At 72.5% G+C, this 57671-nt stretch carries 50 protein-coding genes and 1 pseudogene (1 of these 51 running past the window's edge); 31 read left to right on the plus strand and 20 right to left on the minus strand.

Translation table 11 applies throughout. The features are described from left to right. Positions 1-256: 256 nt before the first annotated feature. Together AB0K03_RS24915 and purE are read left to right on the plus strand one after the other, a co-directional pair. Positions 257-1453, plus strand: a complete 1197-nt coding sequence (locus tag AB0K03_RS24915) for a 5-(carboxyamino)imidazole ribonucleotide synthase (RefSeq protein ID WP_364688838.1) — start codon at positions 257-259, stop codon at positions 1451-1453. Continuing rightward, positions 1453-1950 (plus strand): 5-(carboxyamino)imidazole ribonucleotide mutase, encoded by a 498-nt coding sequence (purE, locus tag AB0K03_RS24920; RefSeq protein ID WP_199515632.1) that lies wholly within the window; start codon positions 1453-1455, stop codon positions 1948-1950. The genes AB0K03_RS24915 and purE overlap by 1 nt, the downstream gene beginning before the upstream one ends. A gap of 163 nt (positions 1951-2113) precedes the next feature. On the opposite strand, the gene AB0K03_RS24925 is transcribed toward purE, so the two are convergent. Together AB0K03_RS24925 and AB0K03_RS24930 are read right to left on the minus strand one after the other, a co-directional pair. Then, on the minus strand, positions 2114-7408 hold the full coding sequence (locus tag AB0K03_RS24925) for an SCO7613 C-terminal domain-containing membrane protein (protein ID WP_364688841.1): 5295 nt from the start codon (positions 7406-7408) through the stop codon (positions 2114-2116). 135 nt (positions 7409-7543) lie between these two features. Continuing rightward, positions 7544-8983 carry a UDP-glucose/GDP-mannose dehydrogenase family protein gene (locus AB0K03_RS24930; RefSeq protein WP_364688844.1) on the minus strand — a complete coding sequence of 480 codons (1440 nt, stop codon included), beginning with the start codon at positions 8981-8983 and terminating at the stop codon, positions 7544-7546. 150 nt (positions 8984-9133) lie between these two features. Between AB0K03_RS24930 and AB0K03_RS24935 the strand changes: the two genes are divergently transcribed. Beyond that, positions 9134-10288 (plus strand): acyl-CoA dehydrogenase family protein, encoded by a 1155-nt coding sequence (locus tag AB0K03_RS24935; RefSeq protein WP_364688846.1) that lies wholly within the window; start codon positions 9134-9136, stop codon positions 10286-10288. A 205-nt stretch (positions 10289-10493) separates the two neighbouring features. On the opposite strand, the gene AB0K03_RS24940 is transcribed toward AB0K03_RS24935, so the two are convergent. The 6 genes from AB0K03_RS24940 to AB0K03_RS24965 all read right to left on the minus strand — a co-directional run bounded on the left by AB0K03_RS24940 (position 10494) and on the right by AB0K03_RS24965 (position 13530). Next, positions 10494-10976, minus strand: a complete 483-nt coding sequence (locus tag AB0K03_RS24940) for a hypothetical protein (protein ID WP_364688849.1) — start codon at positions 10974-10976, stop codon at positions 10494-10496. Between the two features lie 30 nt (positions 10977-11006). Further along, positions 11007-11456, minus strand: a complete 450-nt coding sequence (locus tag AB0K03_RS24945) for a SitI3 family protein (protein WP_364688852.1) — start codon at positions 11454-11456, stop codon at positions 11007-11009. Then, complete coding sequence (locus AB0K03_RS24950; protein WP_364689218.1) at positions 11446-11859, minus strand: hypothetical protein; 414 nt, start codon at positions 11857-11859, stop codon at positions 11446-11448. Before AB0K03_RS24950 ends, AB0K03_RS24945 begins: the two co-directional genes overlap by 11 nt. A gap of 256 nt (positions 11860-12115) precedes the next feature. Beyond that, complete coding sequence (locus AB0K03_RS24955) at positions 12116-12817, minus strand: hypothetical protein (RefSeq protein WP_364688855.1); 702 nt, start codon at positions 12815-12817, stop codon at positions 12116-12118. Further along, positions 12814-13128 carry a hypothetical protein gene (locus AB0K03_RS24960; protein ID WP_364688858.1) on the minus strand — a complete coding sequence of 105 codons (315 nt, stop codon included), beginning with the start codon at positions 13126-13128 and terminating at the stop codon, positions 12814-12816. The genes AB0K03_RS24955 and AB0K03_RS24960 overlap by 4 nt, the downstream gene beginning before the upstream one ends. Positions 13129-13131: 3 nt before the next feature. Beyond that, positions 13132-13530 carry a YbaB/EbfC family nucleoid-associated protein gene (locus AB0K03_RS24965; protein WP_364688861.1) on the minus strand — a complete coding sequence of 133 codons (399 nt, stop codon included), beginning with the start codon at positions 13528-13530 and terminating at the stop codon, positions 13132-13134. A 154-nt stretch (positions 13531-13684) separates the two neighbouring features. Between AB0K03_RS24965 and AB0K03_RS24970 the strand changes: the two genes are divergently transcribed. After that, positions 13685-14245, plus strand: a complete 561-nt coding sequence (locus tag AB0K03_RS24970) for a Uma2 family endonuclease (protein ID WP_364688864.1) — start codon at positions 13685-13687, stop codon at positions 14243-14245. Between the two features lie 7 nt (positions 14246-14252). Here the strand turns inward: AB0K03_RS24970 and AB0K03_RS24975 are convergent, their stop codons facing one another. Continuing rightward, positions 14253-15014, minus strand: a complete 762-nt coding sequence (locus AB0K03_RS24975) for a sulfite exporter TauE/SafE family protein (RefSeq protein WP_364688867.1) — start codon at positions 15012-15014, stop codon at positions 14253-14255. Between the two features lie 10 nt (positions 15015-15024). Next, positions 15025-16080: a hypothetical protein gene (locus AB0K03_RS24980; RefSeq protein WP_364688870.1), complete on the minus strand. Its 1056-nt coding sequence runs from the start codon at positions 16078-16080 to the stop codon at positions 15025-15027. A 155-nt stretch (positions 16081-16235) separates the two neighbouring features. Here AB0K03_RS24980 and AB0K03_RS24985 point away from each other — a divergent pair, with 155 nt between their 5' ends. Together AB0K03_RS24985 and AB0K03_RS24990 are read left to right on the plus strand one after the other, a co-directional pair. After that, positions 16236-16691, plus strand: a complete 456-nt coding sequence (locus AB0K03_RS24985) for an acyl-CoA thioesterase (protein WP_364689221.1) — start codon at positions 16236-16238, stop codon at positions 16689-16691. Between the two features lie 61 nt (positions 16692-16752). Next, on the plus strand, positions 16753-18672 hold the full coding sequence (locus AB0K03_RS24990; RefSeq protein ID WP_364688873.1) for an acetoacetate--CoA ligase: 1920 nt from the start codon (positions 16753-16755) through the stop codon (positions 18670-18672). Here the strand turns inward: AB0K03_RS24990 and AB0K03_RS24995 are convergent. After that, the gene (locus tag AB0K03_RS24995) at positions 18669-19388 is read right to left on the minus strand and encodes a TIGR03089 family protein (protein WP_364688876.1); all 720 of its coding nucleotides are present in this window, start codon (positions 19386-19388) and stop codon (positions 18669-18671) included. The genes AB0K03_RS24990 and AB0K03_RS24995 overlap by 4 nt on opposite strands. Positions 19389-19559: 171 nt before the next feature. Here AB0K03_RS24995 and AB0K03_RS25000 point away from each other — a divergent pair, with 171 nt between their 5' ends. Together AB0K03_RS25000 and AB0K03_RS25005 are read left to right on the plus strand one after the other, a co-directional pair. Next, positions 19560-20708: a glycosyltransferase family 1 protein gene (locus tag AB0K03_RS25000; RefSeq protein ID WP_364688879.1), complete on the plus strand. Its 1149-nt coding sequence runs from the start codon at positions 19560-19562 to the stop codon at positions 20706-20708. 22 nt (positions 20709-20730) lie between these two features. Next, positions 20731-21846: a sugar phosphate nucleotidyltransferase gene (locus AB0K03_RS25005; protein WP_364688882.1), complete on the plus strand. Its 1116-nt coding sequence runs from the start codon at positions 20731-20733 to the stop codon at positions 21844-21846. A 124-nt stretch (positions 21847-21970) separates the two neighbouring features. On the opposite strand, the gene AB0K03_RS25010 is transcribed toward AB0K03_RS25005, so the two are convergent. From AB0K03_RS25010 to cofD, 3 genes are read right to left on the minus strand one after another with little or no spacing between them, the layout of a single operon-like run. After that, complete coding sequence (locus AB0K03_RS25010) at positions 21971-22501, minus strand: NUDIX hydrolase (protein WP_364689224.1); 531 nt, start codon at positions 22499-22501, stop codon at positions 21971-21973. A 17-nt stretch (positions 22502-22518) separates the two neighbouring features. Continuing rightward, positions 22519-23532, minus strand: a complete 1014-nt coding sequence (locus tag AB0K03_RS25015; RefSeq protein ID WP_364688885.1) for a coenzyme F420-0:L-glutamate ligase — start codon at positions 23530-23532, stop codon at positions 22519-22521. Further along, positions 23529-24494 (minus strand): 2-phospho-L-lactate transferase, encoded by a 966-nt coding sequence (gene cofD, locus AB0K03_RS25020; protein ID WP_364688888.1) that lies wholly within the window; start codon positions 24492-24494, stop codon positions 23529-23531. The genes AB0K03_RS25015 and cofD overlap by 4 nt, the downstream gene beginning before the upstream one ends. A gap of 125 nt (positions 24495-24619) precedes the next feature. Here cofD and AB0K03_RS25025 point away from each other — a divergent pair, with 125 nt between their 5' ends. The 3 genes from AB0K03_RS25025 to AB0K03_RS25035 all read left to right on the plus strand — a co-directional run bounded on the left by AB0K03_RS25025 (position 24620) and on the right by AB0K03_RS25035 (position 29418). Then, entirely contained in the window at positions 24620-25717 is a 1098-nt protein-coding gene (locus AB0K03_RS25025; protein ID WP_364688891.1) for a hypothetical protein, read from the plus strand. A gap of 104 nt (positions 25718-25821) precedes the next feature. Continuing rightward, positions 25822-28350 (plus strand): bifunctional FO biosynthesis protein CofGH, encoded by a 2529-nt coding sequence (locus tag AB0K03_RS25030; protein WP_364689227.1) that lies wholly within the window; start codon positions 25822-25824, stop codon positions 28348-28350. Between the two features lie 810 nt (positions 28351-29160). Then, on the plus strand, positions 29161-29418 hold the full coding sequence (locus tag AB0K03_RS25035) for a WhiB family transcriptional regulator (RefSeq protein WP_014688021.1): 258 nt from the start codon (positions 29161-29163) through the stop codon (positions 29416-29418). A gap of 98 nt (positions 29419-29516) precedes the next feature. Here AB0K03_RS25035 and AB0K03_RS25040 read toward each other — a convergent pair whose 3' ends face one another. Next, positions 29517-29897 (minus strand): metallopeptidase family protein, encoded by a 381-nt coding sequence (locus AB0K03_RS25040; protein WP_199515748.1) that lies wholly within the window; start codon positions 29895-29897, stop codon positions 29517-29519. Between the two features lie 292 nt (positions 29898-30189). Here AB0K03_RS25040 and AB0K03_RS25045 point away from each other — a divergent pair, with 292 nt between their 5' ends. Next, positions 30190-30555 (plus strand): DUF3499 domain-containing protein, encoded by a 366-nt coding sequence (locus AB0K03_RS25045; protein WP_023358955.1) that lies wholly within the window; start codon positions 30190-30192, stop codon positions 30553-30555. Positions 30556-30709: 154 nt separating this feature from the next. Here AB0K03_RS25045 and AB0K03_RS25050 read toward each other — a convergent pair whose 3' ends face one another. Next, positions 30710-31576: a polysaccharide deacetylase family protein gene (locus AB0K03_RS25050; RefSeq protein WP_364688894.1), complete on the minus strand. Its 867-nt coding sequence runs from the start codon at positions 31574-31576 to the stop codon at positions 30710-30712. A gap of 155 nt (positions 31577-31731) precedes the next feature. Next, entirely contained in the window at positions 31732-32274 is a 543-nt protein-coding gene (locus tag AB0K03_RS25055; protein WP_364688896.1) for a DUF3455 domain-containing protein, read from the minus strand. An 84-nt stretch (positions 32275-32358) separates the two neighbouring features. Between AB0K03_RS25055 and AB0K03_RS25060 the strand changes: the two genes are divergently transcribed. Continuing rightward, positions 32359-32913: a GNAT family protein gene (locus tag AB0K03_RS25060; RefSeq protein WP_364688899.1), complete on the plus strand. Its 555-nt coding sequence runs from the start codon at positions 32359-32361 to the stop codon at positions 32911-32913. A gap of 4 nt (positions 32914-32917) precedes the next feature. Next, positions 32918-33607, plus strand: coding sequence for a class I SAM-dependent methyltransferase (locus AB0K03_RS25065; RefSeq protein ID WP_364688902.1), 690 nt, complete (start codon positions 32918-32920; stop codon positions 33605-33607). Positions 33608-33632: 25 nt separating this feature from the next. Here the strand turns inward: AB0K03_RS25065 and AB0K03_RS25070 are convergent, their stop codons facing one another. From AB0K03_RS25070 to AB0K03_RS25080, 3 genes are read right to left on the minus strand one after another with little or no spacing between them, the layout of a single operon-like run. After that, a complete protein-coding gene (locus tag AB0K03_RS25070) occupies positions 33633-34007 on the minus strand; it encodes a DUF779 domain-containing protein (RefSeq protein WP_364688905.1) in 375 nt (124 codons plus the stop codon). After that, positions 34007-35530: an aldehyde dehydrogenase gene (adh, locus tag AB0K03_RS25075; RefSeq protein WP_364688908.1), complete on the minus strand. Its 1524-nt coding sequence runs from the start codon at positions 35528-35530 to the stop codon at positions 34007-34009. Before adh ends, AB0K03_RS25070 begins: the two co-directional genes overlap by 1 nt. 36 nt (positions 35531-35566) lie before the next feature. Next, entirely contained in the window at positions 35567-36850 is a 1284-nt protein-coding gene (locus AB0K03_RS25080; protein WP_364688911.1) for a GAF domain-containing protein, read from the minus strand. 107 nt (positions 36851-36957) lie between these two features. Between AB0K03_RS25080 and nfi the strand changes: the two genes are divergently transcribed. The 17 genes and pseudogenes from nfi to raiA form a co-directional block, all read left to right on the plus strand. Continuing rightward, positions 36958-37632: a deoxyribonuclease V gene (nfi, locus tag AB0K03_RS25085; protein WP_364688914.1), complete on the plus strand. Its 675-nt coding sequence runs from the start codon at positions 36958-36960 to the stop codon at positions 37630-37632. A gap of 78 nt (positions 37633-37710) precedes the next feature. Then, positions 37711-39090: a phosphomannomutase/phosphoglucomutase gene (locus AB0K03_RS25090; RefSeq protein ID WP_364688917.1), complete on the plus strand. Its 1380-nt coding sequence runs from the start codon at positions 37711-37713 to the stop codon at positions 39088-39090. Positions 39091-39132: 42 nt separating this feature from the next. Next, positions 39133-39327: a Trm112 family protein gene (locus AB0K03_RS25095; RefSeq protein WP_364688920.1), complete on the plus strand. Its 195-nt coding sequence runs from the start codon at positions 39133-39135 to the stop codon at positions 39325-39327. A gap of 284 nt (positions 39328-39611) precedes the next feature. Beyond that, entirely contained in the window at positions 39612-40835 is a 1224-nt protein-coding gene (locus AB0K03_RS25100; RefSeq protein ID WP_364688923.1) for an SIS domain-containing protein, read from the plus strand. Beyond that, the gene (locus AB0K03_RS25105) at positions 40832-41791 is read left to right on the plus strand and encodes a cation diffusion facilitator family transporter (protein WP_364688926.1); all 960 of its coding nucleotides are present in this window, start codon (positions 40832-40834) and stop codon (positions 41789-41791) included. The genes AB0K03_RS25100 and AB0K03_RS25105 overlap by 4 nt, the downstream gene beginning before the upstream one ends. Before the next feature lie 25 nt (positions 41792-41816). Continuing rightward, the gene (gene manA / locus AB0K03_RS25110) at positions 41817-42980 is read left to right on the plus strand and encodes a mannose-6-phosphate isomerase, class I (RefSeq protein WP_364688929.1); all 1164 of its coding nucleotides are present in this window, start codon (positions 41817-41819) and stop codon (positions 42978-42980) included. 1113 nt (positions 42981-44093) lie between these two features. Next, entirely contained in the window at positions 44094-45557 is a 1464-nt protein-coding gene (gene ahcY, locus AB0K03_RS25115; RefSeq protein ID WP_364688931.1) for an adenosylhomocysteinase, read from the plus strand. Positions 45558-45778: 221 nt separating this feature from the next. Beyond that, a complete protein-coding gene (locus tag AB0K03_RS25120) occupies positions 45779-46621 on the plus strand; it encodes a helix-turn-helix transcriptional regulator (RefSeq protein ID WP_364688933.1) in 843 nt (280 codons plus the stop codon). A gap of 40 nt (positions 46622-46661) precedes the next feature. Then, positions 46662-46862, plus strand: a complete 201-nt coding sequence (locus tag AB0K03_RS25125) for a DUF397 domain-containing protein (protein WP_364688936.1) — start codon at positions 46662-46664, stop codon at positions 46860-46862. Between the two features lie 143 nt (positions 46863-47005). Then, a complete protein-coding gene (gene efeU, locus AB0K03_RS25130; RefSeq protein ID WP_364688939.1) occupies positions 47006-47956 on the plus strand; it encodes an iron uptake transporter permease EfeU in 951 nt (316 codons plus the stop codon). A 12-nt stretch (positions 47957-47968) separates the two neighbouring features. Continuing rightward, complete coding sequence (efeO, locus tag AB0K03_RS25135; protein ID WP_364688942.1) at positions 47969-49111, plus strand: iron uptake system protein EfeO; 1143 nt, start codon at positions 47969-47971, stop codon at positions 49109-49111. A gap of 8 nt (positions 49112-49119) precedes the next feature. Then, complete coding sequence (gene efeB / locus AB0K03_RS25140; RefSeq protein WP_364688945.1) at positions 49120-50367, plus strand: iron uptake transporter deferrochelatase/peroxidase subunit; 1248 nt, start codon at positions 49120-49122, stop codon at positions 50365-50367. 212 nt (positions 50368-50579) lie between these two features. Continuing rightward, positions 50580-51269 carry an MtrAB system response regulator MtrA gene (mtrA, locus tag AB0K03_RS25145; protein ID WP_014688036.1) on the plus strand — a complete coding sequence of 230 codons (690 nt, stop codon included), beginning with the start codon at positions 50580-50582 and terminating at the stop codon, positions 51267-51269. A 368-nt stretch (positions 51270-51637) separates the two neighbouring features. Further along, positions 51638-53239: pseudogene (gene mtrB, locus AB0K03_RS25150) on the plus strand (MtrAB system histidine kinase MtrB); the annotation flags it as partial. A gap of 677 nt (positions 53240-53916) precedes the next feature. Further along, a complete protein-coding gene (locus tag AB0K03_RS25155) occupies positions 53917-55740 on the plus strand; it encodes an LpqB family beta-propeller domain-containing protein (RefSeq protein ID WP_364688948.1) in 1824 nt (607 codons plus the stop codon). A gap of 527 nt (positions 55741-56267) precedes the next feature. Next, positions 56268-57083 (plus strand): phosphoribosyltransferase family protein, encoded by an 816-nt coding sequence (locus tag AB0K03_RS25160; RefSeq protein ID WP_364689230.1) that lies wholly within the window; start codon positions 56268-56270, stop codon positions 57081-57083. A 192-nt stretch (positions 57084-57275) separates the two neighbouring features. Then, positions 57276-57671, plus strand: the 5' portion of a protein-coding gene (raiA, locus tag AB0K03_RS25165; RefSeq protein ID WP_364688951.1) for a ribosome hibernation-promoting factor, HPF/YfiA family. It continues 225 nt past the right edge of the window; the window shows 396 of its 621 coding nt (coding positions 1-396); its start codon is at positions 57276-57278; its stop codon lies off the right edge, out of view.

Consider the following 57671-nt stretch of genomic DNA (forward strand, 5'->3'; position numbering starts at 1 on the left):
CGGGCCTGGCCGTGCGGCGCGGGCCTGGCCGTGCGGCGCGGGCCTGGCCGTGCGGCGCGGGCCTGGCCGTGCCAGCCTGGCTGTGCCCGTGCGGTTCGACGGCTGCGTTGCGGCGGTTGTCGGCGGCCCCGGGCGGTGCCGTGCGGTCCTTCGTGCGGGCAGCGGCCGCCGGCGACAGGGGTGGTGCTGTCCGGCTGGTGGGCTGGGTCCGGCCCCCGCACCAGCGGCGGGACGGGGTCGTTAGGCTTGGGCCGCGATGGATACTCGAACCGGCCTTCCCGTTGTCGGCATGGTGGGCGGCGGGCAGCTGGCCCGGATGACCCACCAGGCCTCGATTGCCCTCGGGCAGTCCCTGCGCGTGCTCTCCGTGTCGCCCGACGACAGCGCGGCGCTGGTCGCCGCCGACGTTCGTATCGGCACGCACACCGATCTTGCCGCGCTTCGCGAGTTCGCGAAGGGCTGCGATGCCGTCACCTTCGATCATGAGCATGTGCCGAACGGGCACATCGCCGCGCTGGCCGCCGAGGGCGTCAAGATTTACCCGGGCGCAGAGGCGATCGTGTTCGCGCAGGACAAGCAGCGGATGCGGGAGCGGCTGAGTGAGCTGGGCGCGCCGGTGCCGCGCTGGCGGGCGGTGAGCAGCGCCGCGGACGTCGTCGACTTCGCCGCCTCGCTGGCGGCGGCCGGGACGGCGGTGGACGCGTCCGCAGCGGGGGGATCCGGTGCCGGCTGGCCCGTCGTGGCGAAGGCCGTGCGTGGGGGGTACGACGGCCGGGGCGTCTGGATGCTCGGCGACGCCGCCGCTGCCGAGGAGCTCGTCGCCACCGGCACGCCGCTGATCGTCGAGGAGCAGGTGCCGCTGCGGCGGGAGCTGGCCGCCCTGGTCGCGCGGTCGCCGTTCGGGCAGGTCGCCGCCTATCCCGTCGTGGAGACGGTGCAGCGGGACGGCATCTGCGTGGAGGTGCTCGCGCCCGCACCCGGCCTCTCCGAGGAACGGGCCGTCGAGGCGCAGCAGCTGGCCATCGACCTGGCCCACGCGCTCGGCGTCGTCGGGTTGCTCGCGGTCGAGTTGTTCGAGACGGACGCCGGCATCGTCGTCAACGAGCTGGCGATGCGGCCGCACAACTCCGGGCACTGGACCATCGAGGGCGCGCGGACCTCCCAGTTCGAGCAGCATCTGCGGGCCGTCCTCGACTATCCGATGGGTGACACCTCGCCGGCCGCCCCGGCCGTCGTCATGGCGAACGTGCTCGGCGGGCCCGCCGGCGGCATGTCGATCGACGAGCGGCTGCACCACCTCTTCGCCGACGATCCGGGCGTCCGCGTCCACCTGTACGGCAAGCAGGTGCGCCCCGGCCGCAAGATCGGGCACGTGACGGTGCTCGGCGACGACATGACGTCCGTACGCGCCCGAGCGGCACGCGCCGCCCGCCGGCTCCAGGAAGGCGAATGATGGCACCCTCCGTCGGCCTCATCATGGGCAGCGACTCCGACTGGTCCACTATGGAGGCAGCGGCGCTGGCCCTCGCCGAGTTCGAGGTCCCGTTCGAGGTGGGCGTGGTCTCGGCACACCGTACGGTGCAGAAGATGGTCGACTACGCGTCCTCGGCCGCCGACCGCGGCCTGAAGGTCATCATCACCGGCGCCGGCGGTGCGGCCCACCTGCCCGGCATGGTCGCGGCCCTGACCCCGCTGCCGGTCATCGGTGTACCCGTGCCGCTCAAGTATCTCGACGGCATGGATTCCCTGCTCTCGATCGTTCAGATGCCGGCCGGCGTGCCGGTCGCGACCGTGTCGATCGGTGGAGCTCGCAACGCGGGGCTGCTGGCCGTGCGGATCCTCGGCGCCTCGGATCCCGTGCTGCTGAAGAAGATGCAGGCTTTCCAGTCCAACCTGGAGCAGGTCGTCGCCGAGAAGGACGCCGCGCTGCGCGCACGCCTGATGAGCTGACCGTCCCGGAAAATCGGCCCGGCCGGCGTCCCAAAGGCGGCCGGCACGGCCGTCCCCGGAAAGCCGGCCCGCGCCGGAAAGCCGGCCCGCGCCGGAAAGCCGGCCCGCGCCTGGAAAGCTGGGCCCGCGCCGGCGCGCCCGGAGGGCCGCCCTGACGGAAAGGTCAGCGCAGCCGGACCAGGGCCCCCCGCAACCGTTCCTGCGTACGCCGCCGGTTCTCGTTGGTCGCGCCCAGGAAGAGCAGGACCACCCCCACCGGTACGAGCACCAGCCAGGGCCCGACCAGCGTCGTCGCGAAGTGGATCGTCGCCACCGCCGTGGCCGCCGCGCCGATCACCACCGGGGCCTGCTGCTGCAGCCGCGAGCCGATGATCAGTGTCGTCACCGCCCCGAGCAGGAGCAGCAGCTCGCGCAGGTCGCCCGCGTTCGTGGCGATGACCAGGCCGGTGGTCGGTACGAAGGCCGCCAGCAGGGACGGGCCGTACGCGGCCCAGCTGCTCAGATCGGGCCGCTGGCGGGCTTCGATGACGCCGACGAGCAGGGCCAGCGCCGCGAACGGGAGGGTGTACGCCTCCGGCAGCGCCACGTCGGCGAGGGCCACGAAGAGCCAGATGCCGACGATCTCGAAGCCGACGGCGAGCCAGAACAGGTTGCGGCGCTGGGCCGGCGTACGGCCGGGGCGGGTCGCCGCGAGGCCGAGGATCGCACCCCAGGCGGCGAGCAGGGCCGCGAGGTGGGACGGCGAGTCGTAGGCGAGCGCGCCCGCCAGCAGCGCCGACGCGTACCCGCTCCATTCGACCGTGGTGGCCTCGAGGCGGTATTCGGGCAGGCCGAGCCGGGGGAGGGCCGCCTCGAGCACGAGCAGCGCCGCGCCGACGGCCAGGACCCCGAAGGAGGCCCATTCGGCCGTGAGGCCGGCGATCAGCGCGACGGCGAGCACGAACGACTGGCCCATCGTCGCGGCGAACAGCCAGCCCAGGACGCGGGCGTGCCGGCTGCGGCCGGCCACCGCGGCGACCAGGCCGACGCCGACCGCCGAGCCGAGCGTGAACAGCGTCAGCTCGTGCGTTGCCAGGCTGCCGGACAAGCCGGCGCCGCCGGCGAGCAGGCCGATGACGAAGACGATGGTGCGGGTGGTGCGCAGCAACCCGGCGCGGTTGGAGACCGGCGGCGGGGTCAGCGCGAGGCCCAGCATGACGATCGTGAACACGACGAGAGCCGCCGACGTCGACGTCGGCCAGCGCGCGTCCAGCGCGATCGGCGTGATCAACAGGGTGATCGCCAGGCCGGGCAGGATCACCGGTACGGCCTCCGCGGGCTTGCCGCCGAAGCCGAGCGCGGCGAGGGCGGCCGCCACGGTCAGCAGCACCGCCGCCAGCACGCTGGTGCCGTCCACGCTGCCGGACGCCGGGTTGGTGAGGGCCTCGACGGGTCCGTCCCAGATCGCGCGCAGCTGCTGCATCGGGTCGAACAGGGCCGCCCGCAGCGCCGGGGCGATCGACACCAGCGCGAGCAGCGTGGGCAGCGCCGCCACCACGACCGCGCCGGTCGCCGGGTCGACGAGCCAGCGTCCGCGCAGCAGGCCGGGACGCACCGGACCCCACCGGACGTCGGCGTAGCTCGGCGCGGTGTACTTCGGCCTCCGGACCGGGCCCCGCCAGGACGGCGTCGCGGCGACGGCCAGGCCGGGGGCCGGTACGGCGCCGCGCAGCAGTTCCGCGACGACGCCGAGCAGGGCGGCGGCGGCCGCGTACAGGGCGGTCGGGTAGTCGCTGGGTATGGAGGCCACGGCCGTGATCGTGGCCCCGCCGACGAGCCCGATCGTGGCCCACGGCAGGTACTGCGGTATCGCGCGGCCGGCGGCGGCGAGCAGGGCCAGCACGAGGCTGGACCCGGCCAGCGCGGCGGTCAGCACCACCTGGGCCGTACGGTGCTGCTCGGCGGCGATCGCGGCGAGGATGCCGGGGGCGGCGAGCAGGGCGCCCAGGGTGGCCGCGCCGCCGATCTGCGCGCGATGCCGCGGCATGCCTGTGTCGTCGCTGACGGCGACCCCGTCCTCGGCCACGGCGCGCTGGGCCCATTCCCGGCGCTCCTGCGGGCTCAGGCCGGTGCGCGAGAGCCAGGCGACCAGCACGCAGGTCAGCACGATGAGCCCCAGCGCGACCGCCGTGGCCCACGGCCGGATCAGCCCGGTGCCGGCGGCGTGCAGGGCCACCACGGCGGCGACGCCGGCCCGGTCGAGGGCGTCGCGGGGGTCGGTGGCGGCCGCGGACGCGACGCCGTACCCGAGGGCGACCGCGCCGCCGATCAGCAGTGGCGACCACCAGGGCAGCCCGAGGGCGGCCGGCGTGCCGATGGTGGCGAGCGCGACGCAGATCGAGCTGACGTCGTACTTCCAGGGTCGGGGCAGGGCGGAGGCCGCCGCGATCGCGATGAGGAGCAGGGCGAACGGCGCCTGCCAGGCGCCCGGGGGAGCCGTGGCGGGCAGGGCGCCGATGTCCGAGGCCCAGACCGGGCCGGGCGCGGCGATGATCCGCAGGCCGTTGCCGAGCGCCTGCCAGCCGGCGATCACGCCGACCACCAGGCCCGCCACGGCGAGGCCGCGGACCGGTCCGCGGCGCCAGTCGGCCGGCAACGCGCGGACGCCGAAGGCGACGATCAGCACCATGACGGCCGCGACGGCCAGCGGCGCGTCCGGGAAGGCCAGCGCGGCGACCCGGGCGAGGGCGCCGCAGACCGCCACGGTGGCCGCCGCGGCGGCGATGTCGGGGCCGTCGAGCATCCGGTCCGCGCGCCGGCCGTTGTCCAGCGACTTGGCGAAGAACAGCAGGCCGGCGGCGGCCAGGAGGAGCGCGCCGACCCAGATGTCGGGCGCGGTGGAACCCGGTGCGAGCAGGGCGGCCAGCGCGAGGGCGACGGCGCCCAGGCCGGTGCCGGCGGTCATCGGAACGCTGACCTCGCGGCGGGCCACCTGGAACACCGCCGCGTACGTGAGCGTGCCGGCCACCGCGAGGAAGCCCAGCGCCAGCGCGGGGACCGTGACGGCCTCGGTGGGCGGCGGCCCGTCGCCGCGGTCGTGGACGGCGAGCACGGCGGTGACCACGGCTCCCGGGATGGCGAGGGCAGCCGCCCCGGACGCCCAGTCACCGATCAGCCAGGCGTACAGGCGTACCGGGATCTGGCGGGCCCCGACCGCGACCATCACGCCCGCGCCGGCCAGCGCGGTGAGGACCGCGGCCGTCAGCCACGACGCGCTCAGTGCGGCGCCGGCGCCGAAGAGGCCGACGACGCCGGCCGCGGCGACATGGGCGATCGCGACCCGGCGGGTCGGCGCGAGCAGGCCGGCCGCGCCGATGCCGATGGCCGCCACCACGAGCGGCCAGGGCGCCTCCGACCAGGGCAGACCCAGCGACGACGGCACGGACAGGGCGGTCAGCGCGACGCCGGTGACCGCGCCTTCCCACCTGTACTCGGTGGGGAGCGCGAGCGCGGCGGCGACGGTCAGCAGCAGCGCGCTGAGCGCGAGCAGCCAGCCCGACTCGCCGGCCGCCGCGGCGAGCCGGCCCGCGTACGCGGCGGTGTCGGCGTTCCAGACCGGCCGGGCCGCCTGGACCGGTGCGAGCGCCGCGCGCAGGGCGTCGACGGCGACGAAGAGCCCGATGAGCGTGAGGGCCGCGGCGGACGCGTACTGCGGGCCGCGCCGTACCTCGTCGGCGAGCATGCGCACGGCCGCCCCGGTGACGGCGACGGCCGCGGACGCGGCGGCGAGGGTCCAGGCCGGCGAGCCGACCGCGGCGATGCGCGCGCAGGCGCCGATGACCGCCAGGGTCAGCACGGCCCCGGCGATGTTGCGGGCCAGGACGTGGTCGACCATCCGCGCGGCCGCGGACGCGATCACGGCGGCCAAGATCAAGATCAATCCGGAGCGTACGGCGTCAGCCACGGCGTCCGCGCTCAGCAGCGCGGCCGTCGCGTACAGCAGCGCGCCCGCCGCGGCGATGCACAGCAGGCTGAAGGTGAGCTGCCGCAGCCAGCCGGCCGAGGGCGGCGTGGCGGGCGGCGCGAGTGGCACGGACCCGGCGGCGGGCGCGCCGGCCGGGCGCGGGCCGGGGAAGATCCGCGTGGGCAGCCAGCGCCGGCGGCGGCGCCCGGTCAGCCCGTCGATGATCAGGTCGGGTTCCTCGGGTTGGGACTCGGGGCGGTCCGGCGTGTCGTAGCCCGCGTCGGCCGCGGCCGGATCGGCCTCGGCGGCCTGCGCGGAGCCGCTGTAGGAGCCCGGGTCCGCCGGGTCGTCGCGCGTTGCGAAGTCGCGGGCGCCGATGTCGCGGGCGTCGGCCTCGGCCAGCGACTCCCGGTCGGCGGCCACCGGGCGTCCCACCGGCCAGCGCGGCACGAGCCGGCCCCGGCGGATCACCGTGGTGAGCAGGAGCAGGTCGACGACGGCCACGGCGGTCAGCGCCAGCGCCCAGCCGGCCGGGCTCTCGATCATCGGGTACGCCAGCAGCGGCGGCACCGGCTGCACGGCGACGACCGTGGCGTACCGCGGGGCGGCGAGCCGCGTGACACCGGCGTAGACGAACGACGCCGCCGCGGTGATGAGCAGCGTGACGCCGAGGAACACCGGGGCGGGCACGCTCGAGCCGCCGAACGCGGGGCTGCCGTGCAACGCGTACAGGCTCATCGGCAGCAGGATGAGGCCCACCGCCGCGAGGGTCTCGCCGGTCGAGGTCAGGCCCCGGCGGGAGATCACGGGCGCGGCGGCCAGCGCGACGGCCGTGAAGATCGCGAGGATGAACGCCCGGCCGACGGCGTTGGTGGCCGCGCCGGCGAAGACGACGGCGGCGACGCCGAGCACCAGCGCGCTCAGGCCGAGCAGGATGTTCTGCACCGACTGCGACGAGGTCTCCGGCGCGTGCGGCGCGGGCTCGGGCGGCAGCGGCGCGACCCGCGGGCGCCGCGGCGGCGCGCCCGGCGGCGGCTCCTCGGTGGGCGGCGGATCGTCGACCAGCACGGTCACGCCGTCGGTGGCGTGCCCGGGCGGCCCGGTGTACGGCGTTCCCGGCGGCGACCAGGACGGCCGGCCCTCGGCGGGTGCGGCTGCGGCGGGAGCTCCGGCCGCGGCGGCCGTTCTCGCCCCCACCGGCTGCCCGGGCGTCGGCGCGGGCCGGCGGGCTGATCCGGCGAGCCCGGCGGCGGTGTCCGCGGCCCCGGCGGCGGCCGCGCCCTCCGCCGTTCGCCGACGCAGGCGCCGGCCCGCGGCAGCCTTCGCCGCGGCGCGTTTCCGCTGCTGGTTCGCGTGCGCGAGGATGTCCCGCTGGAACTGCGCGGCCTGAATCTTGCTCGCGATGGTGGTGCGTTCCTTGGCCGCCTCCATGTCGCGGATCTTCAGTTCCGCGATGGACGCCTCGATACGGGCCAACTCCTCGTCGTAGCTGTCCGGCTCCTGCGCCTGCGCCACGGCACCTCCTCGACCCGCCCCACCGGAAGCATGCCCTTCCGACACCTCATTAGAACAGTCCCAAGCGGGTCGAGATCAATGGAAACGGCCGCGAACCCGGCAGGTTCGCGGCCGCAGCCATCATTCGGTCAGCCGTCAGAGTGCAGGGGCGGGCCTTCCCATGCCGCGGTACTGCCAGCCGGCCCGGGCCCACAGGACCGGGTCCAGGCAGTTCTTGCCGTCGATGACGAGCTTGCCCACGACCAGCTCGCCGAGCGCCTGCGGGTCGGCGTTGCGGAACTCGGCCCATTCGGTGAGCACGCACACCAGCTCGGCGCCGGCCACCGCCTCGGCCATGGAGGTCTCGTACGTGAGCTGCGGCTGGACCGTCCGCGCGTTGTCCATGCCCTGCGGGTCGTACACGTGCACGTCGGCGCCTGCCTTGGCCAGGCCCGCGGCGACGGCGAGCGCGGGCGCGTCGCGTACGTCATCGGAATTGGGCTTGAACGCCGCGCCGAGCACGGCGATGCGGGTGCCGGACAGGTCCGGGCCCGCCGGGCCCGAGCGGCGGCCCAGCAGCTCGGCCGCGAGCTGCAGCACCTTCGTGCGCCGCCGCTGGTTGATCAGGTCGACCTCGTGCAGGAAGCGCAGCGCCTCACCGGCACCCAGCTCCTGGGCCCGGGCCTGGAACGCGCGGATGTCCTTGGGCAGGCAGCCGCCGCCGAAACCCACGCCGGCCTGCAGGAACCGGTTACCGATACGCGGGTCGTACCCGATCGCCTTGGCCAGCTGGGTCACGTCACCCCCGGCGACCTCGCACACCTCGGCCATCGCGTTGATGAAACTGATCTTCGTGGCGAGGAACGCGTTCGCGGCGACCTTCACCAGCTCCGCCGTGGCGAAGTCGGTCACCACCAGCGGCACCTCACGGTCCTCGGTGGCGGCCAGGTCGAACACGCCCTTGTGCGCGGCGTAGAGCATGCCGTTGGCCCACTCGGTCTTGACGCCGACCACGATCCGGTTCGGGCGCAGCACGTCCTCGACCGCGAAGCCCTCCTGCAGGAACTCCGGCGACCACGCCACCTCGATGCCCAGTTCCGGGTCGGTGTGCTTGGCGACCAGCTGCTCCACCCACTCGGCCGTACCCACCGGCACCGTGGACTTGCCCACGATCAACGCCCGCCGCTTCAGGTGCCGGGCGAGGTTGGTCACCGAAGCCTCCACGTACGCCAGGTCGGCGCCCATGCCGTCCGCGCGCTGCGGCGTGCCCACACAGATGAAGTGCACGTCGGCGAACTCCGCGACCTCCTCGTACGAGGTGGTGAACCGCAGCCGCCCCGAGTTCAGGTTGGCCCGCAGCAGCTCGTCCAGCCCCGGCTCGTGGAACGGCACCTGCCCGGCGGCCAGCTTCGCGATCTTCGGCTGGTCCACGTCGAAGCCCAGCACGTCGTAACCCAGCTCGGCGAAGCAGATGGCGTACGTGGCACCCAGGTAGCCCGTGCCGAGGAACGCCAGCCGCGGCCGGGGAGCGCCGGACGGCACCTCGACCTCCGGAAACGCGGGTACGGTCTGCGTGGTCGGGTACGGGATGGTCACGCTGTGAACTCCAGTCACCAGGGGTACGTGGCAAACACCTTCTCATGGGGTCGCACAAATCGTCCGACCGCCGTCCGGGGCGAGGATAGTGCGCGTACCCTACGCGTCGGTAACATAGGGCCGCGGAGTCGCAGAGAAGGGGCCACAGCCATGTCTGAGTTCGACGTCTATCAGCTGCCGGAGGACCACGAGACCATCCGGGCGGCCGTCCGCGAGGTCTGCGACGCCCGCGTGGCGCCGAACGCGGCCGAGGCCGACGAGAGCGGCGAGTTCCCCAAGGCGTCGTACGAGGCCCTGCGCTCCTCGGACTTCCACGCCCCGCACATCCCGGTCGAATACGGCGGCGCCGGCGCGGACGCCCTCGCCACGGCGATCGTCATCGAAGAGGTCGCGCGTGCGTGCGCCAGCTCCTCGCTGATCCCGGCGGTGAACAAGCTCGGCACGATGCCCCTGATCCTGGCGGGCTCCACTTCTCTGAAGGAGCGCTACCTCCCGCCGGTGGCCCGCGGCGAGGCGATGTTCTCGTACTGTCTCTCGGAGCCCGAAGCGGGCAGCGACGCCGCCTCCATGACCACCCGCGCCGTCCGCGACGGCGACTACTGGATCCTCAACGGCGTCAAGCGCTGGATCACCAACGCGGGAGTGTCGGAGTACTACACGGTCTTCGCGGTCACCGACCCGGCCGCCCGCTCCCGCGGCATCTCGGCCTTCGTCGTGGAGAAGTCCGACGAGGGCGTCAGCTTCGGCGCGCCGGAGAAGAAACTCGGCATCAAGGGCAGCCCCACCCGCGAGGTCTACTTCGACAACGTCCGCATCCCGGCGGACCGCATCATCGGCGACGAAGGCACCGGCTTCGCGACCGCGATGAAGACCCTCGACCACACCCGCGTCACCATCGCGGCCCAAGCGGTCGGCATCGCCCAGGGCGCGCTCGACTTCGCCCTCGGGTACGCCAAGGAACGCAAGCAGTTCGGCAAGCCCATCGCCGACTTCCAAGGCCTGCAGTTCATGCTCGCGGACATGGGCATGAAGCTCGAGGCGGCCCGCCAGATGACGTACGTCGCAGCCGGCAAGAGCGAACGCGGCGACGCGGACCTCACGTACTTCGGGGCGGCGGCCAAGTGCTTCGCCTCGGACGCGGCCATGGAGATCACGACGGACGCGGTCCAGATCCTGGGCGGGTACGGCTACACACGCGACTACCCGGTCGAGCGAATGATGCGCGACGCGAAGATCACCCAGATCTACGAGGGCACGAACCAGGTGCAGCGCATCGTGATGGCCCGGCAGCTCCTGAAGGACTGATCGACCCGCCGACGGGCAGTCAGGACGAAACTGTGTCCCCGACCCACCGGTAGCGTCGCTTGGGGCTTTGAGCTGCCCCGACGGCGATGACGGTCCCCGCCTCGGTCAGGGTGCGAAGGTTGGTTGTCACCCTACTTAACACCTCGCAAGTTCTTGTGTTAAGTAGGGTGAAGTAGCGTCGGCGACGCCGATCACGCGGTGGTCGTCACCTGGGGTGAAACCTCACGGCGACCGTCACGTCGCCGAGATCCTCCCACTCCACCGTTCCGTGGTAGTAGTCGTCGTTCTTCTCCCACACGAACCCGGCCGGGATGGTGTGGGCGGCGTCGTCGTTCTCGCCACGCCACCAGACCGCGCGGACACCGGCGCCGGCCGGTGCCCTCAGTTGCAGCACGCCACCGTCTCGGTGGCGGGCCGTCGTGGTGAAGGAGACGGCCAACGCGACGTGTTCGTGGGGCACCACGGCGGTCCAGAAGCCAGGGAAGTCCTCGCCGGCGCCAGGGCTTCCGGCGGTTGTCACCACGCGCACACCCTGCGGGCTCCACGACCCGTACGCCTGTCGCAGCAAGTCCCCGTCGACCAGGACGTATCGGCCGGACAGCACGCCGTCGCGTGCGGCAGCGCGGTGCTGCGCCGCGAGAAACTCGGGGCTGTCGGGGACCCACCGTTCTGCGCGATCAGAACTCATGTCGGCATGCTCGCGAAGCCGCTCCACCGTTCACCCGGGAACGATGTCGTTCGCGCCGGCGTAGTGATCCCACCACTCGTTCCTTCGGTGCTTGCTAAGGACGCCGTCGAAACGGGTGAGCAGCAGTACGTCACTGTTCAACACTAGGACGGCGTCTTCCGGGCCGCTGCCTAGTACGCGTCGTACGACGGTCAGCATGTTGGTCACCTTCCATGACGAGTCGGCGAACTTGTCCATGCGAAAGGTGACCGACACGTAGAAGTCCGGCTCCCATTCCCACGCGCCGCTGTCCGTCTCGACATCCACGTAGCCGTTCCGGCCGGCCGACACCCAGACCGCAAATCCGTAGCGTTCGAAGAGGTCGACGAAGAGCGGCGATTCCGTCCCGGCCGGGCGTTCGGCCGGATCGGGCAGTGCACGCTCTGCCAACTCCTCGAGAGAGGTTGCTCCAGCGAGGGTCAGCTCGTATTCAAGCGCCATGCGGAGGCTCCTCGCGGTTGATGGGAATCTGGACGATATCGCCTTCGGGCGTAATGACCTTGACCTCCTTCAGGCCTTCCATCGGCCAGTCCCGGAATTGTCTGCGCAGGGCCGACATGTCGCCTTGCCAGTTCTCGAGATCCACGACCATGCGCTGGGTCTGTTTGAGCTTGACGACCTTGTCGGACACACCCGACCACACACCTCGCGGACTCTTGGCGACGTTCGTGGGCGAATAACAGTCGAACACTCTGCCCTCGAGAAGGTAGTCCGGGTGCGACCTCGGGTTTCCGGTGTCGCCGGTGTCCTGACGCGCTCGGGAGACTTCGTCCGGCGTGGGATTCTGCTTGATCCGGTATCCCCGCTCTGCCAGGCGCGTCGCAGCGATGTTCTCGCGCTCGATGGAGAGGCGGGTGGGTTCGTCATCGTCCGGGTTGTTGTAGGTCGGGCGGCCCGCCGGGACGCCGCCCGGCTCGCCGGTCGCATGGGTGACGAAGTTGTCTGCCTGGCGGCCCGTGCGCTCGGCGCCTGCCCGCCCTGCCAGGGCGGCGTCAGCCACCGCCTCTTGACCGCCTCGGACACTGTGCGCTGCACCGGGGCCGCGGCCGCGGTGGGCGCCGCTCTCTTCGTCTCCTCCGTGCGGCCGTTTCGGCACCGGGTCAGCCTTCGAGGAGCGTCGTCAGGTTCTGCAGGCTGGTGATCAGCGCGCTCGTGTAGCTCAGAATGCGGCCCGCCCATTTCACCACCGCCGAGGCGATCTGGGCCGCCACCACCGGGATCGTCACGACCAGGAGGGACTCCGCCGCCCAGACGATGACCCGGGCGACCAGGTCGGCGATTAGGTCGCGGACGATGTCGCGGGTGAAGGAGACCAGGTTGCCCGCCGCCTGGGTGGCCGAGGCCATCGTCGCGGCCAGCACGCCGAGGCCGTCCAGGGCGTTGACGTTGTTGACCATCAGGTTCTGGTACGTCTCGGCGGCCGGTCCCTGCCAGTCGGGCAGGTCCGAGGCGAGCGCCGATTCGAGGTCGGTGGCCATCGACTGGAGTTCGCCCGCCACGTTGGTCCAGGTCGCGGCGTGGGAGGCGACGCGGTCGGGGATGCCGGCCAGCTGGTCGAGCATCTCGCGCAGCGGGTCGAAGTATTCCATCGCCCAGCCGAGGCCGTTGGAGAGCAGGGCGCTGAACGGGTCGAGGACGGTCGCCGCGACCTCGGTGGCGAACGCGCCGCCGGCCAGCGCCTGGTCGACCCAGCTGCCGCTCTCGACCGACTGGTGCAGGCCCTGGAAGCTGTCGGCCAGGGACAGGCCGGTCCAGGCCGTACGCGTGGAGGTGACCGGCGCGACCAGCGACTCGCCGGTCATGACAAACGTCCCGCGCGGTGGACGCGGTCCGCCGCCGTCCCGTCGACCTGGTCGTAGTCGTCACCCGTGCGGATCAGCGCGTCCGCGGCCAGGCCGAGGTTCTCCTCCACGTACGCGATGAGCTGGTCCTGCCGCACGTGCCGGCGCTCGAGGATCGCGGACATCCAGGCGCACAGCATCCCGTACGCCGCGTCGTCCTGGGCGATGGCCGCGCTCGCGGCCTTGACCGCGGCGAACCGCCGCTGCACCGCGTCGATCTTCGCCGCGTGCGCCCGCAGCTGCGCGACGTCCACGGTGAACCCGTCGGCCATCCGTCACTCCCCGTCGCGCAGCTGGTGGTCGAGGCGGTCGGCGATCGTGCGGGCGGCGACCGAGTCGCCGCCCATCGTCTCCGTGATGATCTGCCGCGACTGCTCGGCGGCCTTGCGCCGGGCCTCCCGCAGCGCCCCGAGCACGGCCCGCGAGACGACGTCCGGCGCGAGCCGGTGGATGCGGTCGGTGAGCCGCAGGTCGACCAGGACGCCGCCCGAGTCGATCGTCACCTCGGCGATGCCGTTGCCGTCCTCCGCGGTGACCCGCAGGTGGCCGAGGCGGTCGCTCATGGCCTGGGTATCGGCGGCCTTGCGGTCGATCCGGCTCTTCCAATCCGCCAGGTAAGCCCGCGCGCCGTCCGGGTCGAGCAGTCCCTCGCCCTCGGGAAAGCCGCCGGTCATCGCACGTGCCCGTAGCTGCCGTTCATCGTCCGCAGCCTATCAACGCCCGCCACGCTTCTGAGGCCGTTGTTCGTCCGCCGGGTTCGGTATCAGCGTTTTCCACAGGCCCTCGCCGACCGGCTTTCGCCGGGTTCGCGGGAATTAGGATGGCGGCATGAGCGCAGAGGCCGTAGGGCGGCACATGCCGGCCGTCATCACGCTCGATGACCTGGCTGCCATGATCTCCGCCGACACCCATGGCCGTCGATATGAGACCAGTCCCGAAGGAGTGCTTTCCGTCGTGCCGCCCCCTGACAGCGAGCACGCCGTCATCGCCACTCGACTCATGGCCTGGCTCATCACGGCCGGTGTGCCGCTCGATCAGCTCATGCAGGTCGCCGGGATCCGGATCCCGGGCCCTGAGGGGGACGGCGGGCGGATACCGGACCTGTCTGTCTGGGCCAAGCCGCAGGACCGTGCGGTATGGCTCTCCGTCACGGATCTGCTGTTGGTCGTCGAGATCATTTCACGGGGAGCGGAAGCGATCGATCAGGTTGCCAAGGTGGAGGAGTATGCGAAGGCCGGCATCCCGCAGTACTGGACGATCGCGCGTGACGCCGCGCTGACCGTGACCCTGTATCGGCTGGGATCGGACGCCGCCTACGAGAAGGAAGCGCAGATGCCGCTGGCCTGGCTGTTGCAGACGTCGCCGGCGGATCACCTGCCCGGGCTCTGAGCCTTCCCTAATCGAAGAAGAGCAGGCGGGCGATCGCGATCAGCCCGATCACCACGATCAGCGTCCGCATCAGCACCGGCGAGAGCCTTCGCCCGAACCGCGCCCCCGCCAGGCCGCCCAGCGTGGCCCCCGCCGCGATCAGCGCGACCACCGTCCAGTCCACCGAGTTCCAGGCGACCACCATGAACGTGATCGCGGCCAGGGCGTTGACCACCGTGGTCAGCAGGTTCTTGAGGCCCGTGATGGACTGCAGCGACTCCGCGGTCAGGACGCTCATCAGGCCGATGATGAGGACCCCCTGGGCGGCGCCGAAGTAGCCGCCGTAGATGCCGAGCAGGAACGTTCCGATGACCAGCGCGGTTTCGCGGGTGCGCGACGGGCCGTGGGTGTGGCGGTGGGCCGCCCGGCGTTGCAGCGCCGGGCCGGTCACCACCATGAGCAGGCCGAGGGCGATCAGGACGGGGACGACGGCCTGGAACGCCGATGCGGGCAGGACGAGCAGGAGCAGCGCCCCCGTGATGCCGCCGAGGGCGGACGCGGGCAGCAGCCGTCTGAGGTGTCCGGTCTTGCCGGTGAGTTCGCGGCGGTAGCCCCACGTGCCCGAGATGCCGCCGCCGACCAGGCCGATGTTGTTGGAGACGTTCGCGACCAGCGGCGGGTAGCCGAACAGCACCAGCGTCGGGAACGTGACCAGGGTGCCCGAGCCCACCACCACGTTGATCATGCCGGCCCAGAAGCCGGCGGCGAAGATCGCGAGCGGCTCGAGCACGCGGTCGAACCTACAGGCGGCGGGTGGTCTCGTCCTCGTCCGGCCGGCGCGGCGCCGGCAGGGTGATCGGCCGGGTGTCGTCGGCGGCCTCGTCGGCCGGGCGTTCCAGGTTGGCCACGGTCGTCTTCTCCCGCACGGGAGAAGGAGCAGGAGCCGCGGGTACGGGCGTCAGCCGCGTGGTCGGGTCCTGCGCCGGGTCGGGCCGTTCCTCGCCGACGACGGACATCGCCTTGGTCGTCGCCTCACCGGCCTCGGGATCGAGCTCCGGCGCAGCATCGACCGGGGCGAGGACCTGGGTCCGGTCACCCGCCACGTCGACCGGGGCGAGGACCTGGGTCCGGTCACCCGGCACCTCGGCCGGGCCGAGAACCTGGGTCTTCTCGCCGTCCGTGGTCGGCGGAGCCGGAGAGAGGACGGTGGTGACCTCCTCGGACTTCGCCACGTCCTGCGTCGGCGCCTCGGAGTGCGCCCCGGAGTGCACCTCGGAGTGCACCCCGGAGTGCGCCTCCTGCTCCTGCGCCGGGAAGAGCCCCGACAGCAGCGTCGTCTTCTCATCCTCGTCGTCCACCGCGAAGACCGTCGTGCGTTCGGACGCCATCGGCGTGCCCGGCACGGCGGCGGCACCGCGGGCGCGGCCGAGCGTGCCGATGAACACGACCTGCGGTGGCTCGTACCCGGCCCAGCGGCGGGCGCTCAGCGCCGTGCACAGCAGCGGCACGGCGAGCAGGAGCGCGAGGCCGTACCCGGGGGTGCTGAGGTTGAAGCCGCCCTTGGCGATCTCCGCCGGCCAGATGCCGGCGTACGCGTCGGGGGCGATGCGCGCCCAGGCGCCGACCCCGAGGAAGGCCGCGCCGGCGGTGAGCGGTCCGGCCGGGGAGATCGGGGCGAAGAGCAGGATCGCGTACGCCGCCCCAGCCAGCAGGAGCAGCAGCAGCCCGCCCACGGACTCGGGGCCGCCGTTGTCGCGAGCCCGTCCGGTGAGGTCCTCGTCGAACCCGGCCCCGCACAGGATCCACGCCGCCGGGCCCAGCACGAGGGCGTACAGGATCGACCGGAGATGTCGCACGAGCGGACCGTACCCGGGGACGGCAACCGGCAGGAATTAACGTATCGGGCATGAGTGAGCCCCCGTCCGACCACCCCGCCGCCACCCACAAGCGGACTGAAGGCTCCCTCTCGGGACGGCCCACCTCGCACTCCCGTGTCACGTTGAGCCGGATCATGAGCGCGGTCGACGTCAACCTGTACGGCACCGTGCACGGCGGCGTGCTGATGAAGTTCGTCGACGACGTGGCCGGCGCGGCGGCCGCCCGGCACAGCGGCGGGACCGCGGTGACCGCCGCGATCGACGAGATCGTGTTCGTGGAGCCGGTGCGCGTGGGCGACCTCGTGCACGCGTACGCGCAGGTGAACTGGACCGGCAGCACCTCGATGGAGGTGGGCGTACGGCTGACCGCGGAGCGGTGGGACACCGCCGGCGGCGATCCGATCACCGTGGCCACCGCCTACCTGGTGTTCGTCGGTGTCGACGTCTCGGGGCATCCGCGGGCGGTCCCGCCGGTCGTGCCGGAGACGCCGGAGGACGAGCGGCGCTTCCGCGAGGCGATCATCCGCCGCGAGCACCGACTGGCCCGGAGAAAAGCGATCCAGGCGGCCCGGGCCAGCCATGCCGAATAAGCGGAGGAATGCGGGCCGACGGCCCGGGCCAGCCATGCTGAGTAGCCGTTAAGGTGTCGGCATGACGACGGGCACAGTGCTGTGGACGCCGCCGGCGGACGTCCTGGAGACCTCCCGGATGGGCCGGTTCCTGACCTGGCTGCGCGCCGAGCGCGGCATCGACGTGGGCGACTACGCCGGGCTGTGGGAGTGGTCCGTCACCGACTTGACCGGCTTCTGGCAGGCCGTCTGGGACTACTTCGAGGTGATCGCGCACACCGCGCCGACGGCGGTCCTCGCCGACGCCACCATGCCGGGCGCCACGTGGTTCCCCGGGGCGACGCTGAACTACGCCGAGCACGTGCTGCGGATGCCCGGCCTCGGCGACGACGATCCGGTCGTCATCGCGTACTCGCAGACCCGCGAGCCGGTCACGCTCACCGCCCGGCAGCTGCGCGACCAGGTCCGGCGGGTCGCCGCCGGGCTGCGCCGGCTCGGCGTCGCGAGCGGCGACCGGGTCGCGGCGTACGCGCCGAACATCCCGGAGACGTACGTCCTCATGCTGGCGACCGCGAGTCTGGGCGCGGTCTTCTCCTCGTGCGCGCCGGAGTTCGGGGTGCGCAGCGTCATCGACCGCTGGACGCAGATCGAGCCGAAGGTGCTGGTCGCGGTCGACGGTTACCGCTACGGCGACAAGGCGATCGACCGCAGCGCCGAGGTGGCGGCGATCCGCGAGGCCCTGCCCAGCGTCGAACGCGTCATCACGATCCCGTACCTCGGCGGCGAGGGCGACTGGGACACGCTCGACGGCGACGACCCGCTGACCTTCGCCGCGGTGCCGTTCGGTCACCCGCTCTACGTGCTCTACTCGTCGGGCACGACGGGCCTGCCGAAGCCGATCGTGCACGGCCACGGCGGCATCCTGCTCGAGCACCTCAAGATGCTGGCCCTGCACCACGATCTCGGCCCGGGGGACCGGTTCTTCTGGTTCACCACGACCGGCTGGATGATGTGGAACTTCCTGGCGTCGGGCCCGGCGGTCGGCGCGGCGATCGTGCTCTTCGACGGCAATCCCGGCCACCCCGGCCTGGGCGAGCTCTGGCGGCTCGCCGCCGACGCCGGGGTCACCTATTTCGGTACGTCGGCACCGTTCATCCTGGCGTGCCGCAAGGCCGGGGTGCAGCCGCCGCCGAACGTGATCCGCGGCGTGGGCTCGACCGGCGCGCCGTTGCCGCCCGAGGGATTCCGCTGGATCTACGAGGCGCTGGGGGAGAAGCCGCAGCTGCAGTCGTTGTCCGGCGGCACCGACGTGTGCACCGGCTTCGTCGGCGGGACGCCGCTGCTGCCGGTCGTCGAGGGCGTCATCTCGTGCCGGGCGCTGGGCGCGCGGGTGGAGGCGTACGACCCGCAGGGCAAGCCCGTCATCGGTCAGCTGGGCGAGCTGGTGATCACCGCGCCGATGCCGAGCATGCCGGTCGGGTTCTGGAACGACCCGGACGGCCGTCGCTACTTCGAGGCGTACTTCGACGTGTTCCCCGGCGTGTGGCGCCACGGCGACTGGATCACGATCGGCGAGGACGGCACCTGCGTGATCACCGGCCGCTCCGACGCGACCCTGAACCGCGGCGGCGTGCGGCTGGGCACCGCCGAGTTCTACTCGGTCGTCGAGGGCATCCCGGAGATCGCCGACTCGGTCGTCGTCCACCTCGACCAGCAGGACGAGCTGCTGCTCTTCGTCGTGCTCGCCGACGGCCTCGAGCTCGACGAAGCCCTGCGCGGCCGGATCCGGGCCGAGCTGCGTGCCGCGCTGTCGCCGCGGCACGTCCCCGACGAGATCCATCAGGTACGCGCGGTGCCGCGCACCCTGTCGGCGAAGAAGCTCGAGGTCCCGGTGAAACGCATCCTCACCGGCACACCGGCGGACCAGGCCGCGGCGAAGGGCGCGCTGGCCAACCCGGAGTCGCTGACGGCCTTCGAGGAGTACGCGAAGGACCGCGCCTAAGCCAGCGTGAGCGTCACGTTCTCCGATTCGACGCGCTTGTCGAGCGCCGCCGGGTCGAGGTTGGCGCAGAGGACGACGCTGGCTCCGGCGAAGAGCGGGGCGAGGAGCCAGTCGGCGGGATCGGGGTGCCGCGCGGCGTCGATGAGCACCCGGGCGCCCGCGGTCATGCCGAGCTCCTCCGCGCGGGCGGCGGCCGTACGCGACACGTCCCGGTGGCTGCGGCCGGGCAGGGCGGGATCGTCGGCGTCCACCGGCTGGTACGGGACGAAGCGGTCGCCGTACCCGCGTACCTCGATCGTGTAGTCGGCGTAGCCGGCCGGCAGCTCGCGCAGCGGCATGGCCAGCGGCAGGAGACCGGTCGCGTAACGATCGCCGGCCTGCCACGTGGCCGCGGCCTCGATCCCGGCGGGAGAGGTGAAGAGGACGTCCACCGGGTGCGGCTCGGGACCGAGGTGAGCGGTCGTCCCGGCCGCCCACGCGCCGAGCAGGATCGCCGCGGTCTGCCAGTGCGGCGGGAGCAGCACCGCCACCGGATCTCCCACGGCCAGCCCGGCGCCGTCGGCGAGCAGGTTGGCCGTCTTGGCGACCCAGTTGTCCATCGTGGCGCCGGACAGCTCGGTGCGGTCCCCCGTGGCGTCGTCGTACCACGTCAGCAGCGGCGTCGTCGGGTCACGGCGGACGGCGGCCGCGAGGGCTGCCGGAATCGTCTCAGTCATCGGATTTCACGATAGTCGGATGACTGACAGTGAGCGGATGCTGCCGGGCCGGGACGACGGGGTAAAGAGGAAACAACTAAGCGGTGTCGGCGGGCGTCGCGGTCGACACAGGAGGCATCGAGCGGCGTACCCTTGCCAGTGGTCTGGCCCACAGATGTGAGGAGTTGCCACGTGACCGCCGGTCGTCCGCCCCGAGTCCTCGTCGACGCCACGAGCGTCCCCGCCGACCGAGGCGGTGTCGGGAGATACGTCGACGGGCTGCTCGGCGCCCTCGCCGCGATCGGTGGCGAGCGCATCGACCTGGCCGTCGTGGCCCAGCGTTCCGATGCGGAGCGTTACTCCCGGATGCTCGCCGGCGCGGAGGTCATCGCGGGCCCCGCCGCGGTCGCGCACCGCCCCGCCCGCCTCGCCTGGGAGCAGACCGGCCTGCCGCTGCTGGCCCAGCAGGTCGGCGCGCAGGTGCTGCACTCGCCGTTCTACACGTGCCCGTTGCGGGCGGGATGTCCGGTCACGGTCACCGTGCACGACGCGACCTTCTTCACCGAGCCGGAGCACTACGACAACACGAAGCGCACGTTCTTCCGCAGCGCCATCAAGACGTCGCTGCGCCGCGCCGCCCGGGTCATCGTGCCCAGCAAGGCCACCCGCGACGAGCTGATCCGGCTGCTCGACGCCGACCCGACGCACATCGACGTCGCGTACCACGGGGTCGACCACACCGCCTTCCACGCGCCCACCGAGGAGGAGAAGGCGCGCGTACGGGCCCGCCTCGGCCTCGGGGACTCGGGCTACGTCGCGTTCCTGGGCGCCAAGGAGCCCCGTAAGAACGTGCCCAACCTGATCCGCGGCTGGGCCCGGGCGGTCGGCGACTGGCCGCACCCGCCGGCGCTGGTCATCGCGGGCGGCCAGGGCCACGACGACGACATCGACCGGGCCGTCGCCGAGGTGCCCTCGCACCTGCGGCTGCTGCGCCCCGGCTACCTGCGGTACGCGGACCTGCCCGGCTTCCTCGGCGGCGCGCTGGTGGCCTGCTACCCGTCCTTCGGCGAGGGCTTCGGCCTGCCGATCCTCGAGGCGATGGCCTGCGCCACGCCGGTGCTCACCACGCCGCGGCTGTCGCTGCCCGAGGTCGGCGGGGACGCGGTCGCGTACACGACCGAGGAGCCGGACCGCATCGCGCAGGACCTCGCAGACCTGCTGCACGACGAGCCGCGCCGGGTCACCCTGGCCAAGGCCGGCTTCGACCGGGCCAAGGAGTTCACCTGGGCTTCCAGCGCCGAGGTGCACGTCTCGACCTGGAACCGCGTGGCCGCCGTCTGACGATTCGTTACACTCCGTGCGCATGAGTGAGAATCCGGGTGGGCTCTACGCCGTCATCCCCGCAGGTGGCAGTGGTACTCGTCTCTGGCCGCTGTCGCGCGCCGGTCACCCGAAGTTCCTGCACCCGCTGACCGGCACGGACGACTCGCTGCTGCAGGCGACGGTGCACCGGCTGTTGCCGCTGGCCGACCCGACTCAGGTGTACGTGGTGACCGGAGTGGCGCATGCGGCTGCCGTGTCGCGCCAGCTCGCCGCCGTACCCGAGGAGAACATCCTCGTCGAGCCCTCGCCGCGCGACTCCTGCGCGGCCATCGCCCTCGCCGCGGCCGTGATCGCCCGCCGCGACCCGGAAGCGGTCATGGGGTCGTTCGCGGCCGACCACCTCATCGCCGACGGCGAGCGGTTCATCGGCGTCATCGAGCAGGCGATGGCCGGGGCCCGGCAGGGGCTGCTCATGACGCTGGGCATCACCCCGACACGCCCGGAGACCGGGTACGGCTACGTGCAGTGCGGCGGCCCGGTCGGCGAGGGCACGGTGCTGGCGGTCGAGGAGTTCAAGGAGAAGCCCTCGTACGACGTGGCCGAGAGCTACGTGAAGTCCGGCAACTACCTGTGGAACGCCGGCATGTTCGTGTGGCGGGTCGACGTGTTCCTCGCCGAGCTCGCCCGCCAGCAGCCGCAACTGCACGCCGGCATCTCCCGCATCGCCCAGGCGTGGGACTCGGCGTCCCGCGAGGAGGTGCTCGGCGAGGTGTGGCAGACGCTCCCGCGCATCTCCGTGGACTACGCGGTGATGGAGGGCGCGGCGGCGGTCGGCCGGGTCGGCACGGTCCCGGGCGACTTCGGCTGGAACGACGTCGGCGACTTCCACACCCTCGGCGAGGTCCTCGCGGCCGACCAGGCCGGCAACGTGATCGTCGGCCACCAGGAGGTCGAGAAGCCCGGGGTGATCCTGCGCGAGACCGAGAACCTGGTCGTGGTCCCGAACTCCGGCCGGCTCGTCGCGGCGCTCGGCGTCCGCGACCTCATCGTGGTCGACACGCCGGACGCGGTGCTGGTCTGCCCGCGCGACCGGGCCCAGGAGGTCAAGTCCATCGTGGACGAGCTCAAGGACAAGGGCGAGATCAGCTACATCTGACCCGCCGGGTTACCGCGCCAGCCGACCGCCCGGCCGACCGGCTGCCGCGCCGGCCGACCGGCTGCCGCGCCGGCCGCCTGGCTGCCGCGCCGGCCGCCTGGCTGCCGGGCCGGGTGGCGGCCGGTCACAGCCGGGCGAACGCCGGGGCCAGTTGCTGCTTCACCCCACTCGCCAGCGGCGTGGGCAGCCGGTCGGCGGCGAACCAGGCGAGGGCCGCCGACTCGTCGCTGATCTGCTCCACCGCACCCGCCGGCGCAACGGCGAGGAAGCGGACGTCGTAGTGCCAGGACGGCCCGGCCGGCTCCCCGCCGGCCGGGGCGCAGCGGACCGCGTGCACGTCGACGTCGATCGGCTCCGGGTCGAGACGCAGGCCGGCGATCCCGGACTCCTCCGTCGCCTCGCGCAGCGCCGCCGCCGTGAGCGTGGCGTCGCCCGGCTCGCAGTGCCCGCCGACCTGCATCCACAGCCCGAGGCGGCCGTGCAGGCAGAGCAGCACCCGGCGCCGGTCGTCCACGATCAGCGTGCTGGCGGTGACGTGACCGGGCCGGTGCGCCCGGGTCATCGCCACGGGTCCCGCGCCGAGCAGCTCCAGCGTGCGCTTGCGAGCGAGATCGGCGGCGTCCGACGTGGCCGGCCAGCCGGAGAGGACGCTCATGGCGTCGGCGAAGAGGCTCACGACCCGGAGACCGCGATGGTCGCGCCGGTCTCGTCGTACGCGACCGCCGACGCCAGGCCCTCCGCGGCCAGCGCCGACCGGAGCCGCTGCACGTCCGCGCCGAAGCGCATCAGCCCGGCGGGCGAGGCGTCCGTGGCCGTGCACCGCAGCGTCTGCGGCGAGGGTACGGCCACCACGCCGTCGAGGCCGGCCGTGGTGATCGCCCGCTGCACCGCCTCGGCGCTCGCCGGCTCGTCGGTCGCGGCCTCCGGCAGCGTCGCCGCCGTGCGCAGGCCTTGCGCGTGGGCTTCCGCCGTACCCAAGGAGAACATGTCGCTGGCAGCGTCCCGCAGCAGGACGTCCGCGCCGGGGGTCTCCGCCGCGCCCGCGCCCGGATAGCCGCGCACCACCGCGACCGGCACCTGGTCGCACTTGCCCTTCACCAGCTCGCCCGCGGCGGCCAGCTCGTCGATCACGGCCATCTGGGTGAGCTGCAGCTCGTTGCCGTACGGGTCGATCTCGCCGCGATGGTCGCGGAACGGCTCGATCCCGGCCGCGCCCAGCGCCACGTCCGTGAGCCCGTTGCGCCACGTGCGGCCCATCGTGTCCGAGACGATCACGCCGACGTGCAGGCCGCGCGCCGCCAGGCCGGCCCGCAGCCGCCGGGCCGAGTCGTCGGGGGACTCGGGCAGCAGCACCAGGTGGGTCTTGTCCACGTTGGACGCGTCGATGCCCGCGGCCGCCATCACGAAACCGTGGTGGGTCTGCACGATCGCCGTCGCGCCGCGCCGGGCCACCACCCGCCGCGTCTCGGCGGCGAGGACCTCCGCGCGGGCGGCCTCGCGTTCCGGGCCGTCCGCCGGCACCTCGACCAGGCGACCCTCCGCCTTCGACACGATCTTGCTGGTCACCACGAGCACGTCGCCGTCGCGCAGCCACGGCGCGCTGCGGGTGATCAGCTCGGCCAGGTCGTCCCCGGCCGTCACGTCGCCGATGCCGTGCACCGGCAGAATCTCCAAGCCGTCCGTCACGCTGTGCCTCCCTCCACCCCCGCCAGCTCCAACGCCGCGGCGACCATCGCGGACGTCGCTTCCTCGTCCCTCATCCACAGCGGCGCGGCCTTGACGCGTACGCCGGGGACCGCGGCCTGCGCGTCCGCCTCGTCGACCAGCCACCCGTCGAGCAGGCCACCGGCCGAGCGGGCGCCGTACAGGGCACCCACCGCGGCCGCGCTCACCTCGACGTCCAGGGTCGCGAGGCAGCGGTCGGCCATCCCGCGCACGGGTGCCCCGCCGATGATCGGTGAAACCCCCACGATCGGCGCCGGGCCGTCCACCACGGCCTCCTTGAGCCCGGGTACGGCGAGAATCGGCGCGATGCTGACGACGGGGTTGCTGGGGGCCACGAGCACCACGTCCGCGGCCGCGATCGCCTCGAGCACCCCGGCGGCGGGTTTCGCCTTGTCCGCGCCCACGAAGACGAACCGGTGCGTCGGCACGTCCCCGCGGTAACGCACCCACCACTCCTGGAAGTGGATGGCGCGCTGCCCGTCGAGGTCGACGACCACATGGGTCTCCAGCCGGTCGTCGGTGGCCGGCAGCATGGTGATGCCCGGCTGCCAGCGCTCGCACAGCGCGGCGGTCACCTGCGACAACGGGTAGCCCGCGTTCAGCATGGTGGTGCGGACGAGGTGGGTGGCCGTGTCCTTGTCGCCGAGACCGAACCAGCTCGGCTCGGCGCCGTACTCGGCCAGCTCCTCCTTGACGACCCAGGTCTCGCCGACCCGCCCCCACCCGCGCTCCGGGTCGGCCGCGCCGCCCAGCGTGTACATGACGCTGTCCAGGTCGGGACAGATCTGCAGGCCGTGCAGGCGTACGTCGTCACCGACGTTGACCACAGCCGTGACATCGGCGCCGATTTGCCGCGCGTACGCGCGCACGCCCACCAGGAACCGGGCGCCACCGATCCCCCCGGTCAGGACCACGATCCGCATCCGACCATCCTTGCGCACCCGCCGCCGATCCGCGGCGCGCGGGGCGATGGTGTGATGCGCGTATCGGACTAGAGTGAGCCGATCTTTCCACCCGTCCGTCATCCGTCGCCGATCAGGAGAGCGCTGTGACCAGCACACCGCCGCCGCAGCCCCAGCCCGGCCGTCCGGTCGCCCCGGTGATCCGGCCGCTGCGCGACCTCGCCGCGTACGCCCTCGTCGCCGCCCCCGCCGTGTGGCTCTTCGTGGCGATCATCCGGCTGATCCCGTCCGAGGTGGGGCAGGACTTCCTCACCCGGGTGCAGAACAGCTTCTACGGCTACGTCAACGTCGAGATCATCGCGATGCCGCTCGCGGCCGTGCTGCTCGCCACGCTGGTCGAGCCCCGGCACCGGCACGCGCGGCTGATCACGGTCGTGGCGCTCGTGGAGTACGCGGTGGCCGGCTTCTTCGCGGTCGTCTTCGGCTTCCTCATCGCGGTGGTCAATCTGGCCGGGTTCAGCGTACGGGTGGCCTTCGAGGAGCTCCTGGTCCGCGCGGCGTGGCTCGCGGTCTTCGCGGTCGCCGCGTACGCGGTCTTCGCGATCTGGCGGGCGTTGTTCAGCACGCCCAAGCCGCAGCAGCAGCCCGGCATGTACGGCCAGCCGCAGCCGTGGGGCCAGCAGCCGCAGTGGGGCCAGCCGGGCTACCCGCCGCCCGCTCCCGGTTACGCCCAGCCGGGCCAGCCCCATCCCGGTCAGGCCCAGCCTGGCCAGGCCCATCCCGGTCAGGCCCAGCCTGGCCAGCCGCAGCCTGGCCAGCCGCAGCCGGGCCAGCCGCAGGGGTGGGGGCAGCCGTCGGCCTGGGGCACCCCGCCGCCCGCGCAGCCGGCTTCCGCGCCGCCGGTCTTCGCGCCGCCGGCCTCGGCACCTCCTGCCTCGGCTCCTCCGGCTTCCGCGCCGCCGGCCCCGCCGGTCTCGGCCCAGCCCTCGTCCGGCGGCGCCCCCGGCACACCGCCCGGCCCGTTCGCTCCGGCTCCGGGCAACCCGCACGCGGTCCCGCCGCCTGGCGGGTTCTCCCCGGCCGGTCCGCCGCCTGGCGGGTTCTCCCCGGCCGGCCCGCCGCCGGCCCCGGCGCCGCAGCCCGGCCCCTTCTCCGAGCCGACGCAGGTGATCTCGTCCCGCGAGGGCGACGGCGAGGGCGACGACGACCGCACCCGCAACCTCGGCGAGGAACCGCCGCGCTGACCGCGCGCCCGGGCCGGGTGAGGGTGTCTCAGACCACTGCCCGTCCCGGGCCGCCACGCGGGCGGCCGGGCCGAGTTCCGGCCTAGGCTGCACGGGTGGCAGCCGTGGACACCCCGCCGACCGAAGCCAGCATCCGCCGTGCCCTGAAGCGGGCCGCCGACGGCCGGGCGATCGACGCCGACGAGGCGGCCGCCCTGCTCGCCGCCGAGGGGCCGCTGCTCGACGACCTGCTCGCGACCGCCGGGGCGATCCGGGACGCCGGCCTGCGTGAGGCCGGCCGCCCCGGCGTGGTCACGTACTCGAAGAAGGTCTTCATCCCGCTCACCCGGCTGTGCCGGGACCGGTGCCACTACTGCACGTTCGCCACCGTCCCGCATCGGCTGCCCGCCGCGTTCCTGGAGCGCGACGAGGTGCTGGCCATCGCCCGCGAGGGCGCGGCGCAGGGCTGCAAGGAGGCGTTGTTCACGCTCGGCGACCGGCCCGAGGAGCGCTGGCCGGCGGCCCGGCAGTGGCTCGACGAGCGCGGGTACGACTCGACTCTGGACTACGTGCGCGCCTGCGCGATCGCGGTGCTGGAGGAGACCGGCCTGCTGCCGCACCTCAACCCCGGCGTGCTGAGCTGGGCGGAGCTGCAGCGGCTCAAGCCGGTCGCGCCCAGCATGGGCATGATGCTGGAGACCACCGCGACCCGGCTCTGGTCGGAGCCGGGCGGCCCGCACTACGGCTCCCCGGACAAGGAGCCCGCCGTGCGCCTGCGGGTCCTCGACGACGCCGGCCGCGTCGGCGTGCCGTTCACCACCGGCATCCTCATCGGCATCGGCGAGACCCGCGCCGAACGCGCCGACGCCGTCTTCGCGATGCGCCGCACCGCCCGCGAATACGGCCACATCCAGGAAGTCATCATCCAGAACTTCCGCGCCAAGCCGGACACGGCGATGCGCGGCATGCCCGACGCGGAGCTGCGCGAGCTGGCGGCGACGGTCGCGGTGGCCCGGGTGATCATGGGCCCCCGGGCGCGCCTGCAGGCCCCGCCCAACCTGATCGCGGGGGAGTACGACCTCCTGCTGCGCGCGGGCATCGACGACTGGGGCGGCGTCTCGCCGGTCACCCCGGACCACGTCAACCCGGAGCGGCCCTGGCCGCAGATCGAGGCGCTCCGCGAGATGTCCGCCCGGTCCGGCTTCGAGCTGCGCGAACGCCTCACGATCTACCCCGAGTACGTCCGCCGCGGCGAGGGCTGGCTGGACCCCCGCCTCGCCGCGCACGTGGCGGCGCTGGCGGACCCCTCCGGCCTGGCCCGCGAGGACGCGATGCCGGCGGGCTTGCCGTGGCAGGAGCCGGACGACGCATACGCGGGCGGCCGCACCGACCTCTTCGCGACCATCGACACCGAGGGCCGCACCAGCGACCGTCGCGGCGACTTCGACTCCGTGTACGGCGACTGGGACGAGGTCGAGGCGCACATCTCACCCGAGGCCCGAGCCGCGCCTTCCCGTCCCACCGACGGCGCGTCCTCCGCGCAGCGCGTGGCCACCGACGTCCTCGCGGGGCTGCGGCTCGCCTCCGAGGACCCGGCGAGGCTGCTGCTGCCCGAGCACGAGGACAAGGCGATGGCCCTGTTCCAGGCCGACGGCTCCGCGCTCGACGAGCTCGCCCGCATCGCCGACGACCTGCGCAAGGACGTCAACGGCGACGACGTCACGTACGTGGTCAACCGCAACATCAACTTCTCGAACGTCTGCTACGTCGGGTGCCGCTTCTGCGCCTTCGCCCAGCGCGAACGCGACGCCGACGCGTACCGGCTCTCCGTCGAGCAGGTCGCCGACCGCGCGCAGGAGGCCTGGCGCGACGGCGCCACCGAGGTCTGCATGCAGGGCGGCATCGACCCGAAGATGCCGGTCACCGCGTACGCCGACCTCGTCCGGGCGGTGAAGGAACGCGTGCCCGGCATGCACGTCCACGCGTTCTCCCCCATGGAGATCGTCACGGGCGCGGCCAAGGCGGGCGTGTCCGTACGCGAATGGCTCGTGGAGCTCCGCGACGCCGGCCTCGGCACCATCCCGGGCACCGCGGCCGAGATCCTCGACGACGACGTCCGGTGGGTGCTCACCAAGGGCAAGCTCCCGGCCTCCACCTGGATCGACGTGGTGACCACCGCCCACCAGGTCGGCATCCGCTCCAGCTCCACCATGATGTACGGCCACGTCGACCATCCCCGCCAATGGCTGGGCCACTTCCGCGTCCTGGCCGGCATCCAGGACGTGACCGGCGGCTTCACGGAATTCGTCGCCCTGCCGTTCATCCACACCAACGCGCCGATCTACCTGGCCGGCATCGCCCGCCCCGGCCCGACCTGGCGGGAGAACCGGGTCGTCCACGCGATGGCCCGCGTCCTGCTGCACGGTCGCATCGGCAACATCCAGTGCTCGTGGGTCAAACTCGGCGACGAGGGCACGATCGCGATGCTCAACGGCGGCTGCAACGACCTCGGCGGCACGCTGATGGAGGAGACGATCTCGCGGATGGCCGGCTCGGAACACGGATCGGCGCGGACGGTGGCCCAGCTCAAGGAGCTGGCCGCGGCGGCGGGCCGGCCCGCCGCCGAGCGCACGACGGTCTACGGCCGCCGGTAGCCGGTCGCCGAGGCGGCGGCCGAGCGGGACCGGAAGGCCCGGCTGCGGCGGGCGGGACCGGAACGCCCGGCTGCGGCCCGGGCGCGGGGTGCCGGGCGGGGTTGGAAGGCCGGGTGCGTATGCCGGGCGCGGGGTGCCGGGCGGGGTTGGAAGGCCCGGCTGCGGGTGCCGGGCGCGGGGTGCCGGGCGGGGTTGGAAGGCCCGGCTGCGGGTGCCGGGCGCGCTGTGGGTGCCGAGCACGCGGCGGTGGCGGAGCCCGGGCGGCCGGGCGCGGCTGTGTCCCCCACCGCGAGCCGTCGGTTTGCGGTGCGCGATTCTTCGCGCCCGGAGGCCGAACGGTGTCCGAGCCGACGACCGCCGGGCGTGTCGTCCGGTCCGGACCCGACGGTGCCGCACCGGCTGCGGTCGCGAGCCGACCCCTGCTCGCGTTCCGCCGCCGTGTTCCGGTCGTCCCCCAGGCGGGACGGTGGGCGCGGTCACGTCCCCCTGGGGATACCCTGAGCGTCGCCGACCCGCCTGGTCATCGGGTTACAAATTGGGGTAATTTGGACCCGACGCGCCGACTGTGCGTTACCTGACGGCAGCTCTGAGAGATAGGGCAGGAACGGGACCGCGAGGTGATGACGGCGCCTCGAGGAAACGGGCCTATTTATCAGGTTCGGCTTGACGACGCACGTCTTACACGCGTGTAATTTCGGTGGGGTTGTGGGAAACGGGCGTCGCGAAGCGCGCATTTCCCGCAAGAAACACGCCGCGTGCGTGGGGGGTCAGCGCCGGCATCGCTGCCGGCGCCAAGAAGGAGGCACGCCGATGGAAGCGCAGGTAGAAGGGGTAGACCTGCTCGGGGACGCGCCCGAGTGGCAGGAGCGGGCGCTCTGCTCGCAGACCGATCCGGAGGCATTCTTCCCGGAGAAGGGCGGTTCCACCCGCGAGGCGAAACGCATCTGCGGCCGGTGCGAGGTGAAGGCCGAGTGCCTCGAGTACGCCCTCGGGCACGACGAGCGCTTCGGCATCTGGGGCGGGCTTTCCGAGCGGGAACGCCGCAAGCTCAAGCGTCGCGTGGCCTGATCGCCCGCTCGCACGGACGCCGGGGGGCCGTCCAGCGAGAGTGGACCGGACGCGAGAGCGTTCAGTGGAAGAAGCGGCACCGGACGCCGGCAGATGTGCTACGAGAGCTCGTCAGGGTCGACACCCAGCAGGTTGGCGACCTGCTCGATGATCACGTCGTGCACGAGGTCGGCGAGGTCCTCACGGTCCATCGCCCGGAATTCCAGCGGCCGTCGGTAGAGCACGATGCGCGGCGGGAGCTCCTGGCGTCCGGGCCGGCCCGGCAGGAGCCGGGCGAGCGGCACCTCGCCGTCCTCGAGCACGTCGGAGTCGTACACGTTCAGGTCCGGCGGCACGTCCTCGACCGCGAACTCCACGCCGGCCAGCTCCTTCGCGTACCGCCGCTCGAGGGTTTCGACGGTGTCCAGCACGAGGTCGTCGAAGATCTCGGCCTTGGTGCGGGCGAGCGGCACGGTGGCCGGGACGAGCCGGCCGCGCAGTCCCCGCCCGTGCCGGTCGCGGCGGGCGGGACGGCCCGGCCCGGCGGTGCGCGGGGAGCGGCCCGGCTCTGAGCCGGTCCGGCGGCGGTCGGGGCTGGTGGTCACGCCGCAAGCCTAGCCCGCAAAGGGCGTCCGCCGTGGTCAGGCTGTGTCGGCCGCGTTTCGTCACGAGGAATTCGCCCCTTTGGGGCGGCGTGTCGGAGCGTCATGGCGAAATCGTGATGCATTGTGGGTCGGCGTGTCGCGGGTCCATCGTCCCCCGCGCGAGGGCGCTTAGAGATAACGTGCCGCCGTGAGGTCCCCACGGCGCTGCTCCCGCAACGGCTGTCCCCGACAGGCGGTCGCCACCCTGACCTACGTCTACAGCGACTCCACGGCCGTCGTCGGCCCGCTGGCCGCCTTCGCCGAGCCGCACACGTACGACCTCTGCGAACCCCACGCCCGCAGCCTCACCGCCCCGCGCGGCTGGGAGCTGGTCCGCCACGACGGCGACTTCGCGCCCCCGCCGCCCACGACCGACGACCTGGTCGCCCTCGCCGACGCCGTCCGCGAGGCGGCCCGCCCGGCCCCGCCGCCGCGCCCGGAGGAGCACGACAACCTCCCCGGCCACCAGACCGGCCGCCGCGGCCACCTCCGCGTCATCCCGCCCTCCCACTGAGCCGTCCCGGCGCTGTGCACGAGACAGCGCCCGCGGGAAGGCACCACCACCGCGAAAGGCCCGCGGAACGCTCAGCGCCGCGCGAAAGAACCACTGCAGGCAACCCGCTGCCGTGCCCGAAGCGGGCCGGCGCTCGGGCGCCCCGGCCGGCTCGTCAGGGCAGGGCGATGAGCTTGTATCGCTGCTGCAGCCACGGAATCAGGGTCTGGTAAGCCGTGATCGTGTCCGGCTGCCCGTAGTCGTGGGACAGGACGATCGCCCCGCGCCCCACGTGCTTCTTGACCGCGCGGATCACCTTGGCCTCGTGGGCGTCGTCGGATTCGCCCGCGGGGTGGTCCCAGTCGCGCGGGTCGACCTGCCAGTAGATGGAGGTCATGCCGAGATCCGTCGCCGCGTCGACGAACGCGGGGGTGAAGTTGCCGCCCGGCGCGCGCATGTACTTGATCTCGGCGCCCGGTACGGCGGCGCGGATCGCTTCGTTGGTGCGTTGCAGGTCGGCGCGGATCGCGGACGGCTTGCGCTTGCCCAGCGTCAGGCTGTGCCGCCAGGTGTGGTTGCAGAGGGTGTGCCCCTCGGCGGCGATGCGCCGTACGAGGCCGGGGTGCGCGGCGACGTTCTGGCCGACGAGGCAGAAGGTGGCCTTCACGTGCCGCTGCTTCAGCAGGTCCAGCAGCTTCGGCGTCTGCACCGGGTCGGGCCCGTCGTCGAAGGTGAGCGCGACGCCGTTCTGCCCGGTCTTCATGAGACTGTTCGCGGGGCCGCCGTGGTGCGCCCGGCGCGTGGGCCGCGAAGGCGGGGTCGATGTCGCGGTCGACGTCGGCGATGAGGAGTGCGCCGGCGTGTGCGTCGCCCGATGGGACGGCGACGAGAACGGCGAAGCGGAGTGAGAGGGCGCGTGCGTCCGCGAGGGCGAGGGCGACGCGGTGACCCAGGCGGGCGAACCCTCGGCGGCCACCGCCGTGCCGCAGCCGGTCAGGCCGGCCAGCACCAGGCCGATCACCAACACCTTGGGGGTACGCATCGCAAGCTCCGTCCGCCGACTTCCGGTTACTGAGGACGGAAGCACTATGGCCGGGTACGCGACGACCGGTGATCGGCCCGGCGGAGGGCTGGCATCAATGGGGGAGAAGGGCGGCGCCCCCGAAGAACCGGAGCGGCGCCGCCCCCGGCGACCGGTCAGCCCCAGAAGACGTACACGGCGCTGTACGGCACGGCCGCGGTCTCGCCGTCGGTGCAGGCCCGGGCCGGCGCGACGCCACCCGAGGTGTAGAGCCGCTGGATGTACGCGGCCTTCGACAGGATGCCGTCGCCGGTGTGGCTGTTCACCTGCAGCAGCAGCTCGGGGATCGTCCCGGTACGCGGCAGGTCGGCGACCTTGGTGGCGGTGACGAGCGAACCGTCCTTCTCGGACTGCCAGCTCGGGCCCTTGAAGTGGTGGATCCAGCCGCGCGGGCCGGCCAGCCGGGCCTCGGGCACCGACGCGGCCGGGAAGACACCGCCGGTGCACGTGTAGGTCTGGGTGCCGCTCACCACGCGGTAGCTGCCGAGCTTGTGCAGCCCGGCGGGCGGGTCGATGGGCGACGGCGTGCTGCTCGGCTTCGGGCGCGGGATCGGGCGGGTCTGCTCGGCGGCGGAGGCGTTGAGCGTGACGGTGGTGACCGCGCCGGCGACGGCAACGGCTGTGCCGGCGAGGATCGCGGTTCGCAGCGGGGAACGCATGATCGTGCTCCTTGGATCGGATCGACTCGGGTGTCGGCCGGGAACACGGAGGATCATGCATACGCAGTTCATCGATTGCCCCTAATGGCCCATGGGGTTGACCCATTCGGACAAGCTGGTTGGATGAACATCAAAATGCGCCCGGTCGAAGAGGGCGATTTACCCCTGTTCCGGCAGATGGCCGTGGATCGTGATCTGGTGGGCGACGACTGGCACGGATTCAGCGACGCGCGGGCCCCCGAGCGCCGTTTCGCCGCGGACGGGTATCTGGGCGTCGACGGAGGCCGCCTCATGGTCGACGCCGACGGGGCGACGGCCGGCCTCGTGGCCTGGGGCGCGAAGGAGTCCAACCCGAACGGCCGGCACTGGGAGATCGGCATTCTGCTGCTGCCGGAATTCCGGGGGCGCGGAATCGGCTGGCGGGCCCAGGCGATGCTGTGCGACTACTTGTTCGATCACACGCCGGTGCACCGGATTCAGGCGGGCACCCAGCCGGAGAACATCGCCGAGCAGAAATCGTTGGTCAAGGCCGGTTTCCAGCTGGAGGGCGTGATCCGCGCGGCGGAATTCCGGGTCGGGCAATGGCGCGACGTCCTGCTGTTCAGCAGGCTCCGTACGGACCCGGTCGTGACATGGTGAGCGGGTGAATGGAGAAGGCTGGGCCGAACCCGCGTGGCGGGCCGTTCTGGACGCGAGCCGGGCCGGCCCGGGTACGCGGGTCCTCGACGTGGGCTGCGGCAGCGGCGGGTTCCTGGCGTACTGCGGGCGGCGGGGGATGATCGCATCGGGCGTCGACCCGGACGATGACCTGGTCGAGGTGGCGAGCCGGGGAGGGCTGGACGTCCGGGCCGGCGAAGCGGAGAAGCTGCCGTGGGACGACGCCACGTTCGGCCTCGCCACCGCGTTCAATGCGCTGCAGTTCGCGGAGGACACCGACGACGCGCTCGCCGAGATGGTTCGGGTCACGCGGCCCGGGGGCCACGTCGCCGTCGCGAACTGGGCCGAGCGTGCGCTCAACGACCTCGACGTGATCGAGCGGGTCCTCTCCGGCGGCTCGCCGCGGCCGGACGGTGATCTGCGGCTGGCCGGAGGACTTCGGGAGTTGCTCGAGGACGGCGGTCTGACCGGGGTCGTGGAGGGGCTCGTCGACGTGCCGTGGGAGTTTGCCGACGACGAGTCCCTCGTGACGGGCATCCTGCAGGGCGAGGCGCCGGAGCTCGCCGTGGAGGTTCTCGCTGTGGTGCGCCCGTACCGTCAAAAGGCGGGAGGTTACCGCTTGATCAACCGATTCCGGTGGGCGGTCGGCCGGCGCAGCCCGGCCGTGGGGCGGTGACCACCCCACGGCCGGTTTCCCGGGCTCACGGCGAGAGAGCCGCCAACTCCTCCGGCGTGAGCACGCGGCTCCGGATCAGGAAGCGCACCCCCTCCGGTGCCTCCAGGCTGAAGCCGCTGCCCCGGCCCGGGACGACGTCCACGGTCAGATGGGTGTGCTTCCAGGCCTCGAACTGCGACGTGCTCATCCAGAACGACACCGGCTCGTCGACGCCGTCGATGTGCAGTTCCTCCAGCAGGACGTCGCTGGAGCCGGTACGGAACTCGCCGTCCGGGTAGCACATCGGGGCGCTCCCGTCGCAGCAGCCGCCGGACTGGTGGAACATCAACGGTCCGTGCTGTCCCCGCAGCGACCGGATGAGCTCGGCCGCCGCGGGGGTCACGTCCACCCGGGCACCCATCAGAAGAAGCCCAGCGCCTTGGGCGAGTAGCTGACCAGCAGGTTCTTCGTCTGCTGGTAGTGGTCCAGCATCATCTTGTGGTTCTCGCGGCCGATGCCGGACTGCTTGTACCCGCCGAACGCGGCGTGCGCCGGGTACTGGTGGTAGCAGTTCGTCCACACCCGACCGGCCTTGATCGCCCGCCCGGACCGGTACGCGAGGGTCGCGTCGCGGGTCCACACGCCGGCGCCGAGGCCGTACAGGGTGTCGTTGGCGATCTTGATGGCGTCGGCGTAGTCGGTGAACGAGGTCACCGACACGACCGGTCCGAAGATCTCCTCCTGGAAGATCCGCATCGAGTTGGAGCCCTCGAAGATCGTCGGCTGCACGTAGTAGCCACCGGCCAGATCCCCGCCGAGGTCTGCCCGGGCGCCACCGACGAGCACCTTCGCGCCCTCCTGACGTCCGATGTCCAGGTAGGACAGGATCTTCTCGAGCTGGTCGTTCGACGCCTGGGCGCCGACCTGGGTGTCGGTGTCCAGCGGGTTGCCCTGCTTGAGGTTCTCGACGCGCTTGACCCCGGCCGCCAGGAAGTCGGCGTAGTGGCCCTGCTGGATCAGCGCCCGCGACGGGCACGTGCAGACCTCGCCCTGGTTGAGCGCGAACATCGCGAAACCCTCGAGCGCCTTGTCGAGGAAGTCGTCGTCGGCGCTGCTGACGTCGTCGAAGAAGATGTTGGGGCTCTTGCCGCCGAGCTCCAGCGTCACCGGGATGATGTTCTCCGAGGCGTACTGCATGATCAGGCGGCCGGTGGTGGTCTCGCCGGTGAACGCCACCTTGGCGACCCGGTTCGACGACGCGAGCGGCTTGCCCGCCTCCACGCCGAACCCGTTGACGATGTTGACCACGCCCGGCGGCAGCAGGTCGTGGACCAGCGACATCCAGTAGTGGATCGAGGCGGGGGTCTGCTCGGCCGGCTTGAGCACCACCGCGTTGCCGGCGGCCAGCGCGGGCGCGAGCTTCCAGACCGCCATCAGGATCGGGAAGTTCCACGGGATGATCTGCGCGACCACGCCGAGCGGCTCGTGGAAGTGGTACGCGACGGTGTCCTCGTCGATCTCGCCGAGGGTGCCCTCCTGGGCCCGCAGTACGCCGGCGAAGTAGCGGAAGTGGTCGATCGCCAGCGGCAGGTCGGCGGCGAGGGTCTCGCGTACCGCCTTGCCGTTCTCCCAGGCCTCGGCGACCGCGAGCTTCTCGAGGTTCGCCTCCATCCGGTCGGCGATCTTGTTGAGGATGTTCGCGCGTTCGGCGGCCGAGGTCCGGCCCCACGCGTCGGCCGCGCCGTGCGCCGCGTCGAGCGCCCGCTCGACGTCCTCGGCGGTGCCGCGCGCGACCTCACAGAAGGTCTGTCCCGTCACAGGGGAGGGGTTCGCGAAGTACTGACCCTTGGCGGGCGGCACGTATTCGCCGCCGATCCAGTGGTCGTACCGGGACTCGTAGCTGACGATCGCGCCGTCGGTACCGGGCGGGGAGTAGACAGTCATGCGCACGACCTCCGTATCAAGGTGATGCGGCGCACACTAATTTCGGCGACGTTGCACAGACGTTGCAAGCCCGTACTCCGCGGCGAGCTGGGCGATCCGCTTGTTCGCCAGCACCCGGGCGGGGGAGTTCACCGGCAGGGCGGCCGCGTAGGCCTCCCACATCTCCAGGTCGTCGGCGCCCCAGGGCGCGGTGACCCAGGTCTGGATCAGCCGCGGGTCGCTGCCGGTCAGGATCGCCGTGCGCAGCCGCCCGTCGATCAGTCGGCGCAGCCGGACGATCCCGGGCGCGTCCGACGACGGCAGCAGGGGGCCGGCGTAGGCGGCGAGCGCCTCGGCGACCCGGCCGTGGTCCAGCAGCCGGTTCACCGCCAGGAAGTCGGCCGCGATCTCGCCGCGCAGCCGGTACGGCCGCGAGTCCAGCAGCTCCGGACCGAGGGTCCGGCGCAGCCGTGAGAGCTCCGCGCGGACGGTCACCGGATTGAGGTCGTCGGCGTAGAGATCGAAACCCAACTGATCACCGGTACGGCCCTCGGGGTGGACCAGAAGCAGGCAGAGGAGCTCGGAATGCCGGCGGCCGAGTCTGACCCGCTTCCCGCCGACCGCCAGCACGGCGTCTTCGCGCCCTAACACCGACACCGTGGCGGTGTCCGTGCCCGGCTGCGGCCCCTGGCTGCCGAGATACGCCTCGGCGGCGAGCGCGGTGGCGCGGACCAGCGCGAGGCTGTGCGGGTTGGCGAGGTGGTCGCCGCCGGTCACGTCGATCGCGCCGAGCAGCCGGCCGGTCGCCGGGTCGTGGATCGGCGCCGCGGCGCACGTCCAGCGCTGGACGCCCCGGGTGAAGTGCTCGGTGGCGAAGATCTGCAGCGGGTGGTCGACGGCCAGCGCCGTACCGGGGGCGTTCGTGCCGGCGTGCGCCTCGTCCCACCGGGCACCCGGCACGAAGTTCATCGACTCCGCGCCGCGCAGCATCGAGGTGTGCCCCTCGACCCACAGCAGCCGGCCGTGCGCGTCGCACACCGCCATGATGTGCGCGCCGTCGTCCGCGAGCCCGCCGAGCAGATCCCGGAAGATCGGCAGCACCCGGGACAGCGGATGCGCGGCCCGGTACGCCTCCAGATCGCCGTCGCTGAGGTCGATGGGCGCGGTGCCGTCCGGGCTGACCAGGGCCCCCGCCGAGCGCCGCCACGAGTCGGCCACCACGGACCGCACCTGGGCGACGGGCCGCTCCCCGGTCACGAACAGCTCGTGGGCGCGGCCGACCTGGCTGATCCGCTCCGCGGGATCGGTGCCCAGGTCGAGCGCGAGCCAGGGATTGGACATACGCGCACCTCCAGCCACCATCGTGACCCCCATCACGTCCGCCGACAACACCCGGACCGGCGGTCAGCGGGGGTTCACAGGCACTGCTCAGGCCATAGGCTCTCCGCGTGACTCCCGATGCGCCACGGACGGAGGCCGAGGCGCTCGCCGTGCAGGACGCGCTGCGGTCGCGGCTGCTGCCCGGACCCGGCCCCGAGCGGCCCCGGGCCGTCGCCGGGCTGGACGTCGCCTACCACGAGGACGGCGAGCGGCTGGCCGCGGCGGTGGTCGTGCTCGACGCCGAGGATCACCGGGTGCTCGACACCGCCGTCGTGCGGGGGACCGCTGCTTTCCCGTACGTGCCGGGGCTGTTCGCCTTCCGCGAGATCCCCGCTCTGCTCGAGGCGCTGGGGCGGCTGTCCGTCACCCCGGACGTGCTGATCTGCGACGGGCACGGGCTGGCACACCCGCGCCGCTTCGGGCTCGCCTGCCACTTGGGTGTGCTGACCGGCCTGCCCTCGTACGGGGTGGGCAAGACGCCGCTCGTGGGCACGTGGGAGCCGCTCGGTCAGGAGCGCGGCTCCCGGTCGGCGCTGGTGGACGCGGGGGAGACCGTGGGTGCGGTGCTGCGTACCCGTACGGGTGTGAAGCCGGTCTTCGTGTCCGTCGGTCACCGGACCGACCTGGACGGCGCGTGCGCGTTGACGCTGCGGCTTGCCTCCCGCTTCCGGTTGCCGGAAACCACCCGGCTCGCTGACCGCGCCTGCCGGGACGCCCTGGCCGTGACAGCACCGAGACGGTGACGCCGCTCGGTTGCGACCTTCCGGGCAACCGCGCTCCGATAGTCTCGGCTGGACGGAAATCCGGCCGAGGAGTACGCGTTGACTGACCTGTCCCAGCTCGTGAAGGCCTATGACGTCCGCGGCGTCGTGCCCGACCAGCTCGACGAGACCGTGGCCCGGGCCCTCGGCACCGCCTTCGTGGAGATGCTGCGCGAGGCCGGCGACGGCGCCGAGAAGATCGTCATCGGGCACGACATGCGCGAGACCGGCCCCGCGCTCGCGGCCGCCTTCGCCAAGGGTGCCAACTCCGCCGGCGCGGCCGTCGTGCACATCGGGCTGGCCTCCACCGACGAGCTGTACTACGCCTCCGGCGCGCTCGGGCTGCCCGGCGCCATGTTCACCGCCAGCCACAACCCGGCGCAGTACAACGGCATCAAGCTGTGCCGCGCCGGTGCCCGGCCGGTCGGCCAGGACAGCGGGCTCGCGATCGTCCGGATGCGCGCCGAGGAACTGCTCGGCGACCTCGACGCGGTCGGCGAGATGCCGCCGCGGGTCGAGCACATCGGCCTGCTCGACGGGTACGCCCAGCACCTGCGCTCGCTGGTCGACCTCAGCGGCATCCGCCCGCTCAAGGTGGTCGTCGACGCGGGCAACGGCATGGGCGGCTACACCGTTCCGGCGGTCCTGGGCGACCAGCTGCTCGCGCCGCTGCCGCTGGAGATCGTGCCGATGTACTTCGAGCTCGACGGCTCCTTTCCCAACCACGAGGCCAACCCGCTGGACCCGGCCAACCTGGTCGACCTGCAGGCGGCGGTCCGCGAGCACGGCGCCGACATCGGCCTCGCCTTCGACGGCGACGCCGACCGCTGCTTCGTCGTGGACGAGAACGGCGACCCGGTCTCCCCGTCGGCGATCACCGCGCTGGTCGCCCGGCGCGAGCTCGCGAAGTACCCGGGCGCCACGGTCATCCACAATCTGATCACCTCGGCCGCCGTACCCGAGATCATCAAGGAGAGCGGCGGCCAGCCGGTCCGCAGCCGGGTCGGCCACTCCTTCATCAAGGCGGAGATGGCCCGGACGAACGCCATCTTCGGCGGCGAGCACTCGGCGCACTACTACTTCCGCGACTTCTGGTTCGCCGACACCGGCATGCTCGCCGCGATGCACGTCCTGGCCGCGCTCGGCGGGCAGGACGAGCCCCTGTCCCGTTTCGCCGCCGAGTACGAGCGCTACAGCGCCTCGGGCGAGATCAACTCCACCGTCGCGGACGCGCCGGCCAAGATCGCCGAGGTACGCGCGGCCTACCCGGACGCCACGTTCGACGACCTGGACGGCATGACGGTCCACCTCGCCGACGGCGCCTGGTTCAACCTGCGCGCCTCCAACACCGAGCCGCTGCTGCGCCTGAACGTGGAAGCCCCGAAGCCGGACCGCATGGCGGCGCTGCGCGACGAGGTCCTCGCCATCGTGCGCGGCTAGGATCGCCTCGTCCGGCAGTCCCGTATCGCAAGGAGCGTTCCCGTGGCCCTCGACCCGCAGTTGCTGGACATCCTGGCCTGCCCGGACACCCACCACGCGCCGCTGGACTACGACGCGCAGGCCCAGACGCTGACCTGCACCGAGTGCGGCCGGGTCTTCGAGGTGCGCGACGACATCCCGGTCCTGCTCCTCGACGAGGCGCGCCCGGGTCCCGGCACGGCCACCGACCCCGCCTGACCACCCGCCGGCGCCTTGGCGTCGCGCCGGGCCGGCGCACCCGGAAAGGCCACGTCGCGGGGTGCGGCGCAGCGGTCCGCCGTGCGCGGTGCGCCGGGGCGTACCCGGTTAGGATCACCTGGTCCGAACGAACCGCGTACGTGAAGGAGCCGCTCGGTGGCGCTCGACCCGCAGTCGCCGGAGTTACCCGCCCGACCGGATCGGCGGCAGGCGCCGCTCGGTTCCGTCGCCGCCGGGGGAGCCGCCGGGATGGTCCTTCCGGCAGGCGCCGGGGAGGTGGCGTGATGGCGGGCCCCGACGAGGGCACGGCCGGCCTGACCGGGCGCCGCGTCGCCGACGAGTCCCTGCTCGAGGACGAGAAGGCGATGCTCGCCAACGACCCGGGCGGCATGCTGCGGGCCACGGCGTCCGCCGGTGCGCAGGTGCGGGAGTCCGCCGCCCTGGCCGCCGAGGCCAATCTGAGCCTGCTGGCCGACGAGGGACGTCCCCGCGCGGTCGTGGTGGCCGGCATCGGCACCGCCGGCCTGACCGGCAACATCCTCGCCACCGTCGCGGGCCCGCGCTGTCCGGTTCCCGTGATCGGGCACCGCAGCGCCGGCGTGCCCGGCTGGGTGGGGGCCGCCGACGTGGTCATCGCCGTCTCGGCGAGCGGTCGCAGCCCGGAGGCGCTGGCCGCCGCGGACGCCGCCGCCCGCCGGGGCGCCCGGCTGGTGGCGATCGGCAACCCGGATTCCGAGCTGCAAGCCGTGGCCGAGCGGGCCCGCGCACCGTTCATCCCGGTGCCGCGCCGGGCACCCGCCCGGGCCAGCCTGTGGGGTCTCGCCGTGCCGGTGCTGCTGGCCGCCCGCAGCCTCGGCCTGGTGAAGGTCAACGAGGCCGACCTCGCCGAGACCGCCGCGCGTCTCGACGCCGACGCCGAGCGGTGCCGGCCGGGCGCCGAGTCCTTCGTCAACCCGGCGAAGTCGCTGGCGCTGGACCTCGCGGGCTCCGTACCCATCGTCTGGGGCTCGTCGCCGCTCGCCACGGTCGCCGCCCGCCGGTTCGCCGACACGCTCGCGGCCAACGCGCGCTACCCGGTGATGGCCGGGGCCCTGGGCGAGGCCGGTCGTGGCCGCGTCGGGCTGCTCGACGGCCCGTTCGGCGGCCTGGCCGAGTCGGCGCGCGACATCTTCGCCGACCCGGACGAGGAGGAGCAGGCCACCACCCGGCTGCGGCTGGTCGTCCTGCGCGACGGCGGCCTGAACCCGGAGGAGGAGGCGGACGAGCCGGTCGCCGTCGAGGAGCGCCGCGCCGACGCCGTCCAGGTCCTCGCCGAGCGCCGCGGCGTGCGCTGCGACGTGGTGACCGCCGAGGGTGGCTCCGCGCTCGAGCGGCTGGCGTCGCTCACCGCCGTACCGGACTTCGCATCGATCTACCTGGCCCTGGCGCACGGCCTCGACCCGATGGCCGTGCCCGCGATCAACGAGATGAAGGAACTGTCGAACCCCATGCCCGAGGCACTGCAGTGAGCGCCGGCGGAGGAACAAAAGCGATCATCGCGGCCCTGGCCGCGAACCTGGGCATCGCCGCCACGAAGCTCGTCGCCTGGCTCCTGACCGGGTCGTCGTCGATGCTGGCCGAGTCCATCCACTCGGTCGCCGACTCCGGCAACCAGGCGCTGCTCCTGCTCGGCGGCAGGCGGGCCACCCGCAAGGCCACCCCGCAACACCCCTTCGGGTACGGGCGTGAGCGCTACATCTACGCCTTCATCGTGTCGATCGTGCTGTTCACGGTCGGTGGCCTCTTCGCGCTGTACGAGGCGTACCACAAGTGGCACGAGGGCGGCGCGATCGAGGAATACCAGTGGGTTCCGGTTGTCGTGCTGGTCATCGCGATCGGTCTGGAAGGCTTCTCGTTCCGCACGGCGATCAAGGAGTCGAACCACGTCCGCGGCAACACCTCGTGGGCCGACTTCATTCGCCGTGCGAAGGCCCCGGAGCTGCCGGTGGTGCTGCTGGAGGACGCGGGCGCCCTGCTCGGTCTGATCTTCGCCCTCTTCGGCGTCGTGCTCACGCTCATCACGGGTGACGGCGTCTGGGACGCCGTCGGGACCGCGGCGATCGGCCTGCTGCTGGTCACCATCGCGGCCATTCTGGCGGTCGAGACCAAGAGCCTGCTGCTGGGCGAGGGCGCCAACCCGGAGGACATCGCCAAGATCGAGCAGGCCATCGCGGGCACCACGGGCGTCGAGTGCATCATCCACATGAAGACGCTGCACCTCGGCCCCGAGGAGCTGCTGGTGGCGGCGAAGATCGCGGTCCCGCCGACCGATCGCGCCGAGGACGTGGCCCGGCACATCAACGAGACCGAGGCCCGCATCCGCGAGGCCGTGCCGATCGCCCGGGTCATCTACCTCGAGCCGGACATCTACAGCTCTTCGGCGGGCCGGAAGACCGTGACCGACGCGGCCGCCACCACCACCTGACGAGACACGAACGGGGGGCGGCCCGGTGGCTGCTGTTCTTCCACTCACCGGTGTGATCCGGCCGTACGCCTGGGGCTCGCGCACCTCGATCGCCGAGCTCCAGGGCCGTCCGGCACCCACGGAGGCCCCGGAAGCCGAGCTGTGGCTCGGCGCCCACCCCGGGGACCCGTCGACGGTCACCGGGGCGGACGGACCGGTCAGCCTCGCGGCGCTCATCGCCGACGACCCGAAGGGCCAGCTCGGTGCCGAGGTCGTGAACGAGTTCGGGCCGCGCCTGCCGTACCTCATGAAGATCCTTGCGGCCGAGGCGCCGCTGTCGCTGCAGGCCCACCCGGACGCGGACCACGCCCGGCAGGCCTTCGCGGTCCAGGAGGCGGATCCGGCCGCTCCCCGGAACTACACGGACGCGTGGCACAAGCCGGAGGTGCTGGTCGCGCTCACGCCGTTCGAGGCCTTGTGCGGCTTCCGTCCCCCGCAGCGGTCGGCGGACGCTCTCGAGGCGCTCGGCATCACCCGCCTGGCGCCGGTCGTGGCGGCCCTGCGCCGAGGTCCGTCCGGCCTGGCCGACGCGGTGCGAACCCTGCTGACCTGGCCGGCCGACGACCGCACGGCGCTGATCGGCGAGGTTCTGGCGGCGGGCACGTCCCCGCTCGCGACGAGCCTCGCCCGCCACTACCCGGGCGACCCCGGAGTGCTGGTGGCGCTGCTTCTCCATCACGTACGGCTGGCGCCGGGCGAGGCCATCTGGATGCCGGCCGGAAACCTGCACGCGTACCTCGAAGGCACGGGCGTCGAGATCATGGCGGCCAGCGACAACGTCCTGCGCGGCGGCCTGACCCCGAAGCGGGTGGACGTCGACGAACTGCTTCGGGTGCTGCGCTTCGAGGTCCTCGAAAACCCGGTCCTGCCGGCGACCGAGGTGGCCCCCGGTGTGCAGACATGGCCGGTCCCGGTACGCGAGTTCGCGCTCTACCGGGTGCAGCTGGGCCCGTCCACACCGCCGCGGCCGCTGCCGGGGGAGGGGCCGCGGATCGTCGTCGGAACGGCCGGGGACGTGTTCGTGGCGGAGGCGGTGGACGGCACGCCGGTGGAGGTGACACCGGGAACGGCCGCGTACGTCCCGGCGGAGACGGGTCCGGCGACCGTGGCGGGCGTCGGCGAGGTGTTCGTCGCGACCGCCGCGGTGTGAGGCCGTCAACCCGGCGCCACCCTCTGCCGCGCTCTGCGTCCGACCCTGCCGCGCGCATGCCGTCCTCCGCCGCGCTCTGCGTCCGACCCTGCCGCGCGCATGCCGTCCTCTGCCGCGCTCTGCGCCCGACCCTGCCGCGCGCATGCCGTCTGCCTGACGCTGCCGGGCGGGGTTCATTTCCTTGCGTTGACGTGCCCACGCCGCCCCCGCATTCCGCCGGCATCGCTTTGCCCGTGACGCGGCCCGGCGCTGCGGCATCGGCAGCTTCTCGCGCGTCGCGGCCCGGCGGCCGCGCCCGTGCCGGGTGGTCGCGACACCTCCCGGCGCAAGCGAACCTCGCCCGCCGACGCCGGACCGATGCCGGGCTCGCATCGGACCGATGCCGGCTCGCGCCGGGCCGTGCCGGGCCGTGCCGGGTGGTCGCGACACCTCCCGGCGCGAACGTCGCCCGCCGACGCCGGACCGATGCCGGGCTCGCGACGGGCCGTGCCGGGCCGTGCGGGCTGTGCCGGGCCGTGCGGGCTGTGCCGGGCCGTGCGGGCCGTAGGGGCTGTGCCGGGCTCGCGCTGGGTTGTGCCGGGCTGACGCCCCGTACTGCCGAGGTCGGCGCAGCTCACCGGGCGTGGCCCTCAGGCCGCCGAGAAAATAGGAAATATCCTGATTACCTTGACAACTGCGACTGCGGAGTGTGAAGCTATCAACACGCAGCGTCAATGGTGATCGGGGGGTCCCACGACGCGCGCGGTACCAAACCGGGGGGATGAACGGGGCGGCGGGTCTTTGACCCGTCGCCCCGTTCGCTGTCCGCCCCGGGCCGGGCCTCGTGTGCAGGGCTGCGCGCGTCGGCCTGCCCTGCGCGCAACCCGTTCTGTGCGCGCCTCATCGTCCCGGGTTGTCGCGCCGCCGAGACGCCTCCCTGCACGACGGCCGCGGCCCTCCGGCTCGGGGGACGTAACGGGTGGTGGCCGGTCACGCCGGTGCGGCCGTGGACCGGTGCGCCACGGTGGTGCGGTTGTCGGGGACTGTGTCCGTACCTTCGAAACGGTTTTGATTCGGCGCTCCCGGGCCGCGCGTAAAGTGGAGCGCTGCCAATCCCCGTCGTTCAGGAGCATGATGACCAGCACGCGCCCCACGTCCGTGGCCGAGGGCGACTTCAAGGTCGCCGACCTGTCGCTCGCCGCGTTCGGCCGTAAGGAGATCGAGCTCGCCGAGCACGAGATGCCCGGCTTGATGTCGCTGCGCAAGGAGTACGGCCCCGGTCAGCCGCTGCGCGGCGCGCGGATCACCGGCTCGCTGCACATGACGATCCAGACCGCGGTCCTCATCGAGACGCTGACCGCGCTGGGCGCCGAGGTCCGATGGGCCTCCTGCAACATCTTCTCGACGCAGGATCACGCCGCCGCCGCGATCGTCGTCGGCCGCGACGGCACGCCGGAGGACCCGAAGGGCGTGCCCGTGTACGCCTGGAAGGGCGAGACCCTCGACGAGTACTGGTGGTGCACCGAGCAGGTGCTGCTGTGGCCGGACGGCGAGGGCCCCAACATGATCCTCGACGACGGCGGTGACGCCACGCTGCTGGTGCACAAGGGCGCCGAGTTCGAGAAGCTGGGCGCCGTGCCGTCGGCCGACACCGCCGACTCCGACGAGTACGCGGTCATCCTCAAGCTGCTCGCCCGCTCGCTGAAGGAGGACGACCGGCGCTGGACCCGGGTCGCCGCCGGCATCAAGGGCGTCACCGAGGAGACCACGACCGGCGTGCACCGGCTGTACGAGATGCAGCAGAACGGCTCGCTGCTCTTCCCGGCGATCAACGTCAACGACTCGGTCACCAAGAGCAAGTTCGACAACAAGTACGGCTGTCGCCACTCGCTGATCGACGGCATCAACCGGGCCACCGACGTGCTCATCGGCGGCAAGGTCGCGGTCGTCTTCGGGTACGGCGACGTGGGCAAGGGCTGCGCCGAGTCGCTGCGCGGCCAGGGCGCCCGGGTCATCGTCACCGAGGTCGACCCGATCTGCGCACTGCAGGCTGCGATGGACGGCTACCAGGTCGCCACCATGGAGGACGTCGTCGAGACGGCCGACATCTTCATCACCGCGACCGGCTGCTTCAACGTGATCACCAACGAGCACATGGCCCGGATGAAGCACCAGGCGATCGTGGGCAACATCGGCCACTTCGACAACGAGATCGACATGGCCGGCCTGGCGCGGCGCTCGGACGTCACCCGCGTGAACGTCAAGCCGCAGGTCGACGAGTGGAAGTTCGACGACGGCCACTCGGTCATCGTGCTGTCCGAGGGCCGCCTGCTGAACCTGGGCAACGCGACCGGCCACCCGTCGTTCGTGATGTCGAACAGCTTCTCCAACCAGACGATCGCGCAGATCGAGCTGTTCACCAAGACCGACGAGTATCCGGTCGGCGTGTACGTGCTGCCGAAGCACCTGGACGAGAAGGTCGCGCGGCTGCACCTGGGCGCGCTCGGCGTGAAGCTGACCGAGCTCACCAAGGAGCAGGCGTCGTACCTGGGTGTGGCGGTCGAGGGGCCGTACAAGCCGGATCACTACCGCTACTGAGCCGCCCCTGAACGTGGAAAAGCGAACCGGTGGTTGCCGCCGCCGGTTCGCTTTCCTGTTCCGCGCTCCGCCCCCGCAGGCGACGCGCCGGTGCTCGGCCTCCGCCCGGCGGCCGGCACCAAGTTTGGTACCTCTCATCCCATTAGCACATGCTCACCGCGGATCTGCAAGTGCAGAAAGTGTCCTGCAACTTGCACAAGGTGACCGGTACGGTGGCACGCGTGGCGCCGACATCGATGGCCGCACGCCGCGAGCTCGGTGACGAGCTCCGCCGCCTGCGAGGAGACCGACGCGGCGCCGAGGTGGCGGCCGAGCTGGGCTGGTCCGAGTCCAAGCTGAGCCGCATCGAGACCGCCCGCACCGGGATCAGCGAGCCCGACCTCGAACGACTGCTCGGCGTCCTCGGTGTGCCGGCACGCGACTGGCCGCGGCTGCGCGACATGGCGGGGCGTGGGCGCGCCCGGGTCTGGTGGGCGCCGTACCGGTCGTCGGTCGCGGACCGCTACGACGAGTTCGTGGCCCTCGAGGCGGAAGCCACCGCGATCTGCGAGTGGGAGGCCCAGGTGATCCCCGGCCTGCTCCAGACCGACGAGTACGCCCACGCGGTCATCGAGGTCGGCGCGGACGTGCAGGACGCCGACACCGTCCAGCGGCGTACCGCCCTGCGCATGGCCCGGCAGAGCATCCTCACCCGCGACCCGTCGCCGCTCCTGTGCGTGGTGCTCGACGAATCCGCGCTCCGGCGGGAGGTGGGAGGCCGCGCGGTGCTGCGCCGCCAGCTGCAGCGCCTGTACGACGCCGCCGACCGTCCCGGCGTCGAGCTGCGGATCCTGCCCTTCGCCGCCGGCGCGCACGCCGCGCTGGGGGAGGCGTTCGTCGTCTTCGAATTCGGCAAGCGGCCGCCGGTCGTGCACAGCGAGGATCTGGTCGGCGGTCAGCTTCGGACCAAGCCGTCGGAGGTGCAGGTGTACCGGGACGCTTTCGCCGATCTGCGATCCCGGGCGCTGCCTCCGCGCGCGAGCCGCGAGCTCATCGCTCGAACAGGCGAACACTTGCTTGATTAGACAGTCGTTGAGCGGATGGTTTAACCATTCGCGAAGGGGCATGACATTGCAAGAGAACGCGTTGACCTGGCAAAAGAGCAGCCGTAGCGCCGCGGCGGGGCACTGTGTGGAGGTCGCGTCGACCGCCTCGGCCGTCTTCGTCAGGGACTCGAAGGACGTGGGCGGCCCCGTCCTGGAGTTCGGCGCCGAGGGATGGGCGGAGTTCGTCGCCGGGGTACGGGACGGCGAGTTCGACCGCTGACCGCAGCGCGCGGGCGGTCCAGGGTGACCGCCCGCGCGTCGTCGTGTGACGCGGGATATAGCCGTCCGGCTTGACTCCGCGGCCTCTCTCGTGGCTAAGGTATGCCGAGCCTTACTTAGGGATGCCTTAGCAAACGGAGTGCCATGCTCGCCACCTACCTCATCGGCCTGCGTGAGGGGTTGGAAGCCACCCTGGTGGTGAGCATCCTCGTCGCGTTCCTGGTGAAGGCCGGCCGCAAGGACCGCCTCGTGCAGGTCTGGTCCGGCGTCGGCCTCGCCGTGGCGCTGTCCGTGTTCTTCGGATGGCTGCTCAGCTACACCACCACGACGCTGCTGCAGAAGTACGAGCACCGCGAGCTCTTCGAGGCCGTCACGTCGATCCTCGCCGTCGGCTTCGTCACCTGGATGATCTTCTGGATGCGCCGGGCCGCCCGCTCCATCGCGGGCGAGCTGCGCGGCAAGCTCCAGGACGCGCTCGCCGTCGGCTCGATCGCCGTCGCCGTCATGGCGTTCCTGGCCGTGGTCCGCGAGGGCCTCGAGACCTCGCTCATCTTCTACTCCGCCGTGCAGGGCGCGTCGTCCAACACCGGGCCGCTGCTCTCGCTGCTCGCCGGCATCGCCTCGGCCGTCGTCATCGGCTGGCTGATGTACGCGACCGCCGTACGGATCAACCTCTCGGTCTTCTTCACCTGGACCGGCGCGCTGCTCATCCTGGTCGCGGCGGGGATCCTCAAGTACGGCGTGCACGACCTGCTGGAGGCGAACGTGCTGCCCGGGCTCAACACCCTGGCGTACGACATCAGCGGCGTGCTCAACCCGGACGCCTGGTACACCGCGCTGCTCACCGGCATGTTCAACATCACCCCGACGGCGTCGGTGCTGGAGACCATCGCCTGGGTCGCGTACGCGGTCCCCGTCCTGGCGATCTTCCTCTGGCCGAGCCGCGCCGCGTCGGTGAGCCCGGCCCCGGCCCCGGCGTCTGCACCTGCTTCCGAGACCCCCGCCCCGGCGCCCGCGCCTGCTTCCGAGACCCCCGCCCCGGCGCCCGCGCCTGTTTCCGAGACCCCCGCCCCGGCGCCCGCGCCTCAGCAGTAGGAGAACCGTTCCATGCGTACGACCCCTTTGCTCGCGCTGGCCGCTGCCGGGCTGCTCGGCGGCACCCTGGCGGCCTGCGGCAGCGACGACGGCGGCAGCGCCGCCGGCACCGCCGCGGGCGGGCCGATCACGGTCAAGGCCACCGACACCGCGTGCGAGGTCGCCAAGAACACCGCCGACGCGGGCACCAGCGTCTTCACCATCACCAACGGCGGCAACAAGGTCACCGAGTTCTACGTGTACGCCGCCGGCGACCGCGTCATGGGCGAGGTGGAGAACATCGCGCCCGGGCTCACCCGTGAGCTGCACGTGGAGCTGCCGGCCGGCACGTACGAGACGGCCTGCAAGCCCGGCATGATCGGCAAGGGCATCCGCGCGGCGTTCACCGTCTCCGGCTCGTCCGCCCCGCTCACCGATGACGCCAAGCTCGCCCAGGCCACCGACAGCTACTCCCGGTACGTCCGCAGCCAGACCGCGGCGCTGCTGCCCAAGACCGAGGAGTTCGTCGCGGCGGTCAAGGCCAAGGACGTCGCCAAGGCCCGTGCGCTGTTCCCCGTGACCCGCACGTACTGGGAGCGCATCGAGCCGGTCGCGGAGATCTTCGGCGACCTCGACCCGAAGATCGACGGCCGCGAGGAGGTCATCGAGGAGGGCATGGAGTTCACCGGCTTCCACCGCCTCGAGAAGGACCTCTGGGCCGCGAAGCCGGACGTCTCCAAGGACGGCCCGATCGCCGACAAGCTGCTCGCCGACGTGAAGGAGATCGTCGCCAAGGCCAACGCCGAGAAGCTGTCCCCGCTGCAGCTCGCCAACGGCGCCAAGGGCCTGCTCGACGAGGTCGCCACCGGCAAGATCACCGGCGAGGAGAACCGCTACTCGCACACCGACCTGTGGGACTTCAACGCCAACGTCGAGGGTTCCAAGGCCGCGATCGCCGCGCTCCGGCCGGTGCTCGAGGAGCGCGACCCGGCGCTGGTCAAGACCCTCGACGCCGAGTTCGCCAACGTCGACGCCGCGCTGGGCAAGTACCGCGTCGGCGACGGCTGGAAGCTGCACAACCAGCTGAGCCAGGCCGACCTTCGGGGTCTCTCGGACGCGATCAACGCGCTGGCCGAGCCCATCTCGAAGGTCGCCGCGGTCGTCTCGAAGAAGTAGAGGATCCGATGACTGACAGCACGGTCTCCCGCCGGCGGGCCATGGCGCTCGCCGGCGTCGGCGTGGCGGGCATCGCCGGTGCCGCCGCGGTCGGCGGCGCGCTGGTCAAGGGCGGCGCGGACGAGCACGCGGCGGCGGTCGACGGGGCCATCGCGTTCACCGGCGAGCACCAGGCCGGCATCGTGACACCGGCGCAGGACCGGCTGCACTTCGTCGCCTTCGACGTCATCACCAAGGACCGCGACCGGCTCATCACCCTGCTCAAGGACTGGACCGCGGCCGCCGCCCGGATGACCGCCGGCCGCGACGCCGGCGAGATCGGCGCGGTCGGCGGGGTCCCGGAAGCGCCGCCGGACGACACCGGCGAGGCGCTCGGGCTGCCGCCGTCGGGGCTCACCGTGACCGTCGGCTTCGGACCCACCCTGTTCCGCGACGCCGACGGCCGCGACCGCTTCGGCATCGCCGCGAAACGCCCCGCGGCGCTCGACGACCTCCCGCACTTCCCGGGCGACGTCCTCGACGACTCCATCTCGGGCGGCGACCTGTGCGTGCAGGCCTGCGCCAACGACCCGCAGGTGGCGGTGCACGCCATCCGCAACCTCGCCCGCATCGGCATGGGCGTGGTCAGCGTGCGGTGGTCGCAGCTGGGCTTCGGGCGTACGTCGTCGACGTCGCAGGCCCAGGCGACGCCGCGCAACCTCTTCGGCTTCAAGGACGGCACCGCCAACCTCAAGCTCGAGGAGACCGACCTGCTCAAGCAGCACCTCTGGGTGCAGCCCGGCGACGGCCCCGACTGGATGACCGGCGGCTCCTACCTGGTCACCCGCAAGATCCGCATGATCGTGGAGACCTGGGACCGGTCCTCGCTGGCCGAGCAGGAGGCCATCGTCGGCCGGCACAAGGGCACGGGCGCCCCGCTCGGCATGGCCCGCGAATTCGACGAGCCGGACGTCGAGGCGCTGCCGAAGACCTCCCACGTCCGCCTCGCCCACCCGGACCTCAACGGTGGCGCGCGGCTGCTGCGCCGCGGCTACAACTTCGTCGACGGGTCGGACGGGCTCGGGCGGCTGAACGCGGGGCTGTTCTTCATGGCGTACCAGAGGAATCCGCACAAGCAGTTCGTACCCGTGCAGCTGAACCTGTCCCGGCACGACGAGATGAACGAGTACCTGAAGTACGTCTCGATCGGGTTGTTCGCGTGTCCCCCAGGGGTGAGCGGTCCGGACGACTTCTGGGGCCGGTCCCTGTTCTCGTAGCGGTCTGGTTCTCCCGTCCGCCTTTCTTCCCGTTCGGCCTGCGTCTTCCGTCTGGCCTGCGTCTTCCCGCCCGGCCTGGCTTCCGTCCGGCCTGTTTTGCCGTCCGGCCTGGCTTTTCCGTACGGTGCGGGCCATGATCGGCGGCGGCCGGGCGGACATGATCGGCCGGGCGGTCACACGGGCCGAAAGGGGACAGTGCAATATTGGATCGCATGAGAGCCCGCGTACTCGTCGTCGACGACGACCCCGCGCTGGCGGAGATGCTCGGCATCGTCCTGCGCAGCGAAGGCTTCCTGCCCTCCTTCGTGGCCGACGGTGAGCGGGCCCTCGCCGCGTTCCGGGAGAACAGGCCCGACATCGTCCTGCTCGACCTGATGCTGCCCGGCATGAGCGGCATCGACGTGGCCCGCGCCATCCGCGCCGAGTCCGGCATCCCGATCGTCATGCTCACCGCCAAGAGCGACACGGTCGACGTGGTGCTCGGCCTCGAGAGCGGCGCCGACGACTACGTGGTCAAGCCGTTCAAGCCCAAGGAACTCGTCGCCCGCATGCGCGCCCGCCTGCGCCGCGGCGAGGACGCCGCGCCCGAGATGCTCACCATCGGCCCGCCCGGCAACCAGATCACCATCGACGTACCGGCGCACACGGTCTCCCGCGACGGCGAAGAGGTCAAGCTGACGCCGCTCGAGTTCGACCTGCTGGTCGCGCTGGCCCGCAAACCCCGCCAGGTCTTCACCCGCGAGGTCCTGCTCGAGCAGGTCTGGGGCTACCGTCACGCGGCCGACACCCGACTGGTCAACGTCCACGTCCAGCGGCTGCGCGCCAAGATCGAACCAGATCCCGAGCGGCCGGAGATCATCCTGACGGTGCGGGGGGTCGGCTACAAGGCGGGCACCGGGTAGGCCTTTTCCCGGCCGCGGTCCGGCAGTCTTCCGCCTCCTTTGCCGGCCGGGTTCCTCCCGGCCGGCTCTTCGTCGGCCGGCGTTGTCGGGCCGCTTCCGGTCCTGTCCCGGCGGTTTCGGCGGGTCTGCGGGTTCGGGGCTTGGCTGCTCGCCTTCCGCCGCGGGCCGGTCCGCGGGCTCGGCGCTTGGTTGCTCGCGGTCCGCGGGACCGGCGGTCGGTTGCCCGGGGTCCGCGGGCTCGGCGCTTGGTTGCCCGGGGTCCGCCGATCGCGGGAAATTGTGGCTGGTTGGTAAGACCAGCGGGACGGGTGCCGGACCCCCGAGCGGCTAACCTTGCCCCCGAGATGCGTGCTCCCGCCTGGCTCCCGATGCCCGTCCGCCGAATCCTCCGGGTCGTGCGGCGATACTGGCGCGCGGCCGTGCGCCGCGGCCTTCGGGTCTCCGCACCCGCCCGACGGGCCTGGCGCCGCTCGCTGCACCTGCGGGTCGTCACCCTCACCCTCGTCGCGTCCAGCCTTCTGGTCGGCGGGTTCGGCTGGTTCATCGCCGACCGCAGCACCAAGATCCTGCTCGACCGCGCCGAGGACGAGGTCCGCTCGCAGATGCAGAGCAAGGTCGACTACGCGCTGCAGCAGCTCACTGTGCACCGGCAGGTCCGTGACCCGGAGCTGCCCACGACCATCAGCAACACCGTCACCCGGCTGGCGGACGGCGATCCCGCCGAGAGCGGCGGGGCCATCGTCGCGCTGCGCGCCGACAACTTCCCCGACCTCAAGCCGGTCACGTCGACCAAGGTCGACACGACGTCGCTGATCACCCCCGAGATGGTCCATGACGTCTCCCGGGAGGGCCACGTCGCCCAGCAGATCCGCACCGCCGAGGTCGGCGGCGTCCGCTCCAAATACCTTGTGTACGGGTCACCCGTGCCGACCAGCTTCGGCCACGTCGAGCTGTACTACGTCGTCCCGCTGACCACCGAGGACCGGGCGGCCAACCAGATCCGCACCACGGTGCTGGTCACCGGTCTCGCGCTGGTGATCCTGCTCGGCGTCGTCGCCGGCCTGGTCACCCGCATGGTGGTGACGCCGGTCCGGGTCGCGGCCCGCACCGCCCAGCGCCTCTCCGCCGGCCTGCTCGACCAGCGCATGAAGGTGGACGGCGAGGACGACCTGGCCCTGCTCGCGGCCTCGTTCAACCAGATGGCCGCCAACCTGCAGCGCCAGATCGTGCGCCTCGAGGAGATGTCCCGCCTGCAGCGGCGGTTCACCTCCGACGTGTCGCACGAGCTGCGGACGCCGCTCACCACCGTACGCATGGCCGCCGACCTGATCTTCGCCGAGCGCGACGAGTTCGACCCGGCCGTGGCCCGCAGCGCCGAGCTGCTCCAGGCCGAGCTCGACCGTTTCGAGAGCCTGCTGACCGACCTCCTCGAGATCAGCCGCTTCGACGCGGGCTTCGCCGCCCTCGACGCCGAGCACACCGACCTCGTGCCCATCGTCGAGCGCGTCGCCGACCGCCTCACCGGCCTGGCCGAGCGCGTCGGCGTGACGATCGAGCTGCGCCTGCCCGACACCCCGGTCATCGCCGAGGTCGACCCCCGCCGCGTCGAGCGCGTGCTGCGCAACCTGGTGGGCAACGCGGTCGAGCACGGCGAGCGCAAGCCGGTCGAGGTCACCATGGCCACCGACGAGGCCGCGGTCGCCATCACCGTCCGGGACCACGGCGTCGGCCTCAAACCGGGCGAGGAACGCCTGGTCTTCAACCGCTTCTGGCGCGCCGACCCGTCCCGCGCCCGCCAGACCGGCGGCACCGGCCTCGGCCTGTCCATCTCGGTCGAGGACGCCCGCCTGCACGGCGGCTGGCTCGAAGCCTGGGGCGAACCGGGCGGCGGCGCCCAGTTCCGCCTCACCCTCCCGGTCCGCTCCGGCGACCGCCTGGTCTCGGCCCCCCTCCCGCTGATCCCCCGCGACCGCGCGATCGACGACCCGACGAACAACACCCCCGCGAACAACGCCCCCGAAGCCCTTTCCGGCGCGCCCGCCCCCGAAGCTCGTTCCGGCGCGCCCGCCCCCGATGCCCTCACCAACGCGGCCGCCCCCGCCCACGCCGCCACCCAGCCGAGCCAGCCCTCGTCGGCTTCCACCGATGGCACCCTGGCGGAGTCACCGACGGCGGCATCTGCCCCTGGCACCCGGTCGAGCGCGCCTGCGGCGGCCTCCGCCGGCAACGGATCGACCAGCCCGGCCGGGCCCGCGTCACCCAGCGGCAGCACCACGCCGGGCGCTGCTTCCACCTCGTCCTCCCGTGGCGACACCTTGCCCGCTCCAGGCGACACCTCGACCAGCGTGGCCGACCCGGAGTCCTCCGCAGGCGATTTCGCGGCGTCGAACTCCGAGGCTCAACCTCCGGACGAGGCCCAACCTCGGGGCGACGCTCAACCTCCGGACGAGGCCCAACCTCGGGGCGACGCTCAACCTCCGGACGAGGCCCAACCTCGGGGCGACGCTCAAACTCGGGGCGACGCCCGCCCGACGGGGTCCCCGGCCCGCGCCGGGTCCCCGGCCCGCGCCGGGTCCTCGGTTGACGGCCGGTCGTCTGCGGCCCATCCCGACGATCTCGACCTGGATGAGCCCGCGGAGGTGGGCCGATGAGGAAGCTCGTTCGCACGCTTCTCGCGGGAGCCCTGACCGGCACCCTCCTGCTCGGCGGTTGCGGGATCCCCGACAACACCGACGTCGTGACGGTCGGACCGGGGCCCTCCACCGGCTTCTCGTCGAACGACGACGGCGCACCCCCGCGGTACGGGCGCGAGGCGACCCTCGACACCGCCAAGTTCGTCGAGTATTACCTGCAGGCCGCCGGAGGGGACCCGGACGGCGCGATGGACCGCGTCAAGCAGTTCCTGTCGCCGGCGGCCGCCGACTCCTTCAAGGCGCCCGAAGGCGTCAAGATCGTTTACCTGACCGAGGATCCGCTGGTCAACCCGGGCAGCGATCAGGTCGAGCTCCGCGTCCGCACGCTCGGCGTGCTGGGGCCCAACGGCCGGCTGGACCCGGTGCAGGACACGGGCATCACCACGTACCAGCTGACGGTCGCGTCGATCAGCGGCAAGAACGGGCTGTTCGTCACCAAGGCGCCGCCGGTGCTGCTGCTCAGCGACACCGCCTTCACGACGTGGTTCGTGCGCCGGACGATCTACTTCTGGAATCACGAGTACACCGCGCTGGTCCCCGACGTGCGCTACCTCCCGGCCGACATGCCGCCGGAGCAGGAACCGCAGCGGATCATCAAGTGGCTCATCGAGGGCCCGTCCGACACGATCCACGACGCGGTCGAGCCACTGCCCGAGGGCACGGCGCTGCTCGGCAACGTGCCCGCCGTCAGCAACGACAAGCTGCAGATCAGCCTCAGCGCACAGTCCGTACGGCCGGCGGACGACCCGAAGGCGCTGGACCGGCTCCGCCGCCAGCTCATGTGGTCCCTGCGGCCCAACCTCTCCAAGGTGCTGGAGCTGAAGATCGGCAACCAGGAGCAGACCGCCTACGACGGCAACGACTACCTCACGAGCAACCCGACGTACCGGCTGGCCGACTCGCCCGAGCGGTTCCTGATCTACAACAACCAGATCCGCCGCATGTCCCGGACGCCGGGCGCCGCCGACCCGCTCCCCGTGCTCAAGCCGGAGGCCAACCGCAACGTACGGGCGGCAGCAATCGCCCGCAGCCCCAGTGACCGCCGGTACGCGGCCCTCGTCACCACGGAGGGCGACCACCAGGTGCTTCGGGTCGGCAGCGCGGTGGTGGGGGAACAGAGCGACCTGCGGCGCGTCGAGCTGCGGGGCGGCTCGACCGGCCAACCCGTCTGGGCGATCACCTCCGACGACCCGCAGACCGGCGCGGTCGGCCTGATCACCATCGGCGGCAAACTGTTCAGCTTCTCGGCGGACGGCTCACCGCTGCGCGCGGTGGCGTGGCCCGGACCGTCCGGCTCGCTCACAGCGGTGGCGGTCGCGCCGGACGGGCGGCGGGTCGCGCTGGCGGTCGGCGGCAAGCTGTACCTGGCCGCGTTGACCGCCGACGGTGACGGACCCCAGCTGTCGCCGCCCCGCCAGGTTCAGCTGCCCGTCCTGCGCGAGGTGTCCGCCGTCGACTGGGGCACCGAGACCTCGGTGATCGTCGCCGGCACCCGCGCCGACCGCGACCGCGTGGCCGTCATCGACACGGCGATCGACGGCACCCAGTGGGTCGAGTCCCTCGCCGACATCGGCCTGGAGAAGGTGACCTACCTGGCGGCGTACCCGGTGAGCCCGACCAGCGGCAAAATCACCCCGGACGTCATCGAGTACATGGCCAACGGCGCGACCTTCGACGTGCTCTCCGGCCCGGTCCGCATCGGCGTGGGAGACCTCGCCGAACCGGTGACCAACCCCCCGACGGGGGTCGTCCCCACCGCCCCGTTCTTCCTCCGCTGACCCGAGCCGCACGGAAGCGCTGGCCCGAGCTCGGTGGAGGCGCTGGCCCGAGCTGGGCGGGAGCACTCTGGCCTGAGGTGGGCGAGGCGCTGGCCCGAGCTAAGCGGAGCCGCCGGCCTCAGCTGGGCGGAAACCCCGGCTGTCCGCGCGTAGGCGGGTGGGCGGCCCGCTGAACGCCGCCTTCTCTGGGCGGTGACACCGCGCCGCCGATGCGGCACGGCGGCGCGGTGTGGCGATGCTGCGTGCGGCGGTATGGCCGTACGACGGCGCGCGTCGGTGGTGCATCCGGCTGTCGGCCAGGAGCCGTTGCCGTAGCTGTGCGGCGGCGAGGCGCTGCCGCGACACGGCGCGCTGTGCGGGCGTACCGACCGCCTGCCGTGCAAACCAATGAGCCCAGAGGTGGTCCTGTGAACAAGCGTCCCGCTCCCGTCCCGCCGGCACCCCGCGCCGCAGCCCCGCGCCGTTCGCGCGGGCCATCGACTGGGCGGCCGGCCCGCCCGGCGGCCCTCTCCGCCCGGCTCGCCGCTCTGGGTGCCGACCTCGCCGACCTCGTCCTCCCCGCCGCCTGCGCCGGATGCGGCACCGAACGGGTCCCGCTTCGTTTCGGCATCTGTACGGCCTGCGTCGCCGAGCTGGAGAACTCCCACCCGTACGCCACCACCCCCGACCCACCGCCGCCCGCGATGCCGCCCTGCACCACGCTGGGGCCGTACGCGGGGGCTCTTCGTGGGGCGCTGCTGGCGTACAAGGAACGGGGCCGGCATCGGCTGGCCGGGCCGCTCGGGGGTCTGCTCGCCGGCGTGGTCGCGGAGGCGGCCGTTCGCGGGGGCGGTGGTCCTCGCGTACCCCTGGTCGTGGTTCCCGTGCCGTCGACCGTGAGCGCGGCGCGGGAGCGGGGTGGCGATCACATGGCGCGGTTGGCCGGACACGTCGTGCGGCGGTTGCGGCGGGCCGGGTGGGAGGCTGACGTGCGGCAGCCGTTGCGGGCGCTCCCGCGGGCGGACTCTGCGTCACTGGACGTAGCCGGACGGGCAGCGGCGGCTGAGAGTTCGCTGCGAATCCGGGGGGCTCGGATCCGCGTTTCGCGGCGGCGGCCGACGATGAGGGGCACTCTGATAGTGGTGGACGACATCGTCACGACGGGGGCCACGCTCGCTGCCGTGACGGTACGACTCCGGGAGGTGGACATGCAGGTCACGGGTGCTGCAGTGCTGGCGGCCACCCGGCTGCGCAGGCACCGCGGCGGCGCGCCGGGGGAAAGTGATCTCCGTGTGCCGCCAGGGCCGGAAGTCCTCGCACACGTTCCCCGAACGAGGGGTGACGGGCGGCCGTCGGCAGGTTAGCGTTCTGGTGACGAGGGTAAGCGAGCCGCCTACCCACCGCCGCCGGAGCGAAAGTCGATCGTCTGACCCACCGCACCGGAAAGGAGCGTCCTCGTAAGCCGATTCGGTCACGTACGTGGGATCGCTCCGGGATCCCCGTCGTCGCCGACACCAGCACACCGCGTCGAAGTGCAACGTTGGGGGAGGTCACGAGTGGACATTGTCGTCAAGGGCCGCAACGTAGAGGTTCCTGATCACTATCGGGAACATGTCGCCGACAAGCTGGCAAAAGTCGAACGCTACGACCAGAAGCTGATCAGAGTCGACGTGGAGCTCTTCCATGAGCGGAACCCCCGTCAGTCGGACTTCTGCCAGCGGGTGGAGATCACCGTCGTGACGCGGGGGCCCGTCATCCGGGCCGAAGCCTGCGCGAAGGATTTCTACGCCGCCCTGGACAGCGCCATCAACAAACTCGACGGGCGTCTGCGCCGTGCCGCCGATCGCCGCCGCGTACACCGTGGACGGCACGCGCCGGTATCCGTGGCCGCGGCCACCGCAGGGCTCCCGACGGACCTGCCGGACCTGACATCGCAGACCGAGGATTCATCC

Origin of the sequence: Actinoplanes sp. NPDC049316 (assembly GCF_040677315.1) — a bacterium.
GTDB lineage: Bacteria > Actinomycetota > Actinomycetes > Mycobacteriales > Micromonosporaceae > Actinoplanes.

Coding starts and splice junctions, on each gene's coding strand:
- AB0K03_RS24915 (WP_364688838.1), top strand. CDS start 257: ATGGATACTCGAACCGGCCTTCCCGTTGTCGGCATGGTGGGCGGCGGG.
- purE (WP_199515632.1), top strand. CDS start 1,453: ATGGCACCCTCCGTCGGCCTCATCATGGGCAGCGACTCCGACTGGTCC.
- AB0K03_RS24935 (WP_364688846.1), top strand. CDS start 9,134: ATGTCTGAGTTCGACGTCTATCAGCTGCCGGAGGACCACGAGACCATC.
- AB0K03_RS24940 (WP_364688849.1), bottom strand. CDS start 10,976: ATGAGTTCTGATCGCGCAGAACGGTGGGTCCCCGACAGCCCCGAGTTT.
- AB0K03_RS24945 (WP_364688852.1), bottom strand. CDS start 11,456: ATGGCGCTTGAATACGAGCTGACCCTCGCTGGAGCAACCTCTCTCGAG.
- AB0K03_RS24955 (WP_364688855.1), bottom strand. CDS start 12,817: ATGACCGGCGAGTCGCTGGTCGCGCCGGTCACCTCCACGCGTACGGCC.
- AB0K03_RS24960 (WP_364688858.1), bottom strand. CDS start 13,128: ATGGCCGACGGGTTCACCGTGGACGTCGCGCAGCTGCGGGCGCACGCG.
- AB0K03_RS24965 (WP_364688861.1), bottom strand. CDS start 13,530: ATGACCGGCGGCTTTCCCGAGGGCGAGGGACTGCTCGACCCGGACGGC.
- AB0K03_RS24970 (WP_364688864.1), top strand. CDS start 13,685: ATGAGCGCAGAGGCCGTAGGGCGGCACATGCCGGCCGTCATCACGCTC.
- AB0K03_RS24985 (WP_364689221.1), top strand. CDS start 16,236: ATGAGCGCGGTCGACGTCAACCTGTACGGCACCGTGCACGGCGGCGTG.
- AB0K03_RS24990 (WP_364688873.1), top strand. CDS start 16,753: ATGACGACGGGCACAGTGCTGTGGACGCCGCCGGCGGACGTCCTGGAG.
- AB0K03_RS24995 (WP_364688876.1), bottom strand. CDS start 19,388: ATGACTGAGACGATTCCGGCAGCCCTCGCGGCCGCCGTCCGCCGTGAC.
- AB0K03_RS25005 (WP_364688882.1), top strand. CDS start 20,731: ATGAGTGAGAATCCGGGTGGGCTCTACGCCGTCATCCCCGCAGGTGGC.
- AB0K03_RS25010 (WP_364689224.1), bottom strand. CDS start 22,501: ATGAGCGTCCTCTCCGGCTGGCCGGCCACGTCGGACGCCGCCGATCTC.
- cofD (WP_364688888.1), bottom strand. CDS start 24,494: ATGCGGATCGTGGTCCTGACCGGGGGGATCGGTGGCGCCCGGTTCCTG.
- AB0K03_RS25035 (WP_014688021.1), top strand. CDS start 29,161: ATGGAAGCGCAGGTAGAAGGGGTAGACCTGCTCGGGGACGCGCCCGAG.
- AB0K03_RS25050 (WP_364688894.1), bottom strand. CDS start 31,576: ATGCGTACCCCCAAGGTGTTGGTGATCGGCCTGGTGCTGGCCGGCCTG.
- AB0K03_RS25055 (WP_364688896.1), bottom strand. CDS start 32,274: ATGCGTTCCCCGCTGCGAACCGCGATCCTCGCCGGCACAGCCGTTGCC.
- AB0K03_RS25060 (WP_364688899.1), top strand. CDS start 32,359: ATGGCCCATGGGGTTGACCCATTCGGACAAGCTGGTTGGATGAACATC.
- AB0K03_RS25070 (WP_364688905.1), bottom strand. CDS start 34,007: ATGGGTGCCCGGGTGGACGTGACCCCCGCGGCGGCCGAGCTCATCCGG.
- adh (WP_364688908.1), bottom strand. CDS start 35,530: ATGACTGTCTACTCCCCGCCCGGTACCGACGGCGCGATCGTCAGCTAC.
- AB0K03_RS25080 (WP_364688911.1), bottom strand. CDS start 36,850: ATGTCCAATCCCTGGCTCGCGCTCGACCTGGGCACCGATCCCGCGGAG.
- AB0K03_RS25100 (WP_364688923.1), top strand. CDS start 39,612: ATGGCGGGCCCCGACGAGGGCACGGCCGGCCTGACCGGGCGCCGCGTC.
- ahcY (WP_364688931.1), top strand. CDS start 44,094: ATGACCAGCACGCGCCCCACGTCCGTGGCCGAGGGCGACTTCAAGGTC.
- AB0K03_RS25125 (WP_364688936.1), top strand. CDS start 46,662: ATGACATTGCAAGAGAACGCGTTGACCTGGCAAAAGAGCAGCCGTAGC.
- efeU (WP_364688939.1), top strand. CDS start 47,006: ATGCTCGCCACCTACCTCATCGGCCTGCGTGAGGGGTTGGAAGCCACC.
- efeO (WP_364688942.1), top strand. CDS start 47,969: ATGCGTACGACCCCTTTGCTCGCGCTGGCCGCTGCCGGGCTGCTCGGC.
- efeB (WP_364688945.1), top strand. CDS start 49,120: ATGACTGACAGCACGGTCTCCCGCCGGCGGGCCATGGCGCTCGCCGGC.
- mtrA (WP_014688036.1), top strand. CDS start 50,580: ATGAGAGCCCGCGTACTCGTCGTCGACGACGACCCCGCGCTGGCGGAG.
- AB0K03_RS25155 (WP_364688948.1), top strand. CDS start 53,917: ATGAGGAAGCTCGTTCGCACGCTTCTCGCGGGAGCCCTGACCGGCACC.